Source organism: Mycobacterium triplex (assembly GCF_000689255.1).
Taxonomy (GTDB): domain Bacteria; phylum Actinomycetota; class Actinomycetes; order Mycobacteriales; family Mycobacteriaceae; genus Mycobacterium; species Mycobacterium triplex.
This window is the reverse complement of sequence record NZ_HG964446.1, coordinates 4,312,593-4,370,263: the sequence shown is the minus strand read 5'-3', so window position 1 is coordinate 4,370,263 and position 57,671 is coordinate 4,312,593. Positions and strand designations below refer to the sequence as shown.

Annotated in this window: 52 protein-coding genes and 1 pseudogene (2 of these 53 cut by a window edge); 39 read left to right on the top strand and 14 right to left on the bottom strand. The window is 66.5% G+C overall.

Going from position 1 to position 57,671, the window contains the following annotated elements:
• The 18 genes from clpX to proB all read left to right on the top strand — a co-directional run.
• A protein-coding gene (gene clpX / locus BN973_RS20195; RefSeq protein ID WP_036470433.1) for an ATP-dependent Clp protease ATP-binding subunit ClpX crosses the window boundary here: on the top strand, nt 1–1,279 show its 3' portion. Its footprint begins 2 nt before the window's first position; the window shows 1,279 of its 1,281 coding nt (coding positions 3–1,281); only part of the start codon is in view: it crosses the left edge, with 1 base visible at nt 1; the stop codon is at nt 1,277–1,279.
• Between the two features lie 346 nt (nt 1,280–1,625).
• Nucleotides 1,626–3,569 (top strand): 2-oxoacid:acceptor oxidoreductase subunit alpha, encoded by a 1,944-nt coding sequence (locus tag BN973_RS20190; RefSeq protein WP_139830238.1) that lies wholly within the window; start codon nt 1,626–1,628, stop codon nt 3,567–3,569.
• The gene (locus BN973_RS20185; protein ID WP_036470429.1) at nt 3,566–4,669 is read left to right on the top strand and encodes a 2-oxoacid:ferredoxin oxidoreductase subunit beta; all 1,104 of its coding nucleotides are present in this window, start codon (nt 3,566–3,568) and stop codon (nt 4,667–4,669) included. The genes BN973_RS20190 and BN973_RS20185 overlap by 4 nt, the downstream gene beginning before the upstream one ends.
• Nucleotides 4,670–4,681: 12 nt before the next feature.
• Nucleotides 4,682–5,275, top strand: a complete 594-nt coding sequence (gene mobA, locus BN973_RS20180) for a molybdenum cofactor guanylyltransferase (RefSeq protein WP_036470427.1) — start codon at nt 4,682–4,684, stop codon at nt 5,273–5,275.
• Between the two features lie 1,073 nt (nt 5,276–6,348).
• The gene (locus BN973_RS20175; RefSeq protein WP_036470426.1) at nt 6,349–6,888 is read left to right on the top strand and encodes a transglycosylase family protein; all 540 of its coding nucleotides are present in this window, start codon (nt 6,349–6,351) and stop codon (nt 6,886–6,888) included.
• A gap of 104 nt (nt 6,889–6,992) precedes the next feature.
• On the top strand, nt 6,993–8,249 hold the full coding sequence (locus BN973_RS20170) for a saccharopine dehydrogenase family protein (protein WP_036470424.1): 1,257 nt from the start codon (nt 6,993–6,995) through the stop codon (nt 8,247–8,249).
• A gap of 97 nt (nt 8,250–8,346) precedes the next feature.
• Complete coding sequence (locus BN973_RS20165) at nt 8,347–8,868, top strand: DUF937 domain-containing protein (protein ID WP_036472770.1); 522 nt, start codon at nt 8,347–8,349, stop codon at nt 8,866–8,868.
• A 175-nt stretch (nt 8,869–9,043) separates the two neighbouring features.
• Nucleotides 9,044–9,664, top strand: coding sequence for a LysM peptidoglycan-binding domain-containing protein (locus tag BN973_RS20160; RefSeq protein WP_036470422.1), 621 nt, complete (start codon nt 9,044–9,046; stop codon nt 9,662–9,664).
• Nucleotides 9,665–9,749: 85 nt separating this feature from the next.
• Nucleotides 9,750–12,398, top strand: a complete 2,649-nt coding sequence (locus tag BN973_RS20155) for a valine--tRNA ligase (protein ID WP_036470421.1) — start codon at nt 9,750–9,752, stop codon at nt 12,396–12,398.
• Entirely contained in the window at nt 12,395–13,858 is a 1,464-nt protein-coding gene (folC, locus tag BN973_RS20150; protein ID WP_036470420.1) for a bifunctional tetrahydrofolate synthase/dihydrofolate synthase, read from the top strand. Before BN973_RS20155 ends, folC begins: the two co-directional genes overlap by 4 nt.
• Nucleotides 13,855–14,238 carry a DUF4233 domain-containing protein gene (locus BN973_RS20145; protein WP_036470419.1) on the top strand — a complete coding sequence of 128 codons (384 nt, stop codon included), beginning with the start codon at nt 13,855–13,857 and terminating at the stop codon, nt 14,236–14,238. Before folC ends, BN973_RS20145 begins: the two co-directional genes overlap by 4 nt.
• Before the next feature lie 29 nt (nt 14,239–14,267).
• Nucleotides 14,268–14,678: a nucleoside-diphosphate kinase gene (gene ndk, locus BN973_RS20140; RefSeq protein WP_036470417.1), complete on the top strand. Its 411-nt coding sequence runs from the start codon at nt 14,268–14,270 to the stop codon at nt 14,676–14,678.
• A 306-nt stretch (nt 14,679–14,984) separates the two neighbouring features.
• Nucleotides 14,985–17,783 carry a ribonuclease E gene (gene rne, locus BN973_RS20135; RefSeq protein ID WP_084163469.1) on the top strand — a complete coding sequence of 933 codons (2,799 nt, stop codon included), beginning with the start codon at nt 14,985–14,987 and terminating at the stop codon, nt 17,781–17,783.
• A gap of 146 nt (nt 17,784–17,929) precedes the next feature.
• The gene (locus BN973_RS32205) at nt 17,930–20,692 is read left to right on the top strand and encodes a PPE family protein (RefSeq protein ID WP_051641377.1); all 2,763 of its coding nucleotides are present in this window, start codon (nt 17,930–17,932) and stop codon (nt 20,690–20,692) included.
• Nucleotides 20,693–20,965: 273 nt separating this feature from the next.
• On the top strand, nt 20,966–21,277 hold the full coding sequence (gene rplU / locus BN973_RS20125) for a 50S ribosomal protein L21 (protein WP_025736107.1): 312 nt from the start codon (nt 20,966–20,968) through the stop codon (nt 21,275–21,277).
• A gap of 13 nt (nt 21,278–21,290) precedes the next feature.
• Nucleotides 21,291–21,557, top strand: coding sequence for a 50S ribosomal protein L27 (gene rpmA / locus BN973_RS20120; RefSeq protein ID WP_025736106.1), 267 nt, complete (start codon nt 21,291–21,293; stop codon nt 21,555–21,557).
• Between the two features lie 42 nt (nt 21,558–21,599).
• On the top strand, nt 21,600–23,042 hold the full coding sequence (gene obgE, locus BN973_RS20115) for a GTPase ObgE (protein WP_036470414.1): 1,443 nt from the start codon (nt 21,600–21,602) through the stop codon (nt 23,040–23,042).
• Nucleotides 23,043–23,089: 47 nt separating this feature from the next.
• Complete coding sequence (proB, locus tag BN973_RS20110; RefSeq protein ID WP_036472767.1) at nt 23,090–24,193, top strand: glutamate 5-kinase; 1,104 nt, start codon at nt 23,090–23,092, stop codon at nt 24,191–24,193.
• Nucleotides 24,194–24,197: 4 nt separating this feature from the next.
• On the opposite strand, the gene BN973_RS20105 is transcribed toward proB, so the two are convergent.
• Nucleotides 24,198–24,848 (bottom strand): TetR/AcrR family transcriptional regulator, encoded by a 651-nt coding sequence (locus BN973_RS20105; RefSeq protein WP_036470412.1) that lies wholly within the window; start codon nt 24,846–24,848, stop codon nt 24,198–24,200.
• Nucleotides 24,849–24,941: 93 nt separating this feature from the next.
• On the opposite strand from BN973_RS20105, the gene BN973_RS20100 reads away from it, so the two are divergent.
• On the top strand, nt 24,942–26,201 hold the full coding sequence (locus tag BN973_RS20100; protein ID WP_036470409.1) for a cytochrome P450: 1,260 nt from the start codon (nt 24,942–24,944) through the stop codon (nt 26,199–26,201).
• Between the two features lie 3 nt (nt 26,202–26,204).
• On the opposite strand, the gene BN973_RS20095 is transcribed toward BN973_RS20100, so the two are convergent.
• Nucleotides 26,205–27,062 (bottom strand): NAD-dependent protein deacetylase, encoded by an 858-nt coding sequence (locus tag BN973_RS20095; protein ID WP_036470406.1) that lies wholly within the window; start codon nt 27,060–27,062, stop codon nt 26,205–26,207.
• Nucleotides 27,063–27,171: 109 nt separating this feature from the next.
• Between BN973_RS20095 and BN973_RS20090 the strand changes: the two genes are divergently transcribed.
• Nucleotides 27,172–28,653, top strand: coding sequence for an FAD-dependent oxidoreductase (locus tag BN973_RS20090; protein WP_036470405.1), 1,482 nt, complete (start codon nt 27,172–27,174; stop codon nt 28,651–28,653).
• 29 nt (nt 28,654–28,682) lie between these two features.
• Here the strand turns inward: BN973_RS20090 and BN973_RS20085 are convergent, their stop codons facing one another.
• On the bottom strand, nt 28,683–29,264 hold the full coding sequence (locus BN973_RS20085) for a TetR/AcrR family transcriptional regulator (protein WP_036470403.1): 582 nt from the start codon (nt 29,262–29,264) through the stop codon (nt 28,683–28,685).
• A 93-nt stretch (nt 29,265–29,357) separates the two neighbouring features.
• On the opposite strand from BN973_RS20085, the gene BN973_RS20080 reads away from it, so the two are divergent.
• On the top strand, nt 29,358–29,849 hold the full coding sequence (locus BN973_RS20080) for a methyltransferase family protein (protein WP_036470402.1): 492 nt from the start codon (nt 29,358–29,360) through the stop codon (nt 29,847–29,849).
• 11 nt (nt 29,850–29,860) lie between these two features.
• Here BN973_RS20080 and BN973_RS30000 read toward each other — a convergent pair whose 3' ends face one another.
• The gene (locus BN973_RS30000; protein ID WP_051641376.1) at nt 29,861–30,358 is read right to left on the bottom strand and encodes a CHAP domain-containing protein; all 498 of its coding nucleotides are present in this window, start codon (nt 30,356–30,358) and stop codon (nt 29,861–29,863) included.
• Nucleotides 30,359–30,524: 166 nt separating this feature from the next.
• On the opposite strand from BN973_RS30000, the gene BN973_RS20070 reads away from it, so the two are divergent.
• Entirely contained in the window at nt 30,525–32,567 is a 2,043-nt protein-coding gene (locus BN973_RS20070; protein WP_036470399.1) for an NAD(+) synthase, read from the top strand.
• An 87-nt stretch (nt 32,568–32,654) separates the two neighbouring features.
• Here BN973_RS20070 and BN973_RS20065 read toward each other — a convergent pair whose 3' ends face one another.
• On the bottom strand, nt 32,655–33,989 hold the full coding sequence (locus tag BN973_RS20065; RefSeq protein ID WP_036470398.1) for an aminotransferase-like domain-containing protein: 1,335 nt from the start codon (nt 33,987–33,989) through the stop codon (nt 32,655–32,657).
• Nucleotides 33,990–34,117: 128 nt separating this feature from the next.
• Here BN973_RS20065 and BN973_RS20060 point away from each other — a divergent pair, with 128 nt between their 5' ends.
• The 6 genes from BN973_RS20060 to BN973_RS20035 all read left to right on the top strand — a co-directional run bounded on the left by BN973_RS20060 (nt 34,118) and on the right by BN973_RS20035 (nt 38,090).
• On the top strand, nt 34,118–34,948 hold the full coding sequence (locus BN973_RS20060; RefSeq protein ID WP_036470397.1) for an alpha/beta fold hydrolase: 831 nt from the start codon (nt 34,118–34,120) through the stop codon (nt 34,946–34,948).
• A gap of 1 nt (nt 34,949) precedes the next feature.
• Entirely contained in the window at nt 34,950–35,807 is an 858-nt protein-coding gene (locus tag BN973_RS20055) for an acyl-CoA thioesterase (protein ID WP_051641375.1), read from the top strand.
• A complete protein-coding gene (locus BN973_RS20050; protein ID WP_036470394.1) occupies nt 35,788–36,195 on the top strand; it encodes a hypothetical protein in 408 nt (135 codons plus the stop codon). Before BN973_RS20055 ends, BN973_RS20050 begins: the two co-directional genes overlap by 20 nt.
• 20 nt (nt 36,196–36,215) lie before the next feature.
• Nucleotides 36,216–36,770: a GNAT family N-acetyltransferase gene (locus tag BN973_RS20045; protein ID WP_036470392.1), complete on the top strand. Its 555-nt coding sequence runs from the start codon at nt 36,216–36,218 to the stop codon at nt 36,768–36,770.
• Between the two features lie 121 nt (nt 36,771–36,891).
• Nucleotides 36,892–37,257: a hotdog family protein gene (locus BN973_RS20040; RefSeq protein ID WP_139830239.1), complete on the top strand. Its 366-nt coding sequence runs from the start codon at nt 36,892–36,894 to the stop codon at nt 37,255–37,257.
• A gap of 14 nt (nt 37,258–37,271) precedes the next feature.
• On the top strand, nt 37,272–38,090 hold the full coding sequence (locus BN973_RS20035) for an isocitrate lyase/PEP mutase family protein (protein WP_036472764.1): 819 nt from the start codon (nt 37,272–37,274) through the stop codon (nt 38,088–38,090).
• A 2-nt stretch (nt 38,091–38,092) separates the two neighbouring features.
• Here the strand turns inward: BN973_RS20035 and BN973_RS20030 are convergent, their stop codons facing one another.
• Entirely contained in the window at nt 38,093–38,500 is a 408-nt protein-coding gene (locus tag BN973_RS20030; protein WP_036470390.1) for a hypothetical protein, read from the bottom strand.
• A 212-nt stretch (nt 38,501–38,712) separates the two neighbouring features.
• The gene (locus tag BN973_RS31770) at nt 38,713–39,129 is read right to left on the bottom strand and encodes a YbhB/YbcL family Raf kinase inhibitor-like protein (RefSeq protein ID WP_051641374.1); all 417 of its coding nucleotides are present in this window, start codon (nt 39,127–39,129) and stop codon (nt 38,713–38,715) included.
• Between the two features lie 10 nt (nt 39,130–39,139).
• Between BN973_RS31770 and BN973_RS30660 the strand changes: the two are divergent.
• Nucleotides 39,140–39,640 (top strand): annotated as a pseudogene (locus BN973_RS30660) (UTRA domain-containing protein); the annotation flags it as partial.
• Here the strand turns inward: BN973_RS30660 and BN973_RS20015 are convergent.
• Together BN973_RS20015 and BN973_RS20010 are read right to left on the bottom strand one after the other, a co-directional pair.
• Complete coding sequence (locus BN973_RS20015) at nt 39,565–40,194, bottom strand: methyltransferase family protein (protein WP_036470389.1); 630 nt, start codon at nt 40,192–40,194, stop codon at nt 39,565–39,567. The pseudogene BN973_RS30660 and the gene BN973_RS20015 sit on opposite strands and share 76 nt — an antisense overlap.
• Nucleotides 40,191–41,069 (bottom strand): ribokinase, encoded by an 879-nt coding sequence (locus BN973_RS20010; RefSeq protein WP_036470388.1) that lies wholly within the window; start codon nt 41,067–41,069, stop codon nt 40,191–40,193. The genes BN973_RS20015 and BN973_RS20010 overlap by 4 nt, the downstream gene beginning before the upstream one ends.
• A 183-nt stretch (nt 41,070–41,252) precedes the next feature.
• Between BN973_RS20010 and BN973_RS20005 the strand changes: the two genes are divergently transcribed.
• Genes BN973_RS20005 through BN973_RS19985 form a run of 5 tightly spaced genes read left to right on the top strand, consistent with a single transcriptional unit; the run spans nt 41,253 to nt 48,468 of the window.
• Complete coding sequence (locus tag BN973_RS20005) at nt 41,253–43,406, top strand: adenylate/guanylate cyclase domain-containing protein (protein WP_139830247.1); 2,154 nt, start codon at nt 41,253–41,255, stop codon at nt 43,404–43,406.
• On the top strand, nt 43,403–44,806 hold the full coding sequence (locus BN973_RS20000; RefSeq protein ID WP_036470385.1) for a mechanosensitive ion channel domain-containing protein: 1,404 nt from the start codon (nt 43,403–43,405) through the stop codon (nt 44,804–44,806). Before BN973_RS20005 ends, BN973_RS20000 begins: the two co-directional genes overlap by 4 nt.
• A gap of 58 nt (nt 44,807–44,864) precedes the next feature.
• Nucleotides 44,865–46,112 (top strand): glutamate-5-semialdehyde dehydrogenase, encoded by a 1,248-nt coding sequence (locus BN973_RS19995; RefSeq protein ID WP_051641373.1) that lies wholly within the window; start codon nt 44,865–44,867, stop codon nt 46,110–46,112.
• Between the two features lie 32 nt (nt 46,113–46,144).
• Nucleotides 46,145–47,020, top strand: a complete 876-nt coding sequence (locus BN973_RS19990) for an AAA family ATPase (RefSeq protein WP_036470381.1) — start codon at nt 46,145–46,147, stop codon at nt 47,018–47,020.
• Entirely contained in the window at nt 47,020–48,468 is a 1,449-nt protein-coding gene (locus tag BN973_RS19985) for a vWA domain-containing protein (protein ID WP_036470379.1), read from the top strand. Before BN973_RS19990 ends, BN973_RS19985 begins: the two co-directional genes overlap by 1 nt.
• On the opposite strand, the gene BN973_RS19980 is transcribed toward BN973_RS19985, so the two are convergent.
• Both BN973_RS19980 and BN973_RS19975 read right to left on the bottom strand, forming a co-directional pair.
• Nucleotides 48,469–49,515 carry a class I SAM-dependent methyltransferase gene (locus BN973_RS19980; RefSeq protein ID WP_036470378.1) on the bottom strand — a complete coding sequence of 349 codons (1,047 nt, stop codon included), beginning with the start codon at nt 49,513–49,515 and terminating at the stop codon, nt 48,469–48,471.
• Between the two features lie 45 nt (nt 49,516–49,560).
• Entirely contained in the window at nt 49,561–50,622 is a 1,062-nt protein-coding gene (locus BN973_RS19975) for a class I SAM-dependent methyltransferase (RefSeq protein WP_036470377.1), read from the bottom strand.
• Nucleotides 50,623–50,738: 116 nt separating this feature from the next.
• On the opposite strand from BN973_RS19975, the gene nadD reads away from it, so the two are divergent.
• The 5 genes from nadD to BN973_RS19950 are packed head-to-tail and all read left to right on the top strand — an operon-like array spanning nt 50,739 to nt 54,041.
• Nucleotides 50,739–51,419 (top strand): nicotinate-nucleotide adenylyltransferase, encoded by a 681-nt coding sequence (gene nadD / locus BN973_RS19970; protein ID WP_084163466.1) that lies wholly within the window; start codon nt 50,739–50,741, stop codon nt 51,417–51,419.
• Complete coding sequence (gene rsfS, locus BN973_RS19965) at nt 51,416–51,805, top strand: ribosome silencing factor (RefSeq protein ID WP_036470373.1); 390 nt, start codon at nt 51,416–51,418, stop codon at nt 51,803–51,805. Before nadD ends, rsfS begins: the two co-directional genes overlap by 4 nt.
• Nucleotides 51,802–52,461, top strand: a complete 660-nt coding sequence (gpgP, locus tag BN973_RS19960) for a glucosyl-3-phosphoglycerate phosphatase (protein WP_036470372.1) — start codon at nt 51,802–51,804, stop codon at nt 52,459–52,461. The genes rsfS and gpgP overlap by 4 nt, the downstream gene beginning before the upstream one ends.
• 5 nt (nt 52,462–52,466) lie before the next feature.
• Entirely contained in the window at nt 52,467–53,204 is a 738-nt protein-coding gene (gene octT / locus BN973_RS19955; protein WP_036472761.1) for a diglucosylglycerate octanoyltransferase, read from the top strand.
• A 3-nt stretch (nt 53,205–53,207) separates the two neighbouring features.
• Nucleotides 53,208–54,041: a DegV family protein gene (locus BN973_RS19950; RefSeq protein ID WP_036470370.1), complete on the top strand. Its 834-nt coding sequence runs from the start codon at nt 53,208–53,210 to the stop codon at nt 54,039–54,041.
• On the opposite strand, the gene BN973_RS19945 is transcribed toward BN973_RS19950, so the two are convergent.
• The 3 genes from BN973_RS19945 to BN973_RS19935 all read right to left on the bottom strand — a co-directional run.
• Complete coding sequence (locus BN973_RS19945; protein ID WP_036470369.1) at nt 54,038–56,941, bottom strand: MMPL/RND family transporter; 2,904 nt, start codon at nt 56,939–56,941, stop codon at nt 54,038–54,040. The genes BN973_RS19950 and BN973_RS19945 overlap by 4 nt on opposite strands.
• A complete protein-coding gene (locus BN973_RS19940; RefSeq protein ID WP_198048992.1) occupies nt 56,938–57,366 on the bottom strand; it encodes an MmpS family transport accessory protein in 429 nt (142 codons plus the stop codon). The genes BN973_RS19945 and BN973_RS19940 overlap by 4 nt, the downstream gene beginning before the upstream one ends.
• A 198-nt stretch (nt 57,367–57,564) precedes the next feature.
• Nucleotides 57,565–57,671 carry the 3' portion of an NAD(P)H-dependent amine dehydrogenase family protein gene (locus tag BN973_RS19935; RefSeq protein WP_036470368.1) on the bottom strand. It continues 952 nt past the right edge of the window, so the window shows 107 of its 1,059 coding nt (coding positions 953–1,059); the start codon falls outside the window, past its right edge; the stop codon is at nt 57,565–57,567.

The window sequence follows — 57,671 nt, the reverse complement described above, 5'->3', positions numbered from 1 at the left end:
GGCGCGCATCGGAGACGGCGGTGATCTGCTGAAGTGCTCGTTCTGTGGAAAGAGTCAGAAGCAGGTCAAGAAGCTCATCGCGGGCCCGGGGGTCTACATCTGCGATGAGTGCATCGATCTTTGTAACGAGATCATCGAAGAGGAGCTTGCCGACGCCGACGACGTCAAGCTCGACGAGCTTCCCAAGCCTGCCGAGATCCGGGAATTCCTCGAGGGATACGTCATCGGTCAGGACACCGCCAAGCGCACGCTGGCCGTCGCGGTCTACAACCACTACAAGCGGATTCAGGCCGGCGAAAAGGGTCGTGACTCCCGGTGCGAGCCGGTCGAGCTGACCAAGTCCAACATCTTGATGCTCGGCCCCACCGGCTGCGGCAAGACGTACCTGGCTCAGACGTTGGCCAAGATGCTCAACGTCCCGTTCGCCATCGCGGACGCCACCGCCCTGACCGAGGCCGGTTATGTCGGTGAGGACGTCGAGAACATTCTGCTCAAGCTGATCCAGGCCGCCGACTACGACGTCAAGCGCGCCGAGACCGGCATCATCTACATCGACGAGGTCGACAAGATCGCCCGCAAGAGCGAGAACCCGTCGATCACTCGCGACGTCTCCGGTGAGGGCGTGCAGCAGGCCCTGCTGAAAATCCTGGAGGGCACCCAGGCGTCGGTCCCGCCGCAGGGCGGCCGCAAGCACCCGCACCAGGAGTTCATCCAGATCGACACCACCAACGTGCTGTTCATCGTCGCGGGTGCGTTCGCCGGCCTGGAGAAGATCATCTACGAGCGCGTCGGCAAGCGCGGCCTGGGCTTCGGCGCCGAGGTTCGCTCCAAGGCCGAGATCGACACCACCGACCACTTCGCCGAAGTGATGCCCGAGGACCTGATCAAGTTCGGCCTGATCCCCGAGTTCATCGGCCGGCTCCCGGTCGTGGCCTCGGTCACCAACCTCGACATGGAGTCGCTGGTCAAGATCCTGTCCGAGCCGAAGAACGCGCTGGTCAAGCAGTACACCCGGCTGTTCGAGATGGACGGGGTGGAGCTGGAGTTCAGCGACGACGCGCTCGAGGCGATCGCCGACCAGGCCATTCACCGCGGCACCGGTGCCCGTGGCTTGCGCGCCATCATGGAAGAGGTTCTGCTGCCGGTGATGTACGACATCCCGAGCCGCGACGACGTCGCCAAGGTGGTCGTGACCAAGGAAACGGTGCAGGACAACGTCTTGCCGACCATCGTCCCGCGCAAGCCGTCGCGCACCGAGCGTCGCGACAAGAGCGCCTAGCCCGAGCGCCTCTTCACCGTCGGGCAGCCCCGGCGAATTTTCTTACGACGCCCTTGACGGCGTCCAGTTGACAACGCCGGGGACAACGTTTGATTACGGTCCGGCGACGACGTGACCAAGACCACAGTTTTGTGTCGTACTCGTCGGTAGCCCTTGCTGACTACGTGTTTTGCTTAAGATATCGGTAAGTACACGCAGTTGGAGACGTCCTTCTGACCCGAAAACCAGTGCAATAATTGGTACTACCAGTCTCATACAATCGTGTGGGCGTGGGACTCCCATTGACGGCGCGTAACCTGAAACTTCGGATGAGTGCCTGTCCGGTTAATAAATGGAAGGCGGGGACGTGGATTTGAACGGCAGTGGAGCCGGGTCAGATTCTCATGGCGGGTCTTCGGACCGTCAACGCCTGGAGCAGGTTGTCATCCGATTCGCCGGCGACTCCGGCGACGGCATGCAGCTGACGGGTGACCGGTTCACGTCGGAGGCCGCGCTGTTCGGCAACGACCTGGCGACCCAACCGAACTACCCCGCCGAGATCCGCGCCCCCGCAGGCACATTGCCCGGCGTCTCGTCGTTCCAGATCCAGATCGCCGACTACGACATCCTGACCGCCGGTGACCGGCCGGACGTGCTCGTCGCGATGAACCCGGCCGCGTTGAAGGCCAACATCGGCGACCTGCCGCGCGGCGGCATGGTGATCGCGAACTCCGACGAATTCACCAAGCGCAACCTGACCAAGGTCGGCTACGTAGCAAACCCGCTGGAGACCGACGAGCTGTCCGACTACGTGGTGCACTCGGTCGCGATGACCACGCTGACCCTTGGCGCCGTCGAGGCGATCGGGGCGTCGAAGAAGGACGGGCAGCGCGCCAAGAACATGTTCGCGCTCGGCCTGCTGTCGTGGATGTACGGACGGCCGATCGAGACCAGCGAGAACTTCATCAGGGAGAAGTTCGCCCGCAAGCCCGACGTCGCCGAGGCCAACGTGCTCGCGCTGAAGGCGGGCTGGAACTACGGCGAAACCACCGAGGCGTTCGGCACCACTTACGAGGTGTCCCGGGCGACCTTGCCGGCCGGCGAATACCGCCAGATCTCGGGCAACACCGCACTGGCCTACGGCATCGTGGCGGCCGGTCAGCTGTCCGGCATTCAGGTAGTGCTCGGCAGCTACCCGATCACGCCGGCCTCCGACATCCTGCACGAGCTGTCCAAGCACAAGAACTTCAACATCATCACCTTCCAGGCCGAGGACGAGATCGGCGGGATCTGCGCCGCGATCGGCGCCTCCTACGGCGGTGCGCTGGGCGTCACCACGACGTCGGGCCCGGGTATCTCGCTGAAGTCCGAAGCGATCGGCCTGGCCGTGATGACCGAACTGCCGCTGCTCGTCGTCGACGTGCAACGTGGTGGCCCCTCGACCGGCCTGCCCACCAAGACCGAGCAGGCCGACCTGCTGCAGGCGCTGTTTGGCCGCAACGGGGAGTCGCCGGTGGCGGTGCTGGCGCCGCGGTCGCCGTCGGACTGCTTCGAGACCGCGCTGGAGGCGGTGCGCATCGCGGTGTCCTATCACACGCCGGTGATCCTGTTGTCCGACGGCGCGATCGCCAACGGCTCGGAACCGTGGCAGATCCCCGACGTGTCGACGCTGCAGCCGATCACGCACACCTTCGCGAAGACGGGCGAGCCGTTCCAGCCCTACGCCCGCGACCCGGAGACGCTGGCTCGCCAGTTCGCCGTTCCGGGCACGCCCGGGCTGGAACACCGGATCGGTGGCCTGGAAGCCGCAAACGGTTCGGGCGCAATCTCTTACGAGCCGGTCAACCACGACCTGATGGTCCGGTTGCGCCAGGCCAAGATCGACGGCATCTCCGTGCCCGACCTGGAGGTCGACGACCCGACCGGGGATGCCGAGCTGCTGCTGATCGGCTGGGGCAGCTCGTACGGCCCGATCGGTGAGGCCTGCCGGCGTGCGCGCCGCAAGGGCATCAAGGTCGCCCACGCGCACCTGCGCTACCTCAATCCGTTCCCGGCCAACCTCGGCGACATCCTGCGTCGGTACCCGATGGTGGTGTGCCCGGAGATGAACTTGGGTCAGCTGGCGATGCTGCTGCGCGCCAAGTACCTGGTCGACGTGCAATCGGTCACCAAGGTGCACGGCCTTGCCTTCCTCGCCGACGAGGTGGGACGGGTCATCCGCGCCGCACTGGCCGGGACGCTGGCCGAGATCGAGCAAGACAAAGCGATGGTCGCCAGAATGGCGGCAGCAACGGTTGGAGCTAACGCATGACGAGCGGGATCGCTGGCGACCTGGCGGGCACGGACCTCGGCCTGACGCCGAGGTTGAAGAAGAACGACGGTGTGCCCCGCCTATCCGCTGAAGACCAGCCGCAGAAGGGGAAGGACTTCACCAGTGACCAAGAGGTCCGCTGGTGCCCGGGCTGCGGCGACTACGTCATTCTCAACACGATCCGCAACTTTCTGCCCGACCTGGGTTTGCGCCGCGAGAACATCGTGTTCATCAGCGGCATCGGCTGCTCCAGCCGCTTCCCGTACTACCTGGAGACCTACGGGTTCCACTCGATCCACGGCCGCGCGCCGGCGATCGCGACCGGCCTGGCGCTGTCCCGGGAGGACCTGTCGGTCTGGGTGGTCACCGGCGACGGCGACGCCTTGTCGATCGGCGGCAACCACCTGATCCACGCGCTGCGCCGTAACGTCAACATCACGATCCTGCTGTTCAACAACCGCATCTACGGGCTGACCAAGGGCCAGTACTCGCCGACGTCAGAGGTCGGCAAGATCACCAAGTCGACCCCGATGGGTTCGCTCGATCACCCGTTCAACCCGGTGTCGCTGGCACTGGGCGCCGAGGCGACCTTCGTCGGCCGCGCGCTGGACTCCGACCGGGCCGGGCTGACCGAGGTGTTGCGCGGTGCCGCCGAGCACCGCGGCGCCGCGGTCGTCGAGATCCTGCAGGACTGCCCGATCTTCAACGACGGCTCGTTCGACGCGCTGCGCAAAGAGGGCGCCGAAGACCGCGTGATCAACGTGCGGCACGGCGAGCCAATTGTGTTCGGCGCCAACGGCGAATACTGCGTGGTGAAGTCAGGCTTCAGCCTCGAAGCCGCCAAGACCGCCGACGTGGCGGTCGAAGAGATCGTCAAGCACGACGCGCACACCGACGACCCGGCCTACGCGTTCGCGCTGTCGCGGCTGTCGGATCAAAACCTCGACCACACCGTGCTGGGCATCTTCCGCGACGTCTCCCGGCCCACCTACGACGACGCGGCGCGCGCTCAGGTCGCCGCGGCCCGCGCCGCAACCCCGTACGACGCGGCCGCGCTGCAGTCACTCCTGCGCGGTCGCGACACCTGGACCGTCGACTAAGGGGCTGCGCTGGTGTCCGATGCAGTGTCATTGGCCGCAGTAATACTCGCCGGAGGCGAATCGCGGCGGATGGGCCGCGACAAGGCGACCCTGCCGGGTCCCGGCGGAGCCGCCACGATGGCCGAGTATGTCGTCGGCGTCGTGGCTGCGCGCTGCGCGCCGGTATTCGTCGTCGCCGCCCCGGGCCAACCGCTGCCGAAACTCGAGGCGCGGGTGATCCGCGACGAGATACAGGGGCTGGGACCGCTGCCGGCGACCGGGCGGGGACTGCGCGAGGCCGCCGCCGCCGGCGCGCAGTTCGCTTTCGTCTGTGCGGTCGACATGCCGCTGCTGACAGCGGAATTGATCGACGAGCTGATGGCGCTCGCCACCAAGACCGACGCCGAAGTCATCGTGCCGTGGGACGGTCGCAGCCACTTTCTGGCCGCGGTGTACCGCACCAGTCTGGCCGACCGCATCGATGCGCTGGTGGCAGCCGGCGAGCGCAGGATGAGCGCCCTGATCGACGCGTCGGACGCCCAGCAGATCGTGCTGCCGGATTCGCGTGCGTTGACCAACGTCAACACCGACGCCGAGTTCCGCGCGCTGGTGCTCCCCGGGGCCTGATCGGCGTCGGCGAGTTCCGCCATTTCCGAGATTAGTTGTTTCGCATAATCTCAATTTCTCGAAATAACACACATCGCTTAATTGCTCGGCCAGTTAACCGATTGTTAATCCACTTTCGTTATTGGTAGGCCGCGAATAGCTCGCCCATTTGCAGGCCCATTGCTGCATACGCCTTTCTGCGGCCGCATCTGGTGGCTTGATTCCGTTGGGGCACAGGATCTTTCGCTGTTCGGTCGGCGTCCCGGGGGCCGGGGTGGCAGCCGGCGCCGCGATGCGGCCTCGGAAAGTGGCGGTTGGAATTTGTCCAGCAAATTGTCTTGTGCAAATGCCGGTGGCGCGGGGTGCGCGGTCTCGTCCGGGGCGGTCGGCCGCGCCGCGCGTGCGCTCTGCGTGCCCTTGACGGGTAAAGCCTTTGACGCACTGCGTAACTCGGCCGAAATGGTTGTCGACACCCCTTACCCGATGTTGGCGTCCGCCGCGCCCGACACCCGTGGCCAGCGGCGACGAATAACGTTGCCAAGGCACGGGTTTGGGCTGGTGGCGGTCGGTATTGGCAGGTCGATCTGAACCGATCAAGATCATGTAACGCGCCGCTCGGTCACCCTGGATTGGGACCGTCGGCGAGCCACGGCCCAGCTGCCTGGCAAATGCGTGGTCCAGCTCACAAAATGTGAGTGATTCGGGTCACGATCGTGACTTGATCTTGACCTGGGAGTTTTCAAAGAAAAGGCACAGCTGACCTGCAAAAATAATTCTCCGTTCGCACCGTAATCTGCTCGTTATTGTTCCGAGATATCGGCGTGTCGGATATGACGAATGCCGTGCGGTCCCATACGGTGCCTTTTAGCCCGAAAGGGGTTATAGAAAATTTAATCCACGGACCCGTGTGTGAGCGGGGCTGCGGGCGGTCTTGGTCGCCCGGCGGCCAGCGGCTTTCGCCTGCTGGGCAGTTCATGCCCTCGCTGTCGTGCCGAAACGAGACGGCACGTTCCAGAGCACCTATCTCCACTGCAAGAACACCCAAAACCCACCCGTGGGTTTGCTTTGGCGCGCGCGCTCGCGAAAGGAACACTTTGAATAACGTCCGCAAGACGCTCATCCTCGCTGCTATCACAGGCTCGCTGGTGACGCTCCCGTCCGCCACCGCCAGCGCGGATGTGCCTCCGCCGCCGGCCCCGGACGCCCCGGCTCCCGGCGCGCCCGCCGCGCCGGTGGGCTTCGACGTCCCGCCGCCCCCGGCCCCGGCGCCTGCCCCGGTGGGTTTTGACCCGAACGTCCCGCCGCCCCCGGCGCCGGACGCCCCGCCTCCGCCGCCCGCTCCGGTGGGCTTCGAGCTTCCGCCGCCGCCTCCGGCGCCGGACGCCCCGCCGCCGGTCAAGGCGTACAGCGTGAACTGGGATGCCATCGCACAGTGCGAGTCGGGTGGTAACTGGGGGATCAGCACCGGTAACGGTTACTCCGGCGGCCTGCAGTTCACCCCGAGCACCTGGCGTGCCAACGGCGGGTCGGGTTCCCCGGCCGGCGCGAGCCGCGAGGAGCAGATCCGGGTGGCCGAGAACGTGCTGCACTCGCAGGGCATCGGCGCGTGGCCGGTCTGCGGTCGTCGCGGCTGATCGTCGGTCGTACGCACACAGAAAATGCCGGGCCGGGTGCCCGGCATTTTCTGTGACCGAGGGGAGGACCGACGGGCCGATCGCGACCGGGTACCGTCGCGACGATGACCGCAACGGGGCGTGACTTCGACATCGTGCTGTACGGGGCGACCGGCTTCGTAGGAAAGCTCACCGCCGCATACCTGGCAAGAGCCGGAGCCGCTGCGCGGATCGCCCTGGCCGGCAGGTCGACGGATCGCTTGCGTGCCGTTCGCGACACCCTGGGCGAGGCCGCGCAGTCCTGGCCCGTGCTCAGCGCCGACGCGGCGTCGCCGTCGACCCTCGATGAGATGGCCGCCCGCACCCGGGTCGTCGTCACCACGGTCGGTCCCTACGCCCGGTACGGCATGCCGTTGGTGGGCGCGTGTGCGGCAGCCGGTACCGACTATGCGGACTTGACCGGCGAGGCGATGTTCATCCGCGAGGCCATCGACCTCTACCACAAACAAGCCGCCGACACCGGCGCCCGCATCGTGCACTGCTGCGGATTCGATTCCGTCCCTTCGGATCTGACGGTGTACGCGCTGCACCGGGCGGCACAGGGCGACGGGACCGGCGAACTCGGCGATACCAACTTCGTGATGCGCAAGTTGATGGGTGGGTTCTCCGGCGGGACGGTCGCGTCGATCATGGGCGTGCTGGAAGCCGCATCCAGTGACCCCGAGACACGCCGCCGGCTGGCCGACCCGTACACGCTGAGCGACGATCGTGGCGCCGAACCCGAGCTGGGTCGGCAGCCCGATCTGCCGTGGCGGCGCGGACGCTACATCGCGCCGGAGTTGACCGGCGTCTGGACGGCCGGATTCTTGATGTCGTCGATCAACACCCGAATTGTTCGGCGCAGCAACGCATTACTTGATTGGGCATACGGGCGGCGGTTCCGCTACGCCGAACACATGAGCCTGGGTTCGTCGCCGCTGGCGCCGGTGGCGTCCGCGATCGTGGCCGGGATCGGCAACGCGTCGTTCGCGCTGGGCAGCCGCTACTTCCGGTTGCTCCCGCGCCCGCTGCTGGACCGCATCGCACCGAAACCCGGCAGCGGTCCGAGCGCCAAGGCGCGCGACCGCGGCTATTACCAGCTCGAGACGTACACCACCACAACCAGCGGTGCCCGCTACGTGGCAAGGATGGAGCAGCGCGGAGACCCCGGCTACAAGGCGACCGCGGTGTTGCTGGGGGAGTGCGGTCTGGCGCTGGCGCTGGATCGTGACAAGCTCACGGACCTGCGCGGCGTGCTCACCCCCGCGGCCGCGATGGGCGACGTTTTGCTGACCCGGCTTCCTGCGGCCGGCGTGTCGCTGCGCACCGAGCGGTTGGATTAAGCCTGCTGCTACAACGCCTTTCGGTCCGAGTCGTATCGGACTAGTGTCGTAGTCGACTTGCCTGAAATAATCCGTGCAATCAAGGGTGGAGATCCCGATGGCCGGTCTCGATGATCTGTACGCGCAAATTCCCACAGCTGAGATAGCAAGCAAGCTCGGCGCCGACGAAGGCGAAGTAGACACGGCGGTGCACACGCTGGTGCCCGCACTGCTGAGTGGCCTGCACCAGAATTCGCAAGATCCCGAGCACGCGGACCGGATCGAATCCGCCGCGACCGCTGCCGAGGATGACGGGCACCAGGCGGTCGCGACGCTCTTCGGTGGCAGTGACCCCGACCAGGTCGCGTCCGCGCTGGCGCAAGGGGGAGCGGGCAACAGCGAGCTGGTCAAGCAGCTGTTGCCGGTCGTGCTCCCGATTGTGCTGGCGTACATCGGAAAACAGCTTTCCGGCGGCTCATCACCGCAGTCGCAGTCCGGTGGCCTCGCCGAGGTCTTGGGCAACATTCTCGGTGGCGGCGGCGGGGACAAGTCGCTGGGCAACATCTTGGGAAGCGTGCTGAGCGGCAAGGGTGGCGCACTCGGTGACATCCTCGGCGGCCTGCTCGGCGGCAAGAAGTAGCCAAGCGCCATAGCGGCTCTGGTGGACCGTCGGATCTGACGGTTTCGATTGCGTCGAGGGAGGTATGCCAGGTCCGACCGACATTCAGGTCCGACCGAAGTGGGCGCCCGCTCATCGGGCACCGGCAACCGCGTCCGGCGCCGGCGCGCCGGACTAGATGACGAGAGGAAATGCCATGTCAGACACGCTTACTGAAGGACAACAGCTGCAGCGGGGGCAATCGCTGGCCTCCAACAACGGCGCGTACACCCTGACGCTGCAAGACGACGGCAACCTCGTGCTGGCCGCGCGGGGCGAGGCACTGTGGGCGACGGCGACCAACGGCCAGGATGTGCAGCGCGCCGAAGTGCAGCGCGACGGCAACTTCGTCCTGTACACGTCGGACAAGCCCGTTTGGCACACCGACACCAAGGGCAAGAAGGATGTCCGACTCGTCCTTCAGGACGACTGCAACCTGGTGCTCTACGCCGCGGACGGACCCGCGTGGTCCAGCCACACCGAGACCGACGGTCCGCCACCTCCGGCGCCGGCGGCCGAGCCCGCGGATGTGACGACCGACACGGCCGAGCCCGGCGCGGAACCGATGTCCGGGCCCGTCGGTGGCGTCCCGGAGCCCACGGCAGACGCTGCGCCCGAGCCTGCGCCGCGCACGTACACCGTCGTCTCCGGCGACACGATGTGGGCCATCGCCGAGCGGTTTTACGGTGACGGCAGCAAGTATCAGGTGATCGCCGACGCCAGCGGCGTCGCCGATCCCGACCTGATCCACCCCGGCCAGGTGCTCACGATTCCCTGACCGGGACGGCCGAACCGAGAGTGACCGAGCACACGCGTGTTCGGGCGCTTACACGCGGGGCCGTCGCGGTTCCTAGAATTGACCGGTGACCGCCAGCCCCCGCTCCGCCGCCGACCTGCCCAAGTCGTGGGATCCCGGTGCGCTGGAGACGGGGATCTACCAGAGGTGGGTGGACGCGGGTTACTTCAAGGCGGACCCGACCAGTTCCAAGCCCGGGTACTCGATTGTGCTGCCGCCACCGAACGTCACCGGCAGTCTGCACATGGGTCACGCGCTGGAACACACGATGATGGACGCCTTGACCCGCCGCAAGCGCATGCAGGGATACGAGGTGTTATGGCAGCCGGGGACGGACCACGCCGGCATCGCGACGCAGAGCGTGGTGGAAAAGCAGCTCGCGGTCGACGGCAAGACCAAGGAAGACTTCGGCCGGGAGCTGTTCGTCGACAAGGTGTGGGACTGGAAGCGGGAGTCCGGCGGTGCCATCGGTGGTCAGATGCGGCGCCTCGGCGACGGGGTCGATTGGGACCGCGACCGGTTCACGATGGACGAGGGCTTGTCCCGGGCCGTGCGGACGATCTTCAAGCGGCTCTATGACGCCGGGCTGATCTATCAGGCCGAGCGACTGGTCAACTGGTCGCCGGTGCTGGAAACGGCGATCTCGGATCTCGAGGTCAACTACGTCGACGTCGAAGGCGAACTGGTGTCGTTCCGGTATGGGTCGCTGGACGATTCGCAACCGCACATCGTGGTCGCCACCACCCGGGTCGAGACGATGCTGGGCGACACCGCGGTGGCGGTGCACCCCGACGACGAGCGCTACCGCCACCTGGTGGGGACCACGCTGCCGCACCCGTTCGTCGACCGACAGCTCATAATCGTCGCCGACGAACACGTCGACCCCGAATTCGGCACCGGCGCAGTCAAAGTCACACCCGCACATGACCCGAACGACTTCGAGATCGGGCTGCGCCACGAGTTGCCGATGATCTCGATTTTCGACACCAAGGGCCGGATCGTCGGTACCGGAACACGATTCGACGGGATGGACCGCTTCGAAGCCCGCGTCGCGGTGCGCGAGGCGCTGGCCGCCGAGGGCCGGGTGGTCGCCGAGAAACGGCCCTACCTGCACAGCGTCGGGCACTCGGAACGCAGCGGCGAACCGATCGAGCCCCGGCTGTCGCTGCAGTGGTGGGTTCGGGTGGAATCGCTGGCCAAGGCCGCCGGCGATGCGGTGCGCAACGGGGACACCGTGATTCACCCGGCCAGCCTGGAGCCGCGCTGGTTCGGCTGGGTCGACGACATGCACGACTGGTGCATCTCACGGCAGCTCTGGTGGGGCCATCGCATCCCGATCTGGTACGGGCCCGACGGCGAACAGGTGTGCGTCGGACCGGACGAGACGCCACCGGAAGGCTGGGAGCAGGACCCCGACGTGCTGGACACCTGGTTCTCGTCGGCACTGTGGCCGTTCTCCACCCTGGGCTGGCCCTCGCAGACTTCCGAGCTGGAAAAGTTCTATCCGACAAGCGTTTTGGTGACCGGATACGACATCCTGTTCTTCTGGGTGGCGCGCATGATGATGTTCGGCACATTCGTCGGCGGCGACGACGCGATCACCCTCGGCGGCTCCCGCGGCCCGCAGGTACCGTTCACCGACGTCTTCCTGCACGGGCTGATCCGCGACGAATTCGGCCGCAAGATGAGCAAGTCCAAGGGCAACGTGATAGACCCGCTGGACTGGCTGGAGATGTTCGGGGCCGACGCGCTGCGGTTCACCCTGGCCCGCGGCGCCAGCCCCGGCGGTGACCTGTCCGTCGGCGAGGACGCCGTCCGGGCGTCGCGCAACTTCGTCACCAAGCTGTTCAATGCGACCCGTTTCGCGCTGCTCAATGGCGCGGCGGTGGTTGCCTTACCGGCGGAGGCCGAGGTGACCGATGCCGACCGGTGGATCCTGGGCCGGTTGGAAGAGGTTCGCGCCGAGGTTGATTCGGCGTTCGACAGCTACGAGTTCAGCCGGGCCTGTGAGTCGCTCTACCACTTCGCGTGGGACGAATTCTGTGACTGGTATGTCGAAGTGGCCAAGGTGCAACTCGCCGACGGGTGCACTGCGACCACCGCGGTGCTGGCCGCGGTGCTCGACACGCTGCTGCGGTTGCTGCACCCGGTCATCCCGTTCGTCACCGAGGAGCTGTGGCAGGCGTTGACGGGTGAGGAGTCCCTGGTGATCGCCGAGTGGCCGAAGCCGTCCGGTATCAGCCTGGATCCTGTTGCGCTGCAACGTGTCAGCGATATGCAACGGCTGGTGACCGAGGTCCGGAGGTTCCGCAGCGACCAGGGCCTGGCCGATCGGCAGAAGGTGCCGGCCCAGCTGGGCGGTGTCGAGGACTGCGATCTGAGCAGTCAGGTCGCCGCGGTCTCGTCGTTGGCGTGGCTCACCGCGCCCGGCCCGGATTTCGGCGCATCGGTGTCCTTGGAGGTTCGGCTCAGCGGCGGCACCGTCGTCGTCGAACTCGACACCTCGGGCACCATCGACGTCGCCGCCGAACGCCGTCGGCTGGAAAAGGATCTGGCCGCAGCGCAGAAGGAGTTGGCTTCCACCACAGCCAAATTGGCCAACGGGGAGTTCCTGTCCAAGGCGCCGGAACAGGTCGTCAGCAAGATCCGCGATCGTCAGCGGCTGGCCCAAGAGGAAACCGAGCGTATCAACACCCGGCTGGCCGGGCTGCAATGACCGACGAGCCCGACTGGCTCGACGAACCGGAGTCCAGCAGCTCTGCTCCCACGCCGGACGAGACCCCCACGCCGGACGAGATCGCGTCCCTGTTGCAGGTCGAGCATCTGCTGGACCAGCGTTGGCCCGAGACGAAGATCGAACCGAGCCTGACCCGGATCAGCGCACTGATGGATCTGCTCGGCTCGCCGCAGCTGGGCTATCCGTCGATCCATGTCGCGGGCACCAACGGCAAGACCTCGGTGGTGCGCATCATCGATGCGCTGCTGACCGCGCTGCACCGGCGCACCGGCCGAACCACCAGCCCGCACCTGCAGTCGGCGATCGAACGCATCGCGATCGACGGAAAGCCAATCAGCCCAGCACAATACGTGGCGGCGTATCGCGAGATCGAGCCGTTCGTGCAGATGATCGACGCGCAGTCGCAGGCCGCCGGCGGCCCGGCGATGAGCAAATTCGAGGTGCTGACCGCGATGGCGTTCGCGGCCTTCGCCGACGCGCCCGTGGAGGTCGCCGTCGTCGAGGTCGGCATGGGCGGTCGCTGGGACGCCACCAACGTGATCAACGCGCCCGTCGCGGTCATCACCCCGATCGGCATCGACCACGTCGAGTACCTCGGCGAGGATCTCGCGGGAATCGCCGGCGAGAAGGCGGGCATCATCACCAAGGCCCCGGACGGCGCGCCCGACACCGTCGCGGTCATCGCGCGACAGGTGCCGGAAGCGATGGAAGTGCTTCTGGCGCAGTCGGTTACGGCCGACGCCGCGGTTGCGCGTGAGGATTCCGAGTTCGCGGTGCTGGGTCGTCAGGTCGCGATCGGCGGGCAGATGCTGCAGCTGCAGGGCCTCGGCGGGGTGTACTCCGACGTGTTCCTGCCGTTGCACGGCGAGCATCAGGCGCACAACGCGGTGGTGGCTCTCGCCGCGGTCGAAGCCTTCTTCGGCGCCGGGGCGCAGCGCCAGCTCGACGTCGACGCGGTGCGGGCCGGATTCGCCGCGGTCACCAGCCCCGGGCGGCTGGAGCGCATGCGCAGCGCCCCCACCGTGTTCATCGATGCCGCGCACAATCCGGCCGGAGCGGCCGCGCTGGCGCAGACGCTGGACGGCGAATTCGACTTCCGATACCTGGTCGGGGTCCTGTCGGTGATGGCCGACAAGGACGTCGACGGCATCCTCGCCGCGCTGGAGCCGGCGCTCGATTCGGTCGTCATTACCCACAACGGGTCACCGCGGGCACTGGATGTCGAATCGCTGTCGCTGGCCGCACAGCAGCGGTTCGGGCCCGACCGGGTGCTGACCGCCGATAACCTGCGCGACGCGATCGACGTCGCGACCGCACTGGTCGACGACGCCGCCGCCGATGGTGCGGCCGAGGAGTTTTCCGGCACCGGAATGGTGATCACCGGCTCCGTGTTCACCGCCGGGGCCGCGCGTACGTTGTTTGGTCGTGACCCGCAATGACCGATAGCGACCAGAATCCGGCGCCGGGCGACCCCTGGAAGAGTTTCCGGGGCGTGATGGCCGCGACGCTGATCCTGGAAGCGATCGTGGTGCTGTTGGCGATACCCGTCGTCGGTGCGGTCGGGCCCGGCCTGAACGGGCCATCGCTGAGCTATCTGATCGGGCTCGCGGTATTGCTGATTCTGCTGTGTGGGCTGCAGGGCAGGCCCTGGGCGATCTGGGTGAATCTGAGTGTCCAACTGGTCGTCCTCGCCGGGTTCGCGGTGTACTCGGGGGTGGGATTCATCGGCCTGCTGTTTGCCGGACTCTGGCTGCTGATCGCCTACTTCCGCGCCGAGGTCCGCCGGCGTCAGGAGGGCGGGCAAACACCCCCGGGCTGAGTGCCGATTCGTTCTGTACGCTGACCGCCGTGACGGAACGGACCCTGGTACTGATCAAGCCCGACGGCGTGCAGCGCCGACTGATCGGCGAGGTCATCAGCCGCATCGAGCGCAAGGGCCTCGCCATCGTGGCGCTCGAGCTGCGCAGCGTCAGCAAAGAGCTGGCCACGCAGCACTACGCCGAGCACGAGGGCAAGCCGTTCTTCGAGTCGCTGCTCGACTTCATCACATCGGGCCCGGTGGTGGCCGCGATCGTGGAAGGCCCGCGCGCGATTGCGGCGTTTCGCCAGCTCGCGGGGGGGACCGACCCGGTGGAAAAGGCCATACCGGGGACGATCCGCGGCGATTTCGGGTTGGAAACGCAGCTGAATCTGGTGCATGGATCCGATTCGGTCGATTCGGCCAAGCGCGAAATCGCGCTATGGTTTCCCGGCGCTTAGGCCTCCAGCGCCCGACCGCCAGGTCAGGCTCGTTTGGGCATGCGGCGTGATGTGGGATACTGACTGCGGGTGAACGTCGCCGGACCGGCGTCAGACACCCGAATGAAGACTTAGACAAGCGCGACCATTGCCAGCTCGCGATGTTGCGCCGCATGTCAGGCCGACATTCAGCACGGCGCCGAGTTGGTTCTAGCCGAGTCGCTCGGGGCAAGACCATCACAAGCCCGGGAGAAGTGACCCGGGCACATAGCGAAGCCCTCGCGTGGCCGCGTCGACGAGACGCGCCCGGGGGCTTGAGGAGAATACGTGATAGACGGTGACCAGACTTCAGACTCTTCAACTGCGCCGGCCCCGGAGGACCTGCCGGACCGATTGAGAGTCCATTCCCTGGCACGCGCGCTGGGAACCACCAGCAAGCGGGTGGTGGACGCGCTCAGCGCGCTGGACGGTCGAATTCGCAGCGCACATTCCGGCGTGGACTACGAGGACGCGATCCGGGTCCGTGATCTGCTGTCGCCCCGACCGCCGGAGAACTTCGTGTCCTTCAGCAGCGCAGAGCCGGCCACATCCGGGCAACCCGAGTCCCGGGTGATGGTCGACAACGCGGTCGAGCGCCCGGCTTACATGCCGCTGTTCGTGGCGCCGCAGCCGGTCGCGGCCGACGTCCAGACCCGCGCCGACGACAGCATCGACACCGACAGCGACGATTCCGACGACGGTGACGACGACGAGGAACAGACCGATCGGCCGGCCAACCGGCGGCGGCGACGGGGCCGGCGAGGCCGTGGCCGCGGACGCGGCGAACAGGGCGGGTCCGACCAAGACGACGACGGCGACGGCGCAGGCTCGAAATCCGCCGACTCGGATGACTCCGACGACGCCGACGACCAGGACTCGGATGACTCCGATGACGGCGACGGCCCCGACGACGGTTCGCCGGATGGCGCCAACCGGCGTCGTCGCAGGCGCCGTCGGCGCAAGTCGGGCTCCGGTGACGACAACGACGACAGCTTGTCACCCGACGATCCACCGAACACCGTCGTGCACGAGCGGGCGCCGCGCGGTAAGGGCGGCTCCTCCGACGACGGCGGCAGAGGCAACAACGGCTCGAGCAATGCCGAGATCAAGGGCATCGACGGGTCGACGCGGCTGGAAGCCAAGCGGCAACGGCGCCGCGACGGGCGTGACGCCGGACGGCGCCGCCCGCCGGTGCTGACCGAGGCGGAATTCCTGGCGCGCCGCGAGGCCGTCGAACGGGTCATGGTGGTGCGCGACCGGGTCCGCACCGAGCCGCCGCATCCGGGTGCCCGCTATACGCAGATCGCCGTGCTCGAAGACGGGATCGTCGTCGAGCATTTCGTGACGTCGGCGGCGTCGGCGTCACTCGTCGGCAACATCTACCTCGGCATCGTGCAGAACGTGCTGCCCTCGATGGAAGCGGCGTTCGTCGACATCGGCCGTGGCCGCAACGGCGTGCTGTACGCCGGCGAGGTCAACTGGGAAGCCGCAGGGCTGGGCGGGGCCGAACGCAAGATCGAAAAGGCGCTCAAGCCAGGCGATTACGTCGTCGTCCAGGTCAGTAAGGACCCGGTTGGGCACAAGGGCGCCCGGCTGACCACCCAGGTCTCCCTGGCCGGCCGCTACCTGGTTTATGTGCCGGGCGCGTCGTCGACCGGGATCAGCCGCAAGCTGCCCGACACCGAACGCCAGCGTCTCAAGGAGATCCTGCGCGAGGTGGTGCCCTCGAACGCCGGCGTGATCATCCGCACCGCATCCGAGGGCGTCAAAGAGGAAGACATCCGCACCGACGTCGCCCGGCTGCAGGAACGCTGGGAACAGATCGAGACCAAGGCGGGCGAGATCAAGGAGAAGGCCGCCGGCGCGGCGGTGGCGCTCTACGAAGAGCCCGACGTGTTGGTCAAGGTCATCCGCGACCTGTTCAACGAGGACTTCGCCGGTCTGATCGTCTCCGGTGACGAGGCATGGAACACGATCAACGATTATGTGAATTCCGTTGCACCCGACTTGGTTTCGAAGCTGACGAAATATGACGCGCCGCCCGGAGCGGAAGGCCAGCCCGGCCCCGACGTGTTCGCGGTGCATCGCATCGACGAGCAACTGGTCAAGGCGATGGAGCGCAAGGTGTGGCTGCCGTCGGGCGGCACGCTGGTCATCGACCGGACCGAGGCGATGACGGTGGTCGACGTCAACACCGGCAAGTTCACCGGCTCGGGGGGCAACCTCGAGCAGACGGTCACCAAGAACAACCTCGAGGCGGCCGAAGAGATCGTCCGTCAGCTGCGGCTGCGTGACATCGGCGGCATCGTGGTAATCGACTTCATCGACATGGTGCTCGAGTCCAACCGCGACCTGGTGCTGCGCCGGCTCACCGAGTCGCTGGCCCGGGACCGCACCCGGCATCAGGTGTCCGAGGTGACATCGCTGGGCCTGGTGCAATTGACCCGCAAGCGGTTGGGAACGGGTCTGATCGAGGCGTTTTCGACGTCGTGCCCGAACTGCGGCGGCCGCGGCATCCTGCTGCATGGCGACCCGGTCGACTCGGCCCCCACGGCGGGGCGCAAGTCCGAGTCGGGCGGCCGGCGCGGCAAGCGGTCGAGGAAGAACCGATCCGAAGAGCCCACCGATCAGCCGGCCGTGGCCAAGGTGCCCGTGCACGCGCCGGGCGAACATCCGATGTTCAAGGCGATGGCCACCCGCGACAACGGCGAGGCCGACGAGGGCGGCGAGGACGTCGCCACCGAGATCGACGAGCAGACCAAGGCGGAGACTCCGGCCGACCTGGCGGACGCCGACTCCGACGCCTTCGAGGACGACGACACCGATCAGGACACCGACGACGTCGACGAGGACCTCGACGACGAGGATCTCGACGACGACGACGAAGACCTCGACGATGACGACGAGGATCTCGACGACGACGAAGACCTCGACGATGACGACGAGGATCTTGACGACGACGAGGACTCCGACGACGACAACGGCGACGCGGAAGATTCCACGGACGACGCCGGGTCGGATTTCGGACGTTCCCGCCGCCGGCGCGCGGCGGGCAGACCGGCCGGCCCGCCGATTCACATCGACTGATTCATCACGCGGGTGGCGGCCGTGTCACCGCGGAGAGCGCGTTTTTCGTAACGCCCGTTTGCGCGGCCGTTACCGAACGTTTGCCCGAGTTTCCTTAGATTGGCTTACTGTACTGACGCCTAATAGGTCGATACACGGGAGCCTTCGTGGATTTTGGGTTACTTCCCCCCGAGGTCAATTCCGCGCTGATGTACTCCGGTCCCGGGCCGGGGCCGATGCTGGAGGCGGCGGCGAGCTGGGAGGCGGTGGCCGCCGAACTGGAATCGACCGCCGCCGGCTATTCGGCGCAGGTGTCGGGGCTGAGCGGTGTGACGTGGTCTGGTCCGTCGGCGATGTCGATGGCTGCGGCCGCCGAACCCTATGTGGCGTGGTTGCAGGCGAGTGCTGCCCAGGCCGCCCAGACTTCGGCGCAGGCATATGCGGCCGCGACGGCCTACGAGGCGGCGTTCGCCATGACGGTGCCGCCGCCGGTGATCGCGGCCAACCGGGTGCAGTTGACGGCGCTGGTTGCCACAAATTTTTTCGGGCAGAACACTTCGGCGATCGCGGCCACCGAAGCCCAGTACGCGGAGATGTGGATCCAGGACGCCACCGCCATGTACGGCTATGCCGTCGATGCCTCGGCGGCGGGCAGCCTGACGTCGTATGACGAACCGCCGCAGACCACCGACGAGGCGGGGCAGGACGCGCAGGCCCGCGCGGTGGCCGACAGCGCGGCCGATACCGCGAAGGCCGAAACCCAAAACCTGACCCAGCTGGCGCAGCCCGCCGCCACCCAACAGGTGGCCGCAGACGCCACGCAACAGCTCGGCGGGGGAAACGTCACCATCGGGCCGGGCGGAAACCTCACCCTCGGCCCGGGTCTCACCACCGTTGGTCCGAACGGGACTTATACGTCCATCACCATCGAGTCCGGCGGCACGCTCACCCTCGACGGCACCCTGCTGATCCTGCCCGGCGGCACGGTCACCGACGGCGGCACCCTGATCGTCAACTCGGGCGGCACCATCACCGTCTCCAACGGTGCCAGCCTCACCGTCGGCACCGGCGGGGCGCTCACCGTCAACACCGGCGGCCTAGTCACCGTCAACACCGGCGGCGTCCTGTCCATCGATACCGGTGGCGTCGTCACCGTCAACGGCACCCTGGCTACCCAGGGCCTTGTCACCGACGCCGGCACCCTCACCGTCAATGCCGGCGGCGTCCTCAACGAGGGTGACGTCGCGGGCGTGAACGCCGGCACTCTCACCGTCGCTGACGGCGGCGCCCTCGACAACTACGGCAGCCTCACCGTCTATCCCGCCAGCACCCTCACGGTTGACGACGGCGGCACCCTCAACGTCTACGGCGGCGGCTCCCTCACGGTCGCCAACGGCGGCTCCCTCAGTGACTACGGCACCCTGGCCAACAGCGGAACCCTCGCGGTCGACGACGGCGGCACCCTGACCGTGTACCCCAATGGCGTGTTGAGCGACTACGGCACCATCACCAACTACGGCACCCTGGCCGTCAACGACGGCACCGTCACCAACCCGGGCGTCCTCACCGTGCATGACGGCGGCGTCGTTGACGACTACGGCCACCTCGCGGTCAACGCCCACGGCACCTTTGACGTCAACACCGGTGGCACCGTCAACGAATACGGCTCCCTGACCGTGGACAGCACGTTGAACGACGCCGGTGCTCTCAATGTCGACGACGGCGGCACCCTCACCCTGGGCAATAACGGCGTTCTCACCGTGTACCACGGCGGTACTCTCACCGTCTCCGACGGGGGCACGCTCGCCGACGGCGGCGCCCTGTCCGTCACCGACGGCGGCACGCTCGCCGACGGGGGTGCCCTCACGGTTGACACGGGCGGCACGCTCACGAACGACGGCGTCCTCACCGTCAGTCATGGCGGCACGCTCGGCGTCAGCGACGGTGGCACGCTGACCGTCACCGACGGGGGCGCGCTCAGCGTCAGCGATGGGGGCACGCTCACCGACGGGGGCGCGCTGACCGTCGACTCCGGTGGCACCCTCGGCGTCCCCGACGGGGGTGCCCTCACCGTCGCCGACGGCGGCGCCCTCACGAACGACGGCGCCCTCACCGTCGGCCATGGCGGCATGCTCACCGTCGACACCGGCGGCACCCTCGGCGACCACGGCACCGTGTCCAACATCGGCACCCTGTCCAACAGCGGCACGGTCACCGTGTACCCGGGCGGCTCGTTGAACGACTACGGCACCGTCGTCAACTACGGCACTCTGGCCGTCAACGACGGGACCGTCACCGACCCGGGCACGCTCACCGTCTACAACGGCGCCGTTCTCGACGACTACGGCCACCTCGGGGTCGACGCCCACGGCGCCCTCAACGTGAACATGGGTGGCACCGTCAACGAATACGGCTCCCTGACCGTCGACGACGCCGGCGCCTTCAACGATGGCGGCGCTCTCAATGTCAACGCCGGTGGCGGTCTTAGCCTCAGCGATGGCGGCGCTCTCACCGTGTACCACGGCGGTACGCTCACCGTCTCCGACGGTGGCACCGTCACCGTCGGGTCGGGCGGCACCGTCCCGATTGGAGACGGCGGCACCCTCGCCGTCGACGCCGGTGGAACGCTCACCGTCAACGGCGGCGGTTTCGTCATCGTCCACGACGGCAGCATCGTGCCGGTCGCACCCGGTGGCACCCTCGTCGTCGGCCCCGGCGACGTCGTCACCGTCTACCCAGGTGGCTTCGCCGGGTCCAGCGGCTACTTCGGCCCGGTGACCGTGGCTCCCGGGGTGCTGTCGGCGACACCGCCCGTTCCGGCGGGTTCCCCGGGCCTCGGCTTGCTGAGTTCACCGGGCCTGTCGGGGACCTCGGGAATCCAGCCCCAGGTTGATCCCGGCGCGCTCGCATACGCCTTGGCCGATAGTTAGCCAACAAGAAATAAACTCCTGTACGAAGTGATTCACACCATTGCCAAGGCCGGCTATGGGGAGGGCCGGGCCGGGCCTCGAACCCGCGGTGGCGCGTCCGGGCGCTGGTTTGACCCTGTAGCCGCTGGTCACGTACCCTTGGACAGTTGTCGTCAAGCCGGACGGCTGACTTCGGCGGACGACAGGCGGGAGAATTCTCCCGCTCCCCAGACCCACCACGCGCATCGCAGCTAGCACGCGCGCGGAAGACGCGAAGAAGAGGCAGGAGCAACGATGGCGACCTACGCAATCGTCAAGACCGGTGGCAAGCAGTACAAGGTCGCCGTCGGTGACGTGGTCAAGGTCGAGAAGCTCGAATCCGAGCCCGGCGCGAAGGTGTCGCTGCCGGTCGCGCTGGTCGTCGACGGTGCCACCGTCACTTCCGACGCCGCCGCGCTGGCCAAGGTCGCGGTGACCGGCGAGGTGCTCGAGCACACCAAGGGCCCGAAGATCCGTATCCACAAGTTCAAGAACAAGACCGGCTACCACAAGCGTCAGGGTCACCGTCAGCAGCTGACGGTCCTGAAGGTCACCGGAATCAAGTAGCGAGGCGACAGACATGGCACACAAGAAGGGCGCTTCCAGCTCGCGCAACGGTCGCGACTCCGCCGCTCAGCGGCTGGGCGTCAAGCGGTTCGGCGGTCAGATCGTCAAGGCCGGCGAAATCATCGTCCGCCAGCGTGGCACCCACTTCCACCCCGGCGTCAACGTCGGCCGTGGCGGCGACGACACGTTGTTCGCCAAGGAATCCGGCGCCGTCGAGTTCGGCGTCAAGCGCGGACGTAAGACCGTCAACATCGTCGCGGCCGGGCAGACCACCGACTGAGGTCGTCGCGCCCGTGCATGCGGGTAGCTGAGAGGACCCCCGATGCCTCGGTTTGTCGATCGAGTCGTCATCCACGCCCGGGCCGGCTCCGGCGGTAACGGCTGCGCCTCGGTTCGCCGCGAGAAGTTCAAGCCGCTTGGCGGCCCCGACGGTGGCAACGGCGGCCGCGGCGGCAGCATCGTCTTTGTCGTCGATCCCGCCGTCCACACCCTGCTCGATTACCATTTCCGTCCGCACGTCACCGCTCCCAACGGCAAGCAAGGGGCGGGCAGCAACCGCGACGGCGCCGCCGGTGCGGACCTGGAAGTCAGGGTCCCCGACGGCACCGTCGTCCTGGACGAAAACGGCCGTCTGCTAGCCGATTTGGTCGGGGTGGGCACCCGCTTCGAAGCCGCCGCCGGTGGTCGCGGCGGGCTGGGCAACGCGGCGCTCGCCTCCCGCGCGCGCAAGGCGCCCGGCTTCGCGCTGCTGGGTGAGCCCGGCCAGGCGCGCGACCTGACCCTCGAACTCAAATCCGTCGCCGATGCCGGGCTGGTCGGATTTCCGTCCGCGGGCAAGTCGTCGCTGGTGTCGGTGATCTCGGCGGCCAAACCCAAGGTCGCCGACTACCCGTTCACCACGCTGGTCCCCAATCTCGGCGTCGTCTCGGCCGGCGAGCAGTCGTTCACCGTCGCCGACGTGCCCGGCTTGATTCCGGGCGCGTCGCAGGGGCGCGGCCTGGGGCTGGATTTCCTGCGGCACATCGAGCGATGCGCGGTGCTGGTGCATGTCGTCGACTGCGCGACCGCCGAGCCCGGCCGCGACCCGATCTCCGACATCGACGCGCTGGAAGCCGAACTCGCCGCCTATACGCCCACCCTGCAAGGCGATGCGGCCCTCGTCGACCTCGCCGAGCGGCCGCGAGCGGTGGTGCTCAACAAGATTGACGTGCCGGAGGCGCGCGAGCTCGCCGAATTCGTCCGCGACGAGATCGCCGAACGCGGCTGGCCGGTGTTTTTGGTGTCGACGGCTACCCGGGAAGGGTTACAGCCGTTGATTTTTGGGCTGCAGAAGATGATTTCGGAGTACAACGCGGCCCGACCGGCGCCGGTAGCGCGGCGCCCGGTGATCCGCCCGGTGCCCGTCGACGACAGCGGTTTCACCGTCGCCGCCGACGGGGAGGGCGGCTTCGTGGTCACCGGCGCGCGCCCCGAGCGCTGGATCGGCCAGACCAACTTCGACAACGACGAAGCGGTGGGATATCTGGCCGACCGCCTTGCGCGCCTCGGCGTCGAGGAGGAGCTGTTGCGGCTGGGTGCGCAACCCGGCTGCGCGGTGACCATCGGTGAGATGACGTTCGACTGGGAGCCGCAAACCCCGGCCGGCGTACAGGTCCCATTGACCGGCCGGGGCACCGATGCGCGGCTGGAGCGCACCGAGCGCACCGGCGCCGACGAACGCAAGGCCGCCCGGCGCCGGCGGCGCGAACGCGGTGACGAGCCGTGAGCGCCGGCGACGATGCAGAGCGTGGCGATGAGGAGGAGCGGCGCAGCATGACCGCCCACCGCGAAGCCATCCGCACCGCGCGCAGTCTGGTCGTCAAGATCGGTACCAACGCGCTGACCACATCGTCCGGGATGTTCGACGGGAGCCGGCTGGCCGGGCTCGCCGATGCGATCGAGGCACGGATGAAGGCGGGCACCGACGTCGTCATCGTGTCCTCGGGCGCCATCGCCGCCGGCCTCGAGCCGCTCGGATTATCCCGTCGTCCAAAGGATTTGGCGACCAAGCAGGCTGCCGCCAGCGTAGGCCAGGTCGCGCTGGTGAACGCGTGGAGTGCGGCGTTCGCCCGCTATGGCCGCACGGTCGGGCAGGTGCTGCTGACCGCGCACGACATCTCGATGCGCGCGCAGCACACCAACGCCCAGCGCACCCTGGACCGGTTGCGCGCGCTGCACGCGGTGGCGATCGTCAACGAAAACGACACGGTGGCCACCAACGAGATCCGGTTCGGCGACAACGACCGGCTTTCGGCGCTGGTGGCCCACCTGGTCGGGGCCGAGGCGCTGGTGCTGCTCTCCGACATCGACGGCCTCTATGACACCGACCCGCGAAAGACCAAGGGGGCGCGCTTCATTCCCGAGGTGGCCGCGTCGTCGGACCTGGTCGGTGTGGTCGCCGGGCCGGGTAGCGCGCTGGGCACCGGGGGCATGGCGTCGAAGATGTCCTCGGCGCTGCTGGCCGCCGACGCCGGGGTGCCGGTGCTGCTGGCCGCGGCGACGGACGCCGCGACGGCGCTCACCGACGCCTCGTCGGGCACGGTGTTCGCCGCCCGGCCGGTGCGGATGTCGGCCCGCCGGTTCTGGGTGCGGTATGCCGCCGAGGCCACCGGTGCGCTGAGCCTCGACGCCGGAGCGGTGCGCGCGGTGGTGCAGCAACGCCGTTCACTGCTGGCGGCGGGCATCACCGCGGTGACGGGCCGGTTCTACGGCGGCGACGTCGTCGAATTGCACGGACCGGACGCCACCATGGTGGCCCGCGGCGTGGTCGCCTACGACGCCGCCGAGCTCGCCGGCATGATGGGCCGGTCGACCTCGCAGCTGCCCGACGAACTGCGCCGACCCGCGGTGCATGCCGACGACCTGGTCGCGGTCTGACGTCTCAGCCTGCCGACAGCGGCTTGAGATACAAAGTGGCCCAGATGATTTCGGATAGCGTCGTGGCCAGTTCGGCATCGTAGGAGTCCGGAGCGCCCGGCAGGTTTTGCTGGCAGGCCCGCTCCGCCATCCACGTCAGAGCGCTGGCCGCGGTGGCGGCCGACAACTCCGGGCGGATCGAGCCGTCGGCCTGGCCCTCTTCGATGACCCGGGTCAATCGCGCGGTGACCGCGGTCAGCAGGTTGCCGTATGTCGCGCCGACCACCGGGTCGTAGGCCGACATTTCGTTCAGTGCGACAAGTACCGGCTGATGGCGGCGGTAGCTGGCAACGAGGCCCGTCATCGCCGCGCGCACGTCGGCGGGATCCCGGCGCCCCGCCACGCTCCACCAGCGATTCGCGCTGTCGGCCAGATCCGCGAACACCTGCCCGGCGAGCCGGCGCAGCAAATGGCCCTTGTCCTCGAAGTAGATGTAGAAACTCGCCCGCGAGATACCGGCCTCGGTGGAGAGCCGGTCCACGCTGAGCTCGGTGAAACTGGCCCCCCCGAGCATCAATCGCTCGGTGGCATCGAGCAGCCGGCGTTCCATCTCCTCGCGCCGCTGCTGGCGCGACTGCTCGCGCTTGGGCTGCGGTTTGCGGGTGACGGACGGCATTTGCCGAGCATAACCGATCTTTCGACATCTTGACTAGACATAGTGTCTAGGCATACTGTTCGACACAGTTCCAGACGTAACGGAGGACCAACGATGGCAGTGCTGACCCGCCGGCCCCGCGCCTACGACGCGATTGATCTGTCCTCGCGCGAGTTCTGGTCGACGACGGCCGCCGACCGGGAGCGCTCGTTTGCGGTGCTGCGGGCCGAGCGACCGGTGAGCTGGCATCCCCCCGTCGAAGACGCCCTGATGCCGGATCCCGACGACCCCGGCTATTGGGCGGTCACCCGGCGCGCGGACATTGTCACGGTCAGCCGCAACAGCGACGTGTTCCTGTCCGGCAAGGGGGTGATGTTCGAGAGCATTCCGGTCGAGCTGCTCGAGGCGTCGCAGTCCTTCCTGGCGATGGACCCGCCCCGGCACACCAAGTTGCGCAAGCTCGCCCACGCCGCATTCACGCCACGGCAGGTGCGCCGGATCGAGGAATCGATCCAAGCCAATGCCAAGACGATCGTCGAGGAGCTTCGCGACGCCGGTAGCGGCGCGGATTTCGTCGATCTCTGCGCCAAGGAACTGCCCATCCGCACGCTGTCGGACATGGTGGGCATTCCGGATTCCGAACGGGAGCGCATGGCACATGCCACCGACGCGCTGGTGTCATGGGCCGACCCAGACTTCCTCGATGGGCGCCCCGCGCTGGAAGTCATCTTCGAACAGCAGATGTACCTGCACCAGGTCGTGGGGGCGCTGGCCGCCGAACGCCGCGAGAATCCGGGCGACGACCTGATCAGCAGCCTGGTGCAGGCCGAGGTGGACGGTGACCGGCTGACCGACGCGGAGGTGGCCGCATTCTTCGTGCTGCTTTCGGTGGCGGGCAACGACACCACCCGGCAGACGATGAGCCACACCATGAAAGCGCTCACCGACTACCCGGCCCAACGGGCTTGGCTGCTAGCCGATTACGAGAACAGGATCGGCGTTGCGGTCGAGGAGTTCGTCCGTTGGGCGACACCGGTCATGACCTTCCGCCGCACGGCCGCAACCGATTTCGAGCTCGGCGGCCAGAGGATCGCCGCGGGGGAGAAAGTGGTGATGTTCTATTCGTCGGGTAACTGGGACACCGAGGCCTTCGGCCATCCGGATCACTTCGACCTGAGCCGCAGCCCCAATCCCCATGTCGGATTCGGCGGGGGAGGACTGCATTTCTGCCTCGGCGCCCACGTGGCGCGCGCGCAACTGCGAGCGATCTTCGGGGAGCTGCTGCGTGCGCTGCCCGACATTCAGGCAACCGATGCGACGTACGTGGCGGGCAACTTCGTGCACGCGGTGCGCAGCCTGCCGTGTGAGTTCTAGCCTTTAGCGCAACGCCGGTGGCGCGAGCGCACCCCCCAGTTCGGAGGCAAGCAGTACCAGCAATTCCGAGCACCCGCCGTCGAGCTTGACGGTGGCCAGGTCGTCGCCGCGGGTAGGGCCACGGTTGACGATGGCGACCGGCATGCCGCGCGCGGCGGCGTGCCGCACGAATCGGTAGCCGGAGAACACGGTCAGCGACGAGCCCGCGACCAATAGCGCGTCGGACTCGTCGACCATCGAAAATGCCTGTGCCACAATATCTTTAGCAACATTCTCGCCGAAGTAGACGATGTCGGGCTTGAGCATGCCGGCACAGCGCGGGCAGTCCAGGTACCGGAATGACGTGGTATCCGCGACGACGGCGTCGGCGTCGGGTGCCACCGCCAGCCCACCGACCGCCTCGGCGCGCTCGATGAATCCGGGGTTGAGTTCCTCGAGTTGTTCGGCCAACGCCGCGCGGGTCATTGTGTGCCCGCAGCCCAGGCAGCTCACTTGCGCGTAGCTGCCGTGCAGATTGATCACGTTGGCACTGCCGGCCTTGGTGTGCAGCAGGTCGACGTTCTGGGTGATCACCCCGGTCACCACGCCGGCTTGCTCCAGCGCGGCCAGGGCCCGATGCCCCGCATTCGGCTGTGTCGCGTCCATGTGCCGCCAGCCGACATGGTTTCGCGCCCAATACCGCTGCCGGAACGCCGCATCCGAGGTGAACTGCCGGATTGTCATCGGGTTGCTCGGCGGCGAATCGGGACCGCGGTAGTCGGGAATGCCGGAGTCGGTGGAGATCCCCGCACCCGTCAGCACCGCGATCCGGCGTCCGGCCAACAGCGCGAGGAGTTCCGGAGATTCGGGGCGGCTAGGCACGTAGTCGAGAGTACGGGTCGAACCGGGGCAGCATGAGGTAGTCGACTACTCATGCCCGGCAACGCGGTGCGGACACATACTTGACGCCTCGGCACGGAAAGGCGGGCTGATGTCCGAATCCAATTCTCCGCGGGTGGAATCCTGCGACGTTTGCATTGTGGGAGCCGGCATCGCCGGACTCAACGCCCTGTTCGCCGCGAGCCGCTACCTGTCGCGGGACCAGAAGGTGATCCTGATCGACCGCCGGTCACGCCCGGGCGGCATGTGGGTCGATGTGTATTCGTATGTGCGGCTGCACCAACCGCATCCGATGTTCACCGCGGGCAACATCGAGTGGACCCTGGGCCAGGACCGCGCTCACTTGGCGACCAAGAGGGAGGTACTCGAGCACCTGCGGCACTGCGTCGACGTGCTGGCCGAACGCGTGCGGGTCGACGAGTACTTCGGCTGGGAATTCGAGTCGCAGGACGAGGTGAACGGGATCGTGCGGGCCACCTGCCGGGGTGCCGACGGCCGGATGCTCGTCGTCGAGGCCAAGCGATTGATCAAAGCCTACGGCCTGGCGATTACGCCCAACGAACCCCTCGCCATCTCCAGCGAACGGGTTCACTCGGTGTCGCCCGACTACTGCGATCTGCGGTCGGGGGATATCCGGGAAAGCCGTGCGCCGGTGTGGATCATCGGTGGCGGGAAGACCGCGATGGACACCGCACACGCTCTGATCACGGCCTACCCCGGTCGGCAGGTGAATCTGGTCGCCGGGCGGGGAACCTTCTTCTCCAGCCGAGACCGGCTCTTACCGAGCGGTTCCCGGCGGTGGTGGACGGGCACGGTGCCGAGCACTCTCGCCGCACAACTGGGTCGCCGGTTCGACGGCACGAACGAATCGGAGGTGCAGGATTGGTACCGCGCAACCTATGGCACGTTCTTGACGCCCCAATCGGACAACTTCGTGTTGGGGGTGCTGTCTGAGGCCGAAAACGAGACGATCTCCGCGGGCCTCAACGATGTCGTCATGGACTATCTCGACGATGTGGTCGATCGCAACGGCTCGACCGAGTTGGTATTCCGCAGCGGATCGACGAAGGCGATCGAGCCGGGCAGTTGGGTGGTCAACTGCACGGGATATGTCAAGGTCACCCATGACTACCCGTACGAGCCGTACGTTTCGCCCAGTGGCGCAGTCGTTTCGATCAACGTCCGCTCGGCCGTCCTGCACCTGCCGGCGTTCATGGGGTACTTCCTGGGCCATCTGCTGTTCCTGGACAAGCTCAGGGAAGTCCCGCTGTATGAAATCGACTGGCAGGGGCTGAAGGACAGGGCGCCGACGGCGTTTCCGTATGTGCTTTTCGCGCTCGTCCAGCACAACCTCAGCCTGATCTACGACAACGTCCCCAGAAGTGTGTTCAGCGACAACGCCCTTGATTTCGATAAGTGGTACCCGCTACCGCGCCGGTTGCCGGGCGTGGCGCGGTTCGTGCTCACCCATCGCCGCGAACGCGAACGGCAGCGCCGCGTCCTTGACACGGTGCGAGAGCGATTCGATATCCGTTGCGGCCCAATAGGTGAGCGGATACCCAGTGCTGGTTGAGCGGGCGGCCGTTCCCATTGGCCGACGTGTTAGGGGATCCCGAAATGCATGTCGAGAACGGGTACGACGCGAGCGGTGAGTTCGGACACCGGTGTGGACGCCAGCGGTTCGACCTGCAGGATGTGCCGCAAGAACGCGATGCCCAGCAGCTGTGCCATCGCGAGATCGATTCCCAGCTGGGCATCGGGTTGCGGTAGTGCCGTGGCGATGTGCTGATACAGCTGGCCCTGGATGAATTGCCGTACCAGAGTGGCGGATTCCTCGTGCGTGGCCGCGCCACGCAGAATCGCCAGCAGTGAGGCGCGGGTGTCGGGCTGCTCCCAAAACTGAAAGAACACCTCACTGAGTCGCCGGCCAAGCTCGTCACCGTCGCCTTCCGCGATGCGATCGGCCACCTGCTGCGGGTCGAACGGCCACCCGATGGTGGTTCGGAACAGGTCGGCCTTGGTGCCGAAATAGTGCCGAATCAGCGCGGTGTCCACCTGCGCCTCGGTGGCGATATCGCGAAGCGAGGTCTTCTCGTAGCCGCGTTCGGAAAACAAGCGGCGCGCGGTCAGCAGGATCTGGTCGCGCGTGTCCGTCTTTCCGGGACGCCGTCCGATGGGCGACATGGACAAAACTCTACAGGTGTGGACTTTCTCCCGGCACGGGGTTAACGTGGATCGCAGAATTCCACAAGTGGGGAATTGTTAGGAGGAAAGACCATGCGGACATCTGCCGCGAGCGTCGGATCAGCGGCGTTCTTTGTGGTGGCTCCGGGGACCGTTGTCGGTGTGATTCCCTGGCTGATCACCGATTGGGTGCTGCCCAACGGTGGCGCGCTGTTGCGGTGGGCGCAGGCGGCAGGCGTCGTGCTGATCGCCGCGGGGCTCATCCCGCTGCTGCACGCGTTCACGCAGTTCGCCAAGGCCGGCGGTACGCCCGCACCTGTTGCGCCCACCGAACATCTGGTCGTGTCCGGGTTCAATCGCTATGTCCGCAACCCGATGTATGTCGGACTCGTGCTGGTAATCCTTGGGCAGGCGTTGCTCTTTCGCAGTCCGGGTCTAGTGATCTACGCCGTGATCGTGTGGATCGCCTTCGCGACTTTTGTCCTTCTGTACGAACAGCCAACCCTGACAAGGCAATACGGCGACGAGTACGAGCAGTACAAGCTCAACGTGCCGGCCTGGCTGCCGCGCCTGCGGCCCTGGTGACTGCGACGCGATCAGGGGATCAGGATGTAGCTGACTCCCGGGACAGCATGGACGGTGCGCGTGTCGAATTCGTGGAAGCCCGTGGTGCGGTAGCCATTTGACGCCGTTGCCCCATAGCCGGTGTTCATTTCGGTGATCGTGATGGTGTTGCCGTTGACGGCGTCGACCCAGGCGACGTGCCCGACGCCCCCGACGAGTGCGCTGCTGAAGACGGCGATCGAATGCGGTTGCGGGTCGTCCACCACCGTCCAGCCCGCCGCTCGAGCTTGATTCGCCCAGGTTTCGGCATCGCCCGTGAGCGCCTTGATGTAGTAGCCGGTGTGGGCGTGTATCTGCTCTTGGGCCCCCCACGTGCAGTAGCCCTCGTAGTCGCCGCCAAGTGGGTTGTGGTCGGTGGTGCGGCCGATGGTCGTTGCCGGATCCCCGTTGGCCGGTGCCGTCGCCAGCGATGGTCCCAGTGAGAGCGCGGTGCCCACGACGACGGCGGCGACGATCCCATTCGCCTTCATCCGCTTCACCTCGCTGAAGTCGCTGCACCAGCCCGTTACCTTCTCGTTATCGCCGCGAGACCGGAATTCGTTTCAGTCGTCGGCCGGTGAGGGGCCGCTTCAGCGTCGGTAACGATCGGAGCCGGTGCATGCTTATTGACACCGGTTACGCGACAATGGAAGGGCGATGGACTTTTACAACAGCTACAGCCAGGGTTTTGTCCGGGTCGCGGCGTGCACACACCACACCACGCTTGGCGATCCGGCGGCCAACGCCGCCTCGGTGTTGCGATTGGCCCGCGACTGCCACGACGACGGTGTCGCACTGGCCGTCTTCCCCGAATTGACGCTGTCCGGATACTCCATCGAGGACATCGTCCTGCAGGACCTCCTGCTCGACGATGTGGAAACCGCGCTGGCCGACGTCGTCGCGGCGTCCACCGAGTTGCTGCCCATCCTGGTGGTGGGCGCGCCGTTGCGTTACCGGCAGCGCATCTACAACACCGCGGTCGTCATCCACCGCGGCGTGGTGCTCGGGGTGGCGCCCAAGTCGTACCTGCCCACCTATCGCGAGTTCTACGAGCACCGCCAGGTCGCACCCGGTGACGACGAACATGGCATCATCCGCATCGGCGACATCCAGGCCCCCTTCGGTCCGGATCTGCTGTTCACGTCCACCGATTTCCCCGATTTCGTGCTGCACGTCGAAATCTGCGAGGACATGTGGGTGCCGATTCCGCCCAGTGCGGAAGCGGCATTGGCGGGGGCGACGGTGCTGGCGAACCTGTCGGGCAGCCCGATCACGATCGGGCGGGCCGAGGACCGCCGGCTGCTGGCCCGTTCGGCATCGTCGCGCTGCCTGGCCGCCTACGTCTACGCCGCCGCCGGCGAGGGCGAGTCGACGACCGACCTGGCGTGGGACGGGCAGACGATGATCTTCGAAAATGGTGTGCTGCTGGCAGAATCCGAGCGCTTCCCCAAGGGTGAGCGTCGTTCGGTGGCCGACGTCGACACGGGGCTGCTGCGCGCCGAGCGGCTGCGGATGGGCACTTTTGACGACAACCGGCGCCATCACCGGCCGTTGGCGGAGTCGTTCCGGCGCATCGAGTTTCGGCTCGACCCGCCCTCCGGCGATATCGGACTCCGGCGAACGATCGAGCGTTTCCCGTTCGTCCCCGCCGATCCGCAACGGCTGGAACAGGATTGCTATGAGGCCTATAACATCCAGGTCTCCGGGCTCGAGCAGCGGTTGCGTGCGCTGAATTACCCCAAGGTCGTCATCGGGGTGTCCGGGGGGCTGGATTCGACGCACGCGCTGATAGTGGCCGCGCATGCGATGGACCGCGAAAAGCGGCCGCGCAGTGACATTCTGGCGTTCACCTTGCCGGGCTTTGCCACGGGCGAGCGCACCAAACGCAATGCGGTCGAGCTGTGCCGCGCGCTCGGTGTGACCTTCGCCGAGATCGACATTCGCGACACCGCGGCGCTGATGCTCAAGGAGATGGACCATCCGTTCTCCCGCGGCGAGAAGGTCTACGACGTCACCTTCGAGAACGTCCAGGCCGGCCTGCGCACCGACTATCTGTTCCGGCTGGCCAATCAACGCGGCGGGATCGTGCTGGGCACCGGCGATCTCTCCGAGCTCGGCCTGGGCTGGTCGACATACGGTGTCGGCGACCAGATGTCGCACTACAACGTCAACGGCGGGGTGCCCAAGACGCTGATCCAGCACCTGATTCGCTGGGTCGTCGCGTCGGGGCAGTTCGAGTCCGACGTCACCGACGTGTTGCTCTCGGTGCTCGACACCGAGATCACCCCCGAGTTGATTCCGACCGGAGAGGAAGAGGAGCTACAGAGCAGCGAGGCGAAGGTCGGACCGTATGCGCTGCAGGACTTTTCGCTATTCCATGTGCTCCGCTTCGGATTCCGGCCGTCGAAGATCGCGTTCCTGGCCTGGCATGCGTGGAGCGATCCCGAGCTGGGGAACTGGCCGGCGGGATTTCCCGAGGACAAACGGCCGTCCTATTCGCTCAAGGAGATCCGGCACTGGTTGCAGATCTTCGTGCAACGGTTCTACTCGTTCAGTCAGTTCAAACGCTCGGCATTGCCCAACGGCCCCAAGGTGTCCCACGGCGGCGCGCTGTCTCCGCGCGGAGACTGGCGCGCCCCGTCGGACATGTCCGCGCGCATCTGGCTCGACGAGATCGACCGCGAGGTGCCCGAGGACTAGCGCCGTTTTGACCGCGAGCGTTAGCACACTGCGAATTCCTGCCCGATTTTTCGCAGTGTGCTTACGCTCGCGGATCACGCCACCGTCTCACCACGGCGCGGAGAGGATGACCTCGCGTACCCGGTCCAGCGCGGTGGCCAGTTCGGGCAGTGACGGTGTGCCCAACGCAAGCCGCAATGCGTTAGGCGGATGCGCTGTGACGCAGAATGCTTCGGCGGTCGAGACCAGGATGCCGTGGTCTGCCAACTCGTGCGCGACGTAGTCGCCGCGCACATGCTCCGGTAGCGTCAGCCAACCGTAGTAAGACGAGAAATGGGCATGGTAGTCAAGCCCTTTCAATGCGCGATGGGCGATCTGCTGGCGTTCCGCCGCATCGCCGCGGCGCTGCTTTTCCAGCCGGGTGACGGTACCGTCGGTCAGCCAGCCGGTGACCAGGGTCGACACCAGGCTCGAGGTGCCCCAACTCGACGTGCGCACCGCCTGCTTGGCGGGCGCGACGTATTCGTCCGGCAGCACGACGAATCCGAACCGCAGACCGGTGGCAACGTTCTTCGACAGGCTGGCGACGTGCAAGGTGCGTTCCGGGGCCAGCGTGTACATCGTTGGTCCACTGTGTGGTTCGAGGAAGGCGTAGGTGCCGTCCTCGATCACCGCGCAATCGTGGCGGCGGGTGATCTCGGTCAGGTGCGCGCGCTGTTCGCGGGACATGATGTAGCCGAGCGGATTATGCAGCGTGGGCATCGTGTAGACGGACGCCACTCGGCGGCTCGCGCACAGCCCCGCCAGCGCGTCGAGGTCCGGGCCGTCGGGTCCTGACGGAAACGAAACCAGTTCCAAGGCACGGTCTTCGGCGATCAGCTTGATCCCGGGATAGGTGAGTTCTTCAACCGCGATGATTGCGCCGGGGCGAGCCAGCACCCGCAGCGCGATGTCCAGCCCGTGCTGGGATCCGGCGGTCAGCACGACATTGTTCGGGGGCACGTCGATCCCGCGGTCGAGCAGATACGTGGCGACTGCGGCCTTGTCGCCAGTCCGTCCACCCGGCGAGTGCTGGGTGAGCACCGACTGCAGGTCGCCGGTCGCGGCCATCTGCCGCAACGCCTCACGCAACTGTTCGGCCTGATCGGCGGCCAGTGGCTGGTTGAACGACAAGTCGGCAACCCGCGACGCCGGCGCGATCCGTCGCCCGTCCAGCCCGCCGTAGCCGCCCTGATCCCGGACGAAGGTGCCGCGACCGGGCTCCCCGGCGACCAGCCCCGCCCGACCGAGTTGGGCGTAGACGCGAGTCGCGGTGGCCAGCGCGATGCCGTGCCGGCGGGCCAGTTCGCGGTGGGTGGGCAGTCGGGTACCGGGCGGCAGGCGACCATCGCGGATCTGCGAGGTCAGCTGATCGACGATCCTGGCGTAGCGACTGGGCGGCATCGGTAGCCCATCTTGTATCTAGGACAATTTCTCGATTGTTCTATCACACCTGGATACGCTCGGGAAAGAGCACCCAACCAACCAGTGGGTAGCCCTGCATCGCCAGCCATCGAAGGTAGGAGTCATCCATGTCGACGATCGAAATCAGCTCCGGCACTATTCATTACGACGCGATCGGGCCGCAGGACGGCAGACCCGTGGTCTTCGTCCATGGCTACATGATGGGCGGCCAGGTGTGGCGCGCGGTGAGCGCCACACTGGCAGGGCTCGGGCTGCGCTGTATCGCCCCCACGTGGCCGATGGGTGCACATACCCAACCCCTGCGCAGGGGCGCGGACCAGTCCATCACCGGCGTCGCCGGCATCGTCGCCGAAGTGCTTGCGGCCCTCGGGCTCGAAGACGTGGTTCTGGTCGGCAACGATTCGGGCGGTGTCGTCACGCAACTCGTCGCGGTGCACCATCCCGAACGGATCGGTGCGATGGTGCTGACGAGTTGCGATGCGTTCGAACACTTTCCACCCCCGATCCTGCAACCGATGATCCTGGCGGCCAAGTCCAAGCTGTCGTTCCGGATTGCGCTGCAGGCCATGCGACTGCAGGGCGTGCGCGAACGCGCCTTTGGCGGGTTGGCGCATCGCGACATCGAAGACCTCGCCCGGATGTGGGTACGCCCGGCGCTCGCCAACCCCGCGGTCGCCGAGGACCTCCGGCAGCTGACCCTCTCGTGTCGGACCGAAGTCACCACCGGCGTCGCGGCCCGGCTACCCGAGTTCGACAAGCCCGCTTTGATCGCGTGGTCGGCGGATGACGTGTTCTTCGACGTTGCGGACGGCGAACGACTGGCCGCCACCATTCCCAACGCGCGGTTGGAGGTCATCGAGGGGGCGCGCACATTTTCGATGATGGATCGGCCGGCCCGGCTCGCCGATCTGTTGTCGACGATCGCGGTGCCGGCCTAGCATGTCGTCGTCACATCCGCTCGACGCCGCGATTCGACTAAGCATCGTGGATGGCAACACCTTTCATGGTCGCACGCGTCCCGAATGGGACTCCATGGTTGGCCCCTTCGGGGGGATCACTGCCGCGGTCTTGCTGCGTGCAGTCGAAACGCATCCGGACCGCATCGGTGAACCGGTGGCGCTGACTGTCAACTTTGCGGCGCCCATCGGGCCAGGGGGATTCGACATTTCGCTTCGGGCTGCCCGCACCAATCGGACGAACCAGCACTGGACGGTCGAGCTCAGCCAGAACGGCGATGTGAAGACCACCGCGACCGCGTTGTTCGGAATTCACCGCGACACGTGGGCAGACACCGAAGCTCATCCACCCAGCGTGTCGCCGCCGGAACAGATCGATCGCGACAGCGCCCAAGAAGACTTCGTGCGCTGGGCACACTTCTACGACTTGAGGTTTGCCGAGGGTCGCTTTCCCGGCGAGGGGGCGCAACCCAGTTCGACTGCGACGACCACGATGTGGATACGCGATACAGCGCGGCGCCCGATTGACTACGCGGCGCTCGCGACGCTCTGCGATATCTTCTGTCCTCGCGTTTTCCTGCGCTGCGGTGGGCCGACAGCCGCCGGCACCATCACCGCGACGACGTATTTCCACGCCGATCAGCATGCGTTGGATGCCGTCGGAGACGACTTCGTGCTGGGCACCGCGCACGCGAACCGCTTTTCGGGCGGCTACTTCGACCAAAGTGCGCAGCTGTGGACACGCGACGGCGTGCTCCTGGCCACCTCACACCAGTTCGTCTACTTCAAAGGAGACGTCTGCCACTCCGGGGAGGAAATTCATGTCCGCCAACGTAATTGACCATAGGGGCAGCCGGGACGGATTTCTTCGTCTGGCGATGCGCGGGGATGCCGCGATCAGCGGCTTCTTCGGGGTAGCCGGTCTGGTCGGCTGGATACCCGAGTTTTCCGGCACCACAAAGACGTTCGGGTATGGCGTCGACTCGTTCTTCGTCGTCTACGGCGTGATTGTCTGGGCGCTGGCGGCGATGCCGGTGGTGCGTCGTGCCGGCATCGGTGTGGTCGTCGCGAACCTTCTCTACACGGCGGCAGTAGCCGTTCTTCTAGCTACGCACGCATTTTCGTTGACCGACAGCGGTGTGACCTTCGCGGTGGCGTCCGCCGTCTACACGCTGACGTGTGCACAACTGCAATACATTGGCTGGCGCCGTATCAGGAGTTTCCGATGATGCCGGCCACTCGTACTGACATGGCCGTGGCGGGCCGGGTGCGGCAGTGTCGCGGGGCAGAAAAGGAGATCCGCCGATCATCGCTGGTCTGCCTCCGGCGGGCCAGGTCGAGCGACGGGCCGGCATTGCTGCGCATGCACGAACGTTGCAGCCTTGCGACGCGCTATGCCAGATGGTTGGCGCCGAGCCCGATCTTCCCGGCAGCGTATCTACGATCGGTGCTGGCGGGCGGCCCCGAATACGTTGCGATCGTGGCGGCGTGTAGCGGCCGTCCGTCACGTGTCGTCGGATTGGCCAGTGCCGCATTGACTTCGGAAGGTGATCGGGAACTCGGCTTCCTGATCGAGGATCATTACCAGGGCCTGGGTATCGGTACGGCGATGCTCGTCGCACTGATGGATCTGATCGGACCGGATCAGGGCCTGGTCGTCTCGGCGCACTTCGAGAATCACTGGCTGCTTGACAAGCTTTTGCAGTTCGGGACGGTCGTAACTCACACCGACCACGGCGTCATCGATGCGCGGGTGTTTCGAGGGCCACGAGGCCGCAGTACCGGTGATGGAGGGGAAATCTAACGTGGCGTATGACTATGCCGTTTCCTCGGAGTGGCTAACGACTACCGGCCGACCACATCGAGGTCGCTGTGGGATTAGTGTCTATCCGATAGTCGAGACCAAAGAGGCTCGCTACAGCGACATGGACGTGAACGGCCACCTCAACCATTTGGCGTTGGAAGCGGTTCACGAAGACGCGAGGGCACGGATCAACCAGATGTATGTCCCCGGTGCGTACGACCCGGTGAATCGGGTCTTCAGACTGGTGACTTCGCAAAACGTGGTGCATTTCCTGGCTGAGGTGTATTGGCCCGCAACTCTGAAGGTAGGTATCGGAATTGGCGGCATCGGCCGTACGTCGGTCGTCGTCTCGTCCGGCATTTTCCATGACGGCAGATGCATCAGCGTCTGCGATATGACACTCGTTCTGGTGGCAGATGACGGTCCCGTCGCCTTCTCCGCCGACAACCGGGAATTGATGCGAAAGCTTTTGCTGCACAACGTATGAAGAAGGAGATCGGTATGAGACAGGCCGAGCACTACGAGCAGTTCCGTGCCTTGCATCAACAGGTCGAAGCGTTTGTGATGCCCAACGCTTGGGACGGGTTGTCGGCACTGATTTTCAAGCAAGCCGGTTTTGGTGCGCTGGGCACGTCGTCGGCGGCGCTGGCCGCCGCGTTGGGCCGACCCGATGGCCGTCACGCTGTCAGCGTCTCCGAGCATTTGGCGCACGCCAAGCTGCTCATTGAGGTCGGTGGTCTGCCCGTCAATGGTGACTTTGAGGACGGATACGGCGCCACGCCGCAGGACGTGGCGGCGACCGTAGTCGCCGCTATCGATGCCGGGCTGGCCGGGATTGGAGTCGAGGACACCTCTGGCGATCCTGCCAATCCAATCCGAGATTTCGACGACGCGGTCGCACGGGTTCGGGCAGCGGCGCATGCCGGGCGTGGCCGTATTGTCCTCACTGGACGCACCGACAATTTCCTGCACGGCCGCAACGATCTTGATGACACGATCCGCCGTTTGACCGCATTTGCGGAGGCCGGTGCGGACGTGCTGTACGCCCCATACCCGCCGGACATGGCGGCCGTCGCCGCGATCGTCAAGGCGGTCGCTCCCAAGCCCGTCAACATCGTGGTGGGCACCAAGACGGAGCGGCCGACGGTGGGGGAACTGTCGGCGGCCGGGGTCAAGCGCATCAGCACCGGGGCGGCGCTCTACAACCACGCTGCCGCGGCGGTGCAGGCCGCGGCAGCGTTGCTGACAAGAGGCGACCTCGCGGGCGCGACGACCGGGATGCCGGCGCGAGACGTCGCCGCCCTGATGCTGGGTGATTAGGGTTACGCCCTCGCGCGGCGCCAGCCCTGATATTGCAGTTCGGCGAAGAACAGCGTGTAGATGCCGGATGCCAAGGTGAGAACCACGCCGGTGGTGGTCAACGGGAAGACGTCGGCGAGCACCAGAACGACGGTGGCCACCGTGAAGAGCAGGTTGCCGACCACGACGGCCATGCCGGCGCGGCGTACCGACGGCAGGGTGGCCAGCCAGAGCACGAGCACGCCGTAACCGATCAGGAACGCGGCCATGCCGTATTCGAACGTCTTCGTGGTGCCCGACGCCGTGGCCAGGTAGCCGGCCAACGGGACACCGGCGAGGCCGGCCAGGCCGCTGATGGCAGCGTCGGCGCGCATCGCGAGGCGAAGCAAACCCTCGCGGGTGCCTTTTCGGTCAAGAGTGGTGGCGGACATGACGTTCCTTTCCGATCGGGGAGATTACCCCACCGACGTTGCTCCCTAGAGCACTGCCAGATCGACGTCAGACGCTGCCAACTAGTGCCAACCGCAGGTCAAAGGGCTGCGGTGCCGACTGTTGGAAGGCCGCGAGCGTAACGCCACGGCAAGAATTCGGGCTTGATGTGGCCGTGGCGTTACGCTCGCCAACGGCGCTGGGCGACCAAGCTTTAACGTTCGTAGGTGCCGGTCAGTGTGCCGCGGGCCAGGACATGTCCGGCCATCGCGGCCAGCAGCGCCTTGACCGTGGCGACGGTGTCCGGAATCTGCTGGTCGATTGCAAACACGTGGAAGCGGTAGTGATGGGGTCCGTGGCCGGGAATCGGCCGCGGGCCGGCATAGCCGCGATGGCCCAGATCGGCACGGATGAACCGGATCCCCGGCGTGCCCGGCCGCAACGAGCCCGCCGCGACGTGGTCCAACGCCGGATCGATCACGGCGACGGTGTGCAGCAGCGGGCGGGGCAGCGGCACATCGACGTCGTCGATGATGAGGACCGTCTGTCGGGTCCCGGCCGGTAGCCCGTCCCAGCGCAGATGCGGTGACGTGTTGTCGCCGACGCCTTTGCCCGCACTCGACGACGGCATCGCTTCGCCGTCGGCGAAGGCCGCCGTCGGCGACGCGCTCGAGACATCCGGCGAGCTGCTGCACATCGTGCGGGTGCGGCGCCAGCGGCGAACCGGTGAGCCGGTGATGGTCACCGACGCGTGGCTGCCAAACGAACTGGCGGACAAGCTGACCGGGCGCGCGTTGCGGCGCGAACCGCTCTACGAGTTGCTGTCGGATGCCGGGGTCGAGGTGGAGCGGATGCGGCACGAGATCACCGCCGAGATCGCCGGCCCGCGCCACGCCCGGCTGCTGGACACCGCGATCGGCGCCGCGCTGCTACGCGTCAATCGCCTGGCGTTCGTGGCGGACCGGCCACATCACTATCTGTCGATTCTGTTGTCGCCGAGCCGCAGTCGCGTGCTGATGAGTCAATCGGCCGTCGAGCTGGAGACCGGCGACGGCCTGGCGATCGCTCACGACGCGCGCCGGGACTCGCGCCAGCGAACCAGCCCGACACCCGGGACGAATCGACCGACGGTAGCCGAATAGGCCCGATACGCGTCGCCGTGGGCTCGCAGCAGGTGCGGTTCCTCGACATGGCGTACCTGCAGCTCGACGGTGCCGACGAGCAGGATAAAGCCCGCGCAGGCAACGATATTCGGGGTCACCAGTGCGACCCCGAAGCCAAACGTGAACATCGCGGTGTAGATCGGGTTGCGCACTTGCCCGAAAACCCCGGTGCGCACCAGCGTGGTGGTCTCCTGTTCGTCCACCCCGATCCGCCAGGAATCACCCATCTGCAGTTGCGCGTATACCGTGGCGGCGATGCCCAGAATCGCGATCAGGATCCCGGCGTATTGGATCCATCCGGAGCTCAACGCGCTCAACGGGGCAACGACGTTGCACAGCTGCAGGATTGGCGCACTCACCGCGACCAACAGCGCGAGCGCAAACCCGGCGCCGGCGATCCAATCCGTCACCCCGCCGTTGATCCGGCGAAAGCCGGTGGAGCCGGTGCGTCGGTGCTGCAGCCAACTGCGCCAACCGAATCCGAGCACGCCGAATACACCGAAGAGCACCAGGGCGACGACGGCGGCGTTCATCGCGCGGGGTCGGGCAATGCCGCTTCGATGGCGTCGGACTGCGGTGCGCAGTCACCGGCCCCGGGCACCAGTGTCGACAGCGCGGCCGCGGTGCAGGCCCGCTGTAGTGCGGCCAGTCGCTGGGCTCGTGACCCCGGGTCGCGTGGCCAGTGCGCCGCCAGCACTCCCGCGAAGACGTCGCCGGCGCCGGTTGTGTCAACCGGGTTGACCTCTGGCGCCGGGACCCAGAGCTCGTCGTCCGGACTGACGTAGCGGGCACCGCGGGAGCCGAGAGTCGTTACCAAATGAGCTGGACGCCAGGGCAATTCGTGGGTTTCGGTCTCATTGGTGATCACGACGTCCGCGAGGTCCACCAGTTCGGCCAGCGCGCTTCGCTCGTGGTGGCTCGGTGAGGCATTGACGATGACCGCCGCGCCGGCCGTCTTGGCCTCGCGTGCTGCGGCCACCGCGGTGGCCAGCGGAATCTCCAACTGAGTCAACAGCACGTCGCAGTCGGCGACCGCGCGGCTGGCAGCGCTGCTCAGCGTCAGCTGTCCGTTGGCGCCGGGCGCCACCACGATGGTGTTCTGCGCGCCGGCGTCCACCACGATGATCGCCGTACCACTGGGACCGGGCACGGCTGCCGTCGCGTCCAGCCCAACGCCGTTGGCCAACAGGTGTGCCCGCAGCGGTTCGGCAGCCGCGTCGTCGCCGACGGCGCCGACGAACTGCACCCGTGCCCCCGCGCGGGCCGCGGCCACCGCCTGGTTGCCACCCTTGCCGCCGGGTGCATAGCTCAACGACGACGCGAGCACCGTCTCGCCCGGCCGGGGAAGGGCGGCGACGTCGCAGGTGATGTCCATGTTCACGCTGCCGACGACACAGACCCGTGTCATTTGCTCAACGTTAGTCCCATGTTGCCCGCGTTTGGGGATTAGCCGCGGGGCGCAAACGCCGATTTTGTGATGTCCGCGCGCTAGTCTGCTGCGTTAGCAGCGCTGCAATTGCCTTATGGAAAGGGGAAGTGCGTGGGATCGAGCGAGGTGACCGACGCCGAATCCGCCCCGGTTCAGGAAGCAATGACGTCAAAGGGTGAGCGTCGGAAGAGTCAGCGGTTTCGTCGCCGGCGTTTCTTCCGGGTAGGCATCCAATCCAAGCTGCTGATGACGCTGCTGATCTGCAGCATCTTTTCGGTATCGGTGGTCGGCCTGATCGGGGCCGTCACCGGTCGTAGTGCGCTGCGGCAGGTCGAGGCCGAGCGGCTGATCGAATTGCGCGAGTCGCAGAAGCGGCAGTTGCACACGCTGTTCAAGCAGATCACGAATTCGCTACTCGTCTACAGCGGCGGGTTCAGCATCGTTCAGGCAATGGAGGCGTTCGGCAACGGCTTCAATCAGTTGGGCAACGCGACGATCAGCCCCGCTCAGCAACAGGCGCTCGTCAACTACTACGACAACAACATGATCAAACCGATCAAACGGATCACCGGCGAAACGGTCGATATCAATGCGGTGATGCCGAGTTCCAACGCGCAGAAATACCTGCAGGCGAACTACACCGCGACGCCCCGGCCGGGCGGTGACGATTCGCCCGTCGTGGATGCGGGCGACGGCAGCGCATGGTCGGCGGCCAACGCCCGATTCGACTTCTACATGCGCGGCATCGTCACCCGGTTCGAGTACCGGGATCTGCTGCTGATGGACACCCAGGGCAATGTCGTCTATTCCGTGGCCAAGGGCCCCGACCTCGGCACCAATATTCTGACCGGCCCGTATCGCGAATCCAATCTGCGCGATGCATTCCAAAAGGCGTTGCGTTCCAACGATGTCGACTTCGTCTGGATCACCGACTTCCAGACGTATCAACCGGCACTGGACGCCCCCACCGGTTGGGTGGTGTCGCCGATCGGCATGAACGGAAAGATCGACGGCGTGATGGCGTGGCCGTTGCCGACGCCAAAAATCAACCGGATCATGACCGCGGAGAAGCAGTGGGCCGCCGCCGGCATGGGCCCGTCGACCGAATCGTATTTGGTGGGCCCCGACGGCTTGATGCGGTCCGATTCCCGGCTATTTCTTGAGGATCCGGCGGAATATCGCAAGGAAGCCGTCGCCGCCGGAACGCGGCCCGACGTCGCGGACATGGCGGTCAAATTGGGCACCACGATCCTCGTACAGCCGGTACAAAGCCCGGGTCTTCGTGCCGCCCAACGCGGTCAGTCGGGCACCGTCACGGCCACCGATTACACCGGTAACAACGAGATGGAGGCCTACACCCCGTTGACGGTGCCGGACTCGGATCTGCATTGGTCGATCTTGGTGACGCGTGACGATTCCGATGCTTTTGCGCGGCTCGGCAGATTCAGCAAAACGCTGGTGATCGGTGTCGCGTCGATGATCTTCATCGTGTGCGTCGCCTCGATGGTGCTTGCCCAGATCATGCTGCGGCCGGTCCGGCGGCTCCAGGCGGGTACCCAGAAGATCAGCTCCGGTGACTACGAGGTCAACATCCCGGTCATGTCGCGCGACGAAATCGGGGACCTCACGCTGGCTTTCAACGAGATGAGCCGGAATCTGGCGATCAAGGATCAGCTGCTCAACGAGCAGCGGAAAGAAAACGACCGGCTGTTGCTGGCGTTGATGCCGGAGTCGGTGGCGCAACGCTATCGCGAGGGCCAGGAGACCATTGCGCAAAAGCACCAGGACGTGGCCATCATCTACGCCGATATCGTTGGGCTGGACGAGATTTCGATCGATCTGTCCGGCGACGAACTGGTGGGCATCGTCGACGAGCTGTTCCGCCAGTTTGACGCGGCAGCCGAAGCGATGGGCATCGAACGGATTCGCACCTTCCACAACGGTTACCTCGCCAGCTGCGGAGTGGTCACCCCGCGATTGGACAGCATCCACCGAAGCCTCGACTTCGCGCTGGAGATGCGGCAGATCATCGATCGGTTCAACAGCCAAACCTCACACGAGCTGAAGCTGCGGGTCGGCATCAACACCGGCAACGTGGTCAGCGGATTGGTGGGACGATCGGGTCTCGTCTTCGACATGTGGGGTGGCGCGGTAAGCCTGGCTTACCAAATGCACAGTGGCGCACCGCAACCCGGTATATATGTCACCTCTCGGGTGTACGAGGCGATGCGGGATGTCCGGCAATTCACGCCGGCCGGCACGATCTCGGTCGCCGGATCAGATCAGGCGATCTATCGGTTGTCGGAGCGGCAATGAACGCATTCCACTCGTCGTGGTTCTACTGGGCAATCGGCGTAGCGGTCGGATTCCCGTTCACGCTGATCCTGATCACCGAGCTGCACCACGCGCTGCTTCGCCGAAACAATCGCTTGGCCAGACAGGTCGGTCTGCTGCGCAACTTCGTGCTGCCGCTGGGCGCGCTGTTGCTGCTGCTGGTCAACGCCGCGCAAGTCTCGGCCGGAGACGGGTTGGTGCGCATCCTGTCGACCGTGTTCGGCTTCCTGGTGCTGGTCATGTTGCTGTCCGGGCTCAACGCGACCGTATTCGAGGGCGCACCGCAAGACAGCTGGCGCAAACGACTGCCCACGATTTTCCTCGATGTCGCCCGGTTCGCGCTGATCGGTGTCGGCCTGGCCGTCATCTTGTCCGCCGTGTGGGGCGTGCGGGTCGGAGGCCTGTTCACCGCGCTGGGCGTGACCTCGGTCGTCTTGGGTTTGATGCTGCAGAACTCCGTCGGCCAGATCGTGTCGGGCCTGTTCATGTTGTTCGAGCAGCCCTTCCGCATCGACGACTGGCTCGATGCGTCGAACGAGCGCGGCCGCGTCGTCGAGGTGAACTGGCGGGCCGTACACATCCAAACCGGCAGCGGAATCCGGGTCGTGCCGAACTCGATGCTGGCCAGTACCTCGTTCACGAATCTCAGTCGTCCGCCCGGCTCCCACAAGCTGTCGATCAAGACGCAGTTCGCGGTCGCCGACCCGCCCGACCGGGTCTGCGCGATGCTGAACCGTGTCGCGCGCGAGCTGCCGCAACTGCAGGCGGGCAGCGTGCCCCGTTCGGTTCCGGTCGGCAAGGGCGAGTACGCCACGAGCATCGGGCTGAGCTCGCCCGCCGACGACGGCGGCGCGCGGTCGACCTTTCTGCGCTGGATCTGGTACGCCGCACGGCGGGAAGAACTGCACCTCGACGATGCCGACGACGACTACTCGACCAGGGAACGGGTCGAAGACGCGTTGCAGACCGTGGTGGCGCCGGCGTTACGGCTCAGCGTTGCCGACCAGCAGGCGCTGCACTCCTCGGCGCGCGTGGTGCTCTACGGCGCCGAGGAAATCGTCGAGTACGCCGGGCAGGTGCCGGCGGGGATGACGTTCCTGATCGCCGGGCGGGTGCAGATGATGGCGACGGCCGAGGACGGATCGGTGGTGCCGATCAGCACGCTGGAGGCGGGTTCCTTCCTGGGCCTGACCGCGCTGACCCGGCAACCGAATCTCGCGAGCGCCTATGCATTGGAAGAGGTCACCGCGTTGATCATCGATCGCGAGCACCTCGAGCATCTCGTGAAGCGGGAACCGTTGCTGCTACAGGATTTTGGCAACATCCTCGAGGAGCGGCAGCGGAAAGTGCGGCAAGCCGTGCGGGGTGAGCGGGTCGGGTGAGCCCGACCGGGACCCAGGCCGCCTTACTTGGCCGGCTCAAGCCCGATACCCTGGATCAATGAGTCTGCAAGCACCATCGCGTCCGGACTTGCGTCAGGAGGTCCACAACGCCGCCCGTCGCGCCCGCGCGGCGTCCCGCGCGCTGGCGTTGTTGCCGACGGCTGCCAAGGACCAGGCGCTGCAGTCCGCGGCCGAGGCCATCACCGCCAGCACCCGCCTGATCCTGGCGGCCAACGCGGAAGATCTGAAGGCCGCCCGGGCCGCCGGGACGCCCAACGCGATGCTCGACCGGTTGGCGTTGGACCCCAACCGGGTGGACGGAATCGCCGCTGGTCTGCGCCAGGTTGCCGGGCTGCCCGACCCGGTCGGCGAGGTGCTGCGCGGTTACACGTTGCCCAATGGGCTGCTATTGCGTCAGCAGCGGGTTCCGCTCGGCGTGGTCGGCATGATCTACGAGGGCCGGCCCAACGTCACGGTCGACGCGTTCGGCCTGGCGCTCAAGTCCGGCAATGCCGTCCTGCTGCGGGGCAGTTCCTCGGCGGCACGATCCAACCAGGCGCTGGTCGAGGTGCTGCGGGCCTCCCTGGTCAGCGAGGACCTGCCCGCCGACGCGGTCCAGCTGCTCTCCGCCGATGACCGCTCCACGGTCACCCACCTGATCCAGGCGCGCGGCCTGGTCGACGTGGTGATCCCCCGCGGGGGAGCGAGCCTGATCGACGCGGTGGTGCGCGACGCGCAGGTGCCCACCATCGAGACCGGTGTCGGCAACTGCCACGTCTACGTGGACGCGGGCGCCGACCTGGATGTGGCGGAACGGATTCTGCTGAACTCCAAGACCCGGCGGCCCAGCGTGTGCAACGCCGCCGAGACGCTGTTGGTGGACGCCGCGATCGCCGGGCACGCGGTGCCCCGGCTGGTGGCGGCCCTGCAGGACGCCGGTGTGACGGTTCATCTGGATCCGGACGAGGACAACTTGCGCCGCGAGTACCTGTCGATGGACATCGCGGTGGCCGTGGTCGACGGCGTCGACGCCGCGATCGCCCACATCAACGAATACGGCACCGGACACACCGAGGCCATCGTCACCACCAATATGGCTGCGGCCCAACGATTTTCCGACGGCGTCGATGCGGCCGCCGTCATGGTCAACGCATCGACGTCGTTCACCGACGGCGAGCAATTCGGCTTCGGCGCCGAGATCGGCATCTCGACGCAGAAGCTGCATGCCCGAGGTCCGATGGGCCTGCCCGAACTGACCTCGACCAAATGGATCGCCTGGGGGGATGGCCAGGTTCGCCCGACCTAGCCCACCAAAAGCGTTTTAGGAGAACTGAGATTGTGAGCGTGCCCGCCCGGTCCACCCCGCTGTTCGCGGACATCAGCGACGTCTCGCGGCGGTTGGCCGAGACCGGCTACCTGCCCGACACGGCCACCGCGACCGCCGTGTTCCTCGCCGACCGGCTGGGCAAGCCGCTGCTGGTCGAGGGTCCCGCCGGGGTCGGCAAGACCGAGCTGGCGCGTGCCATCGCGCAAGCCACCGGCTCCGGCCTGGTTCGACTGCAGTGCTACGAGGGGGTCGACGAGGCGCGCGCACTGTACGAGTGGAACCACGCCAAGCAGATCCTGCGCATTCAGGCCGGCTCCGGAGACTGGGACCAGACCAAAGACGACGTGTTCAGCGAGGAGTTCCTGCTGCAGCGCCCCCTGCTGACCGCGATCCGGCGCACCGAGCCGACGGTGCTGCTGATCGACGAGACCGACAAGGCCGACATCGAGATCGAGGGCCTGCTGCTCGAGGTGCTCTCCGACTTCGCGGTCACCGTTCCCGAGCTGGGCACGATCACCGCCGAGCGCACGCCGCTGGTAGTGCTGACGTCGAACGCCACCCGCGAACTGTCCGAAGCGCTCAAGCGTCGCTGCCTGTTCCTGCACATCGACTTCCCGACGCCCGACCTGGAACGGCGCATCCTGCTGTCCCGGGTCCCCGAGCTGCCAGCGCATCTGGCCGAAGAGTTGGTGCGCATCATCGGCGTCATGCGCGGCATGCAGCTCAAGAAGGTGCCGTCCATCGCCGAGACCATCGACTGGGGCCGCACGCTGCTGGCGCTGGGCCTGGACACCATTGACGACGCGGTCGTTGCCCAGACGCTCGGCGTGGTCCTCAAACACCAATCCGACCAGCAACGCGCGGCCGGGGAACTCAGGCTGAACTGATGCCCCCGCGCCGCATCCGCCCCAGCAGGCCGCTCGCCCCGCACGGGTTGCCGGGCCACCTGGTGGGATTCGTGGAAGCGCTTCGCGGAGTGGGGATTTCGGTGGGCCCGTCGGAGACTGTGGATGCCGGCCGGGTGATGGCCACCCTCGGTCTGGCTGACCGTGAGGTGCTGCGCGAAGGCATCGCGTGTGCGGTGCTGCGCCAGCCCGATCACCGCGACACCTACGACGCGATGTTCGACCTGTGGTTTCCCGCGGCGATGGGTGCGCGGGCGGTCGTCGTCGACGACGACGGCGGGGCCGGTGAAGACAGCGACGCCCTGCCCGCCGACGACGTCGACGCGATGCGCCAGATGCTGCTGGACCTGCTGACCCAGAACGAGGACCTGGCCGACATGGACGAGCGACTCGTCGCGATGATCGCGCGGATCGTGGAGGCCTACGGCAAATACAGTTCCAGCCGCGGCCCGTCGTTCTCGTCGTATCAGGCGCTCAAGGCGATGGCGCTGGACGAGCTGGAGGGCAAACTGCTGGCGGGCCTGCTCGCCCCGTATGGCGACGAGCCGAGTCCCACCCAAGAGCAGATCGCCAAAGCCCTTGCCGCGCAGCGGATTACCCAGTTGCGGAAGCTGGTCGACGCGGAGACCAAGCGGCGTACCGCCGAGCAGCTCGGCCGCGACCACGTGCAGATGTACGGCATCCCGCAGCTCGCCGAGAACGTCGAGTTTCTGCGGGCCTCCGGTGACCAGCTGCGCCAGATGCAGCGAGTCGTGGCCCCGCTGGCCCGCACCCTGGCGACCCGGCTGGCGGCCCGGCGCCGTCGCAGCCGGGCCGGGACGATCGACCTGCGCAAGACGCTGCGCAAGTCGATGTCCACCGGCGGAGTGCCGATCGACGTGGTGCTGGCAAAACCCCGTCCGGCGCGCCCGGAACTGGTCGTGCTGTGCGATGTGTCCGGTTCGGTGGCCGGGTTCAGCCACTTCACCCTGCTGCTGGTACACGCGCTGCGCCAACAGTTCTCACGGGTGCGGGTGTTCGCCTTCATCGACACCACCGACGAGGTCACCCACATGTTCGGTCCGGAATGCGATCTGGCCGTGGCGATTCAGCGGATCACCCGCGAAGCCGGCGTCTACAGCCGCGACGGCCACTCGGACTACGGCAACGCGTTCGTGTCGTTCGTGCAGGCCAATCCGAATGTGTTGTCACCGCGCAGCTCCCTGCTGGTGCTCGGCGACGGTCGCACCAACTACCGCGACCCGGCCATCGACGTGCTGTCCGACATGGTCACCGCCGCCCGGCACGCGCACTGGCTCAACCCCGAGCCCCGACACCTGTGGGGCAGCGGCGATTCGGCCGTGCCACGCTACGAAGAAGTGATCACCATGCACGAATGCCGGTCTGCCAAGCAGCTCGCCACGGTGATCGACCAGCTGCTGCCGGTCTGATCACGTCGTCTTCTGATAGACGAGCCAGCGCATCTCGATCGGCCGCGCGTCGCGGTCGATGGTGAACACGTCAAGGCCGCTGACCCAGTCGGCGTACCAGCTGGTTTGCGGCCACACCCCCTCGGGCAGGTGCGCCTTCTCGTAGTCGTACACCGAATCGTCGGCTACGAGTTCAAGCGGCAGTCCCGCTGCGGCGCTTGCCATCTCATGCCGGGTGAAGATCGTCGTGTACACCTGGTGCCCGAACTCGCGCGCGGCGTCGTCGGGCGTGTAGTTTCCACGCGGCAGGAACACGTTGAACACCAGGCGCCCGCCGGGGGTGAGGCGCTCGGCGGCGAGCTCGAACAGGCCGCGCAACTGCCGGGTCGACCTGAAGTCGGAGACCACCTCGGAGAGCACTATCAGCTGATAGTCGCACCGCAGCTCGTCGGCGGCGGCGAACACGTCGCGCACGATGACGCGCACGTCGAGGTCCTCGCGCTGCGCCTCGGCGCGGATCAGGTCGCCGAACTTCTCCGTCATCTCCACCACGTCGATGGGGTGTCCACGGCGCGCGAGCGGTAGGGCGTTGCGCCCGGTTCCCGCTCCGATCTCGAGCACGCGGCTCGCGGCGGGATCGCCGGCCTCGTTGGCCAGGTCCCATACCCGGGCGTCGGGCTCGGTGCCGAACAGCGGCGGTTCCCGGTGGCTGAGCCAATCTTCGTAGGCGCTCTCCACGGTCGACCAGGTGGCTTTGACGTGGAACCGCATCAGTGACCCGGCCTGACCCTGGTAGGCGATGACGATTCTCGACCGGGTCGACCTCGAGTAGGCCTCGGCCAGTTGGGTTTCCAATATCTCCCGCAGATGGGCGAGCTCGTCGTCGTCGAACGTCCGCCCGACGGCGGTGACGATGCCTGCGCACATCGACACGTACTCGTCGATCAGCCCCGGAACTGCCGACAGCGTGATCTCACCCTTGACGACCGTCTGCGTATAGAACCGCCGGTTGAGGGCGTCCCGTAGCTGTTCGTCCTGATCGACGCACCCGAGCAGCAATTCCTCCACACCGCTTCTTGTACACGACGAGCGGCTCGTCGGCGCGGCATGCCGTTAGGAAGACGTGAACTTCTGGTAGACGAGCCAGCGCATCTCGATCGGGCTCATGTCACGCACGATCGGGAAAGCGTTGACACCACGGATCCAGTCGGGGTACCACCGGGTGGGCGGCCACGCACCGGGCGGCAAGTGCGTCTTTTCGTAGCTGTACACCGCATCGTCGGCGATCAGCTCGAAGGGCAATCCGATTGCCGCAGTGTCGATCTCGCCGCGGGTGAACACGCCGGTGTGAAAATGCTGCCCGAACTCACGCGTCGCCTGATCCAGCGCGTGTTCGGGCGCCGCCAGAAACGTGTTGAACACCATTAGCGCCCCCGGCGCCAGACACCGACCGGCAAGCTCGAAAAGACCGCGTAGCTGCTCTGTCGATACGAAATCGGAGACCACTTCGGACAGCAGAATCAGCTGGTAGTCCCGCCGGAGTTCGTCAACCGCCGCGAAGACATCACCCACGACGACCCGCACGTCGACGGATTGTGCTGCGGCCTCGGAGCGAATGACGTCGGCGAATTCGTGGGTGAGTTCCACCGCGTCGACCGGATGTCCGCGTCGGGCCAGGGCCAGGGCGTTGCGCCCGATTCCGGCCCCGATATCGAGTACCGGATGCGTGGTGGGATCGGCGGCCTCGCGGGCCAGCGTCCACACCCGGGCGTCGGCTTGCTTACCGAACAGCGACGGCCCCGGGCGGTGCAGCCAGCGCGCGTAGTAGCGCTGCAGGGTCTGCGGGTGGGCGGTGATCTGAGACTGCACCGGCCGGCCGCGGAAGGCCGCGACCACGACCCGGACGATCGAACGCGTCGAAGCCGTGTGAGCCTCGGCCAACCGTCGCCCGAGCCGCCGCCGGACCCGAGCCCGTTCCTCCCCGGACAGCTCCCGGCCGAGTTCCGCACAGAGTCGACCGCACACGATCAGGTACTCGTCGATCAAGTCGGGTACAGCCGGCAGGTCGACCTTCGCGGCGACGTCGCCGACTGCCGCGGCGTCGAGCAGTTGCGCGACGATCGACTCCCGGAGCAACAGCGGCGCGCGCGCCGATTCGGCCGGTGAACTGTCCACAGAGTTCTTCTACACGACCGGGCGGGACTCGGCTCCCCGACGCAGGGACTGATGTGGCGGGTGGGACCACAGCGCGCCGACCGCTCGGCCCAAGCGGCCCGGTAAGCTGGCACATCGTGCAAAAGCGGCGCCGCAGGCTGGGAGTGATGGGTGGGACGTTCGACCCCATCCATTACGGGCACCTGGTCGCCGCCAGTGAGGTGGCCGACCTGTTCGACCTCGACGAAGTGGTGTTCGTGCCCAGCGGTCAGCCGTGGCAGAAGACCCGCAATGTCTCCGCCGCCGAGGACCGGTACCTGATGACGGTGATCGCGACCGCCTCCAATCCCCGGTTCTCGGTCAGCCGGGTCGACATCGACCGCGGTGGCCCCACCTACACCAAGGACACGTTGCAGGACTTGCACGCGCTGAACCCGGATTCCGAGCTGTTCTTCATCACCGGAGCCGACGCGCTGTCGTCCATCCTGTCCTGGCAGGGCTGGGAAGTGCTGTTCGAACTGGCACGGTTCATCGGCGTCAGCAGGCCCGGCTACGAGCTGCGCCACGAGCACATCACCGAGGTGCTCGGCGAGCTGGCCAAGGATGCGCTGACCCTGGTTGAGATTCCGGCGCTGGCGATCTCCTCGACAGACTGCCGTCAGCGTGCCGCCGAGCGCCGTCCGCTGTGGTACCTGATGCCCGACGGTGTCGTGCAGTACGTCTCCAAGCGCCGGCTTTACCGCGCCCCCGTCGCGGGAGAGGCCAAAGCGACACTCGGTCCGACGGAGTCCAGTCTTTCCGCGGGGAACAACCCGTGAGCGCCACCCGGGAAGCCATCGACATGGCGACGATCGCGGCGAACGCGGCGGCTGCCAAGCTCGCGAACGACGTTGTGGTGATCGACGTCTCGGGGCAATTGGTCATCACCGACTGCTTCGTGATCGCCTCGGCGTCCAACGAGCGGCAAGTCAACGCGATCGTCGACGAGGTCGAGGAGAAAATGCAGAAGGCCGGCTACAAGCCCGCGCGCCGTGAGGGTGCTCGGGAGGGACGCTGGACGCTGCTGGATTACCGCGACATCGTCGTGCACATACAGCACCAGGACGACCGCAACTTCTACGCACTGGACCGCTTGTGGGGTGACTGTCCGGTCATACCGGTGGACCTGGCGGGCGGTCCGCAGGATTCGGCGAGCGCGCAATGACGATCCGCCGGCTGTTGATGTTGCGGCACGGCCAAACCGACTTCAACGCCGGCAGCCGCATGCAGGGGCAGTTGGACTCCGCACTCACCGAATTGGGCCGCGCGCAGGCGGGCGCCGCCGCCGAGGTGCTGGGCAAGTTGCAGCCGCTGCTGATCGTGTCGTCGGATCTGCATCGTGCCTACGACACCGCGGTCACGCTGGGGGAGCGCACCGGGCTGCCGGTGCGGGTGGACGAGCGGCTGCGCGAGACACACCTGGGCGAATGGCAAGGCTTGACCCACACCGAGGTTGACGCGCAGGCCCCGGGCGCCCGGGCCACCTGGCGCGACGACGCCAGCTGGGCGCCGCACGGCGGGGAAAGCCGGGTCGACGTCGCCGCCCGCAGCGTGCCGCTGGTCGCCGAGCTGGTGGCCGGCGAATCGGAATGGGGAGAGGCCGACGAGCCCGACCGGCCGGTGATTCTGGTGGCCCACGGCGGCCTGATCGCCGCGTTATCGGCTGCGCTGCTGAAACTCCCGGTCGCCAACTGGCCGATGCTGGGTGGCCTGGGCAATGCCAGCTGGGTGCAGCTCTCCGGCCACTCGCAAGACTTAGGCGCCGAGTTCGGCGGCATCCGCTGGCGGCTCGACGTATGGAACGCTTCGGTGCAGGGCTGAAAACGATGTCCGCCGACGTACGACCCACGCTGCTGGTCTTCGCCGACTCGCTGTCCTACTACGGCCCCAGCGGGGGACTGCCCGCCGACGACCCCCGTATCTGGCCCAATATCGTTGCCTCACAACTGGATTGGGATATGGAGCTGATCGGCCGCATCGGCTGGACCTGTCGCGACGTGTGGTGGGCCGCCACGCAGGACCCCCGGTCCTGGGCGGCGCTGCCCAGGGCGGGCGCGGTGATCTTCGCGACCTGCGGGATGGATTCGCTGCCGTCGGTGCTGCCGACCGCACTGCGTGAATTGATCCGCTACGTCCGCCCGCCGTGGCTGCGGCGCTGGGTCCGCGACGGCTATGGCTGGGTGCAGCCCAGGCTTTCGCCGGTGGCCCGGGCCGCCTTGCCGCCCCATCTGACCGCCGAGTATCTCGAGCAGACCCGGGGCGCAATCGATTTCAACCGCCCGGGTATCCCGATCGTGGCATCGTTGCCGTCGGTGCATATCGCCGAGACCTACGGCAAGGCCCACCACGGCCGCGCCGGGACCGTGGCCGCGATCACGGAATGGGCGGAGCAGCACGACATTCCGCTGGTGGATCTCAAAGCCGCGGTGGCCGACCAGGTGATGAGTGGCCGTGGCAATCCCGACGGCATCCACTGGAATTTCGAAGCTCACCAGGCCGTCGCGGAGTTGATGCTCAAGGCGCTGGCCGAGGCCGGCGTGGCAACCGAGAAACCGCGCGGCTGAGCAATGACCGTCGTGGTGGTGACCGATGCCTCGTCGCGTCTCCCGGCCGATCTGCTCGAGAAGTGGGCGATACGGGTTGTCCCGCTGCATGTCCTGCTCGACGGCGGTGATCTGCGCGACGGGGTGGACGAAATCCCCGACGACGTCTACTGGCACCACGCCACAACCGCGGCGGCCACTCCGGCAGAACTCGGCGCCGCCTACCGCCAGGCGCTGGCCGACTCCGGCGGGGATGGTGTGGTGGCCGTACATATTTCGTCGGCGCTGTCGGGTACCTGCGGCGTCGGTGAACGGGCCGCGGCCGAAATAGGGTCGGCCGTACGGGTTGTCGACTCCAGGTCGGCGGCGATGGGCACCGGCTTTGTCGCGTTGGCCGCGGCCCGGGCTGCGGCCGACGGCGCTGACCTGGACGCTGTGGTGGCCGCCGCGAACTCGGCGGTAAGCCGCGGTCGCGCGTTCATCGTGGTGCACGGTCTGGACAACCTGCGGCGCAGCGGCCGGATCGGCGGTGCCAAGGCATGGCTGGGCACCGCGCTGTCCCTCAAGCCGCTGCTGCGCATCGAGGACGGCAAACTCGTTCTAGCCCAACGGGTACGGACCGTGGGCAAGGCGACGGCGGCGATGCTCGACCGGGTCTGCGACATCGTCGGCGACGGCACCGCAGCCGTGGCAGTGCACCACGTGGTGAACCCCGACGGCGCGAACGAGGTGGCTGCCGCGCTGGCCCAGCGGTTGCCGGGCTGCGCACCGGCGATAGTCACCCCGCTGGGGCCGGTGCTCGGCGTGCATGTCGGGCCCGGGGCCGTCGCGGTTTGCCTGGAAGTGGCAAACGTTTAGGCGGGCACCGGTTTTCGGGCATTGTCCCCGCGCGGATGGACGACCTGCGGCCACCAGAACCAGCGTCCGAGCAGCGTGGCGATCGACGGCATCAAGAGCGTGCGCACGATCAACGTGTCCAGCAGCAAGCCGATGCAGATCGTGGTGCCCATCTGGCCGAGCACACGCAGTTGGCTGCCGAGCATGGAGAACATGGTGAACGCAAACACCAGGCCCGCCGCGGTCACCACCCCGCCCGTACCCGCCATGGATCGGATGGTCCCGGTCTTGAGTCCCGCACGGATCTCTTCTTTGAATCGGGAGACCAGCAGCAGGTTGTAGTCGGATCCAACGGCCAGCAGGATGATGATTGACATTGTCATCACGATCCAGTGGATCTTGATGCCGAACAGGTCCTGCCAGATCAGCACCGACAACCCGAAGGATGCGGCGATCGAGCTGGCGGCGGTGCCGACGATGACCAAGGCCGCAACCGCACTTCGCGTCAGCAACAGCATGATCATGAAGATCAGCGTCAGCGACGCGATGACCACCATCATCAGGTCGTATTTGGCGCCGTCGTGCATGTCTTTGAAAGTCGCGGCGGTGCCGCCCAGGTAGACCTTGGCGTCAGAAAGGGACGACTGCTTCAGGGCGTCCTGAGCAGCCGCCCTTTCCGAGTCGACGCGTGAGATTCCCTCCGGGGTCATCGGATCGCCTTCGTGGGTGATGAAGAAGCGGGCCGACTTGCCGTCCGGTGACAGAAACTGGCGCAGACCTGTCTGAAAGTCCGGGTTATCGAAGGCTTCCGGCGGCAGATAGAAGAAGTCGTCGTTCTTGGAGGCGTCGAAGCTTTGACCCATGACGATAGCGGTGTTGCTCATCGCCTCCATCTGGTCGATCATCGCCTTGGACGTCTGGTAGAGCGTCAGCTGGATACCTCGGGTGGTCTTCAGCGTCGTTATCAGGATGGGAAACAGTGCATTCAGGTCGTGGGTGGCCTTGGCGGTGTGCTGGATGTCCGCCGTGAGGTAATGGAATTGCTCGGCCAGTTGGTCGAATCCGTCCAGCGTGTCGAACAGGGACCGCAGCCCGTAACACACCGGGATGTCGTAACAGTGCTTTTCCCAGTAGAAGTACGTGCGCACCGGCCGGAAGGTGTCGTCGAAATCCGCGATGTGGTCGCGTAATTGATCGGTGATTTGCGACGTGACCGCGGTGGTCCTTGCGCTGTCGTCGGCGGCATGGGCCAGGTCTAGCGACACCTCGTACTGGCGCTGGGTGGTCTCGATCTGGGTCTGCAGGTCGTCGGTCATCTTGAGCATGTCGGCGATGCGGTCCTTGAGAAACTTCATGTTCTGCATGGTTGTCTGGCTTTGCATGCTGTTCACAAACGGTATTGAGCTGTGTTGAATCGGAATGCCCAGCGGCCTGGTGATGCCTTGGACCATCGCAATGCCACGGGTGCGCAGGATGTTCTTGGCCACTCTGTCCAAGACCAGCATGTCGGCCGGATTCCGCATGTCGTGGCTGGCCTCGATCATCAGCAAGTCCGGGTTCATCCGGGCCTGGGTGAAGTGCCGGTCCGACGCGATGTATCCCTGGTTGGCCTGCGCGCTGGTGGGCAGATAGTAGCGGTCGTTGTAGCTGGTCACGTACCCCGGCAGGGCAACCATGCCGACGAGGACCACCGCGGCACTGACGGCCAAAATCGGTACGGGCCAACGCACCACCGCCGTGCCAACCCGTCGCCACAGCCGCCCCCTGGCCACCCGCCTGCTTTCGAACAGACCGAAACGGCTTCCCAGGAACATGACTGCCGGGCCCAGCGTGACACCAGCGAGCGTCACGACCAGCATGCCGATCGACACGGGTGGGCCCATCGTCTTGAACCACGGCAGCCGGCCGAAGCTCAGGCAGTACGTCGCCCCGGCGATGGTCAGGCCCGAACCCAAGATGACCGGGGCCACGCCCTTGAACGTGCTGTAGTAGGCGGTTTCTCGGTCTTCACCGGCCGCGCGTGCCTCTTGATAGCGGCCCACCAGGAATATGCCGTAGTCGGTGCCGGCCGCGATCGCCAGCATGGTCAGGACGTTGCCCGCGAAGGTGGTGAGGCCGAATGCGTTGTTATACGCGAGGACTGCGACGACCCCTCGGGAACAGAGCAACGCGATGCCGGTCATGAACAGCTGGATCAGGGTGGTGACAACGGAGCGATACACCAACATCAACATCAGGGCGATGGCTCCGAGGGTGAACAGCGTGATCGTGGCCAGGCTCGCGTTCCCGATGACGTGCATGTCGTCGGTGAGCGCCGCTGGACCGGTCACGTAGGCCTTGACCCCGGGCGGCGCAGGCGTCTCCTTCACCACGTCGCGGACGGCTTCCACGGAGGCGTTGGCCTGACTGGTGCCTTGGTTGCCCCCAAGGTTGATCATCACGTACGCGGCTTTGCCGTCCGCGCTCTGTGAACCCGCTGCCGTCAACCGATCGCTCCAGAAGTCCTGGATGTGCTGGATCTGCTTAGGGTTCTTGCGAAGTTTGCTGATGATCTCGTCGTAGTAGTGGTGCGCGTCCGCACCGAGTGGCTGTTGGCCCTCCACCACGATCATGACGGTGCTGTTGGAATCGAATTCCTTGAAGTTGTGGCCGATGCGCATCATCGCGTCCATCGACGGCGCATCGTCGGGGGCCAGCGGGGCCGAATGCGCTTCACCGACGACTTCCAGCTTGGGAACCATGACGTTGACCAGCACTGTGACGACCACCCAGGCCAGCAGGATCGGCACCGCGAACAGCCGGATCATGTGCGGAACGACGGGGCGGTGCGAGCGTTGGGCGTCCGCCCGGGTTGGGCTGCCGATCGGACCAGTGTCAGCGGTGTCGTCGACGCTCAGCTGACCCTTGTTCAGCTCGCTCATGCAGATTTCACCAGGCAGAAGGTCTGAGCGTTGTGTCCGTCCGCGCTCTGCTGGTCGCGCACGACATTGTCCACCGTGATCTTGCAGTTGATTCGGTTGCTGTCACTTTGCGCCATGATGTTGGCGCTCACCGACGGCAACGTGGTCGAGATCGTGATCGACCACGGTAGCGGCGCGTTGTCGACCTGGTGTGTGTTGGCGTTCTCGTCCCAGTAGTTGATGTTCGCGGTCGCGCCCGGCGGGCCGGAGATTTCGTAGACGACGACCTTCGGGTTGAACTGCACGATCTCGATGCCCTTGCCGGCATTCGCGTTGAGGTCTTCCGAGCCGAAGATCCTGTGCAGCCGCGACACGACCAACGCCGAGACTGCCAGTACCACAGTCAGCAGCAGCGGAATCCACGCCCGCTTGAGCACCTGGGATATGGCATCCGAGTTTGGCGAACCCCTCACCTTGACCGCCTTCCGCTCACCGCTGCGGGGGCCTGCCGTCCTGCCTCGGAAAGCTCGCCACCGTGTCGACAACCCTAATTGTCGGCGGAACCTTTGCTCGGCTAAGTACTCTAAACCTTAAAGGACGGAAGCGTTCCTCGGGGTGGACCACCTGTCGCCGACGTCATCCGGCTAGCGCGCTAGGCGCCCGGTGACCGGCGGCAAATCGGCCAGGGTCACGATCCCGGGCTCGGCGGCCACCACGGCGGGGACGGCGTTGGTGACCGGCATCGCGGTAT

Coding starts and splice junctions, on each gene's coding strand:
- BN973_RS20185 (WP_036470429.1), top strand. CDS start 3,566: ATGACGAGCGGGATCGCTGGCGACCTGGCGGGCACGGACCTCGGCCTG.
- BN973_RS20170 (WP_036470424.1), top strand. CDS start 6,993: ATGACCGCAACGGGGCGTGACTTCGACATCGTGCTGTACGGGGCGACC.
- BN973_RS20165 (WP_036472770.1), top strand. CDS start 8,347: ATGGCCGGTCTCGATGATCTGTACGCGCAAATTCCCACAGCTGAGATA.
- BN973_RS20160 (WP_036470422.1), top strand. CDS start 9,044: ATGTCAGACACGCTTACTGAAGGACAACAGCTGCAGCGGGGGCAATCG.
- folC (WP_036470420.1), top strand. CDS start 12,395: ATGACCGACGAGCCCGACTGGCTCGACGAACCGGAGTCCAGCAGCTCT.
- BN973_RS20145 (WP_036470419.1), top strand. CDS start 13,855: ATGACCGATAGCGACCAGAATCCGGCGCCGGGCGACCCCTGGAAGAGT.
- rplU (WP_025736107.1), top strand. CDS start 20,966: ATGGCGACCTACGCAATCGTCAAGACCGGTGGCAAGCAGTACAAGGTC.
- rpmA (WP_025736106.1), top strand. CDS start 21,291: ATGGCACACAAGAAGGGCGCTTCCAGCTCGCGCAACGGTCGCGACTCC.
- obgE (WP_036470414.1), top strand. CDS start 21,600: ATGCCTCGGTTTGTCGATCGAGTCGTCATCCACGCCCGGGCCGGCTCC.
- proB (WP_036472767.1), top strand. CDS start 23,090: ATGACCGCCCACCGCGAAGCCATCCGCACCGCGCGCAGTCTGGTCGTC.
- BN973_RS20105 (WP_036470412.1), bottom strand. CDS start 24,848: ATGCCGTCCGTCACCCGCAAACCGCAGCCCAAGCGCGAGCAGTCGCGC.
- BN973_RS20100 (WP_036470409.1), top strand. CDS start 24,942: ATGGCAGTGCTGACCCGCCGGCCCCGCGCCTACGACGCGATTGATCTG.
- BN973_RS20090 (WP_036470405.1), top strand. CDS start 27,172: ATGTCCGAATCCAATTCTCCGCGGGTGGAATCCTGCGACGTTTGCATT.
- BN973_RS20085 (WP_036470403.1), bottom strand. CDS start 29,264: ATGTCGCCCATCGGACGGCGTCCCGGAAAGACGGACACGCGCGACCAG.
- BN973_RS20080 (WP_036470402.1), top strand. CDS start 29,358: ATGCGGACATCTGCCGCGAGCGTCGGATCAGCGGCGTTCTTTGTGGTG.
- BN973_RS30000 (WP_051641376.1), bottom strand. CDS start 30,358: ATGAAGGCGAATGGGATCGTCGCCGCCGTCGTCGTGGGCACCGCGCTC.
- BN973_RS20070 (WP_036470399.1), top strand. CDS start 30,525: ATGGACTTTTACAACAGCTACAGCCAGGGTTTTGTCCGGGTCGCGGCG.
- BN973_RS20065 (WP_036470398.1), bottom strand. CDS start 33,989: ATGCCGCCCAGTCGCTACGCCAGGATCGTCGATCAGCTGACCTCGCAG.
- BN973_RS20060 (WP_036470397.1), top strand. CDS start 34,118: ATGTCGACGATCGAAATCAGCTCCGGCACTATTCATTACGACGCGATC.
- BN973_RS20055 (WP_051641375.1), top strand. CDS start 34,950: ATGTCGTCGTCACATCCGCTCGACGCCGCGATTCGACTAAGCATCGTG.
- BN973_RS20050 (WP_036470394.1), top strand. CDS start 35,788: ATGTCCGCCAACGTAATTGACCATAGGGGCAGCCGGGACGGATTTCTT.
- BN973_RS20045 (WP_036470392.1), top strand. CDS start 36,216: ATGGCCGTGGCGGGCCGGGTGCGGCAGTGTCGCGGGGCAGAAAAGGAG.
- BN973_RS20040 (WP_139830239.1), top strand. CDS start 36,892: ATGGACGTGAACGGCCACCTCAACCATTTGGCGTTGGAAGCGGTTCAC.
- BN973_RS20035 (WP_036472764.1), top strand. CDS start 37,272: ATGAGACAGGCCGAGCACTACGAGCAGTTCCGTGCCTTGCATCAACAG.
- BN973_RS20030 (WP_036470390.1), bottom strand. CDS start 38,500: ATGTCCGCCACCACTCTTGACCGAAAAGGCACCCGCGAGGGTTTGCTT.
- BN973_RS31770 (WP_051641374.1), bottom strand. CDS start 39,129: ATGCCGTCGTCGAGTGCGGGCAAAGGCGTCGGCGACAACACGTCACCG.
- BN973_RS20015 (WP_036470389.1), bottom strand. CDS start 40,194: ATGAACGCCGCCGTCGTCGCCCTGGTGCTCTTCGGTGTATTCGGCGTG.
- BN973_RS20010 (WP_036470388.1), bottom strand. CDS start 41,069: ATGACACGGGTCTGTGTCGTCGGCAGCGTGAACATGGACATCACCTGC.
- BN973_RS20005 (WP_139830247.1), top strand. CDS start 41,253: ATGACGTCAAAGGGTGAGCGTCGGAAGAGTCAGCGGTTTCGTCGCCGG.
- BN973_RS20000 (WP_036470385.1), top strand. CDS start 43,403: ATGAACGCATTCCACTCGTCGTGGTTCTACTGGGCAATCGGCGTAGCG.
- BN973_RS19995 (WP_051641373.1), top strand. CDS start 44,865: ATGAGTCTGCAAGCACCATCGCGTCCGGACTTGCGTCAGGAGGTCCAC.
- BN973_RS19985 (WP_036470379.1), top strand. CDS start 47,020: ATGCCCCCGCGCCGCATCCGCCCCAGCAGGCCGCTCGCCCCGCACGGG.
- gpgP (WP_036470372.1), top strand. CDS start 51,802: ATGACGATCCGCCGGCTGTTGATGTTGCGGCACGGCCAAACCGACTTC.
- octT (WP_036472761.1), top strand. CDS start 52,467: ATGTCCGCCGACGTACGACCCACGCTGCTGGTCTTCGCCGACTCGCTG.
- BN973_RS19950 (WP_036470370.1), top strand. CDS start 53,208: ATGACCGTCGTGGTGGTGACCGATGCCTCGTCGCGTCTCCCGGCCGAT.
- BN973_RS19945 (WP_036470369.1), bottom strand. CDS start 56,941: ATGAGCGAGCTGAACAAGGGTCAGCTGAGCGTCGACGACACCGCTGAC.